Here is a 57,671-nt window from a genome sequence, read left to right as displayed (position 1 = left end):
TAGAGGGATGTGTTTCCCTGACCATGCCGCGCACAAATTTCGTGCCGAACTCGGGCACAGCCAGACAGCCCAGTTCGCCCAAAATCGGATCGGAGTTTTGTCCATCTGCATATTTGAGCGCTTCGCAAGAATGGAATAGGCTCATCGTATCCGGATCATCGAGCGGAATCTCCTGTGCGTTGACGCCGGTCAGGTTTTCAAGGTGCTTAATCATGGTCGGATCATCATGACCCAGTTCGTCCAATTTAAGCAGATTTGCGTCGATTGAGTGATATTCAAAATGAGTGGTGATGATATCCGAATCCGGGTCATCCGCCGGATGCTGCACGGGACAAAAATCGTAGATTTCAACCTCTTGAGGCACAACGACAATACCACCCGGATGCTGACCGGAGGTGCGACGCACGCCGGTACATCCGGCCGACAGGCGGTTTTCCTCCGCCCGTGAGCACTCAATCCCGCGCTCATCCATATATTTTTTCACATAGCCATAGGCCGTTTTTTCCGCGACCGTACCGATCGTACCTGCACGGAACACATGATCTTCACCAAATAATTCGCCCGTGTATTTATGAATACGCGACTGATACTCACCTGCAAAATTCAGGTCGATATCCGGCACCTTATCTCCCTCAAAACCGAGAAATGTTTCGAACGGAATGCCGAATCCCTGCTTGGTCAGCGGCTTGCCACAGGTGGGACACAGTTTGTCCGGCAGGTCAACGCCGCAAGAATACTCATCGTGCCACTCAATGTACCGATCATCCGGGCAGAGATAGTGCGGGGGCAGCGAATTTACTTCGGTAATATCCGAGGTAAATGCCGCAAAGGACGAACCGACCGAACCGCGCGAGCCGACCAAATATCCGTCCGCCAGTGACTTGGTAACCAGCTTTTGCGCAATGATATACATAACCGCGTAGCCGTTGCCGATGATGGAGTTCAGTTCACGATCAAGACGTGCCTGCACCAGTTCCGGCAACGGATCGCCATAGATGCGTTTGGCCTTTTCGTAGCTCATATCGCGGAGATCGTCCTCCGCGCCGTCGATATGCGGCGGGTAGTTTTCTCGCGGCACAGGTCGAATGATATTGCACATGTCTGCAATCAGATTGGTATTTTTGACAACAACCTCGTAGGCTCTGTCCTCCCCCAAATAGGAAAACTCACGCAGCATCTCATCGGTCGTTTTTAGATAAAGCGGTGCCTGATTGTCCGCATCGCCAAAGCCTTGTCCTGCCATCAAAATACGTCGGAATGCCTCATCCTCCGGCTCCAGAAAATGTACGTCCCCCGTTGCGCAGCACGGCTTGCCCAGCTTGTCTGCAATGGCGAGGATTTTGCGGTTCCAATCGCGCAGCTGCTCCTCGCCGCTCGCCATACCCTTGCTGATCATAAAGTTATTGTTCGCAATCGGCTGGATTTCCAGATAGTCATAAAAGGACGCGAGCCGCTCAAGCTCCTCATCCTCTGCGCCGTGGGTCAGCGCACGGAACAGCTCACCCGCTTCGCATGCCGAGCCGAAAATCAGTCCTTCCCGATGCCGAATCAGCTCCGACCGCGGCATAATGGGCCGCTTATTGTAATACTCCAGAAAACTCTTTGAAATCAGCTGATAGAGGTTTCGCAGTCCTGTTTGGTTCTTGACCAGTGCAATAAAATGATAGCGCGGTAGATTCTTCAGTTTGTTCTTGCGATCGGTCTGCGCGGCCAGAACAGGATTAATGTCTGCCGTTGTCACCGCACGGAACTCCTCCTGCAATCGCTTTAAAAGTTTTACAAAAATACGCCCCAATACCGCCGCATCTTCACTTGCTCGGTGATGTTCAAACGGGCCGACCTGTAGCTCCTTTGCAAGGACATTCAGCTTGAATTTATTTAAATGCGGCAGCATCAACCGCGACATCTCAAGCGTATCAATCGATGTAAAGTCTCTCTGAATCTGCAGTCTTTTGCATGCCGCGCGCAAGAATCCCATGTCAAATCCCGCGTTATGCGCAACCAACGGAAACCCTTCTGCAAATGCAAGAAACTCCGGCACCGCACGGCTCAATTCCGGCGCATTGGCAACCGTTTCATCCGAAATGCCGGTAAGCTCGGTGATTTCAGGCGGAATCGGCTTGTGGGGGTTGACATAGGTCTGAAACGAATCCCGAATCTCCCCATTTACCACCCGCACGGCCGCAATTTCGGTAATTTCCTCCTGCGCAGGATTAAGGCCGGTTGTCTCCAAATCGAATACGATAAAGGTACCGTCGAGCGGTTCAGCAGACTTGCCGCGTACTACAGAAAGGCTGTCCGAATCGTTGACGTAATACGCCTCAATACCATAGATAATCTTCATGTCTCCGATAATTGCTTTCTGTTTTCCCTCCTGCGCGTGCAGCGCTTCCGGAAAGGCCTGCGCAACGCCATGATCGGTAATCGCCATAGCGCGATGCCCCCACGATGCGGCGCGGCATAGCAGCGCTGCAGTGGACGACATACCATCCATTGCCGACATATTGGTATGCAGATGCAGCTCCACACGTTTTTCACCTGAATAGGCATCCTTACGTTCCGGCTTTTTCGCCTTTACAATTGCTGTCGGATCGAGCACCATTTCCTTCGCATAGCTGTCAAAGGTCATTTTACCCTGCACAGTACAGTAAAGACCGTTCTTAATGCGGGAGGCCAAATCCTCTGCCTTATCGGCGGCCAGAAACTTAGTCACACGCACCGAATTGGTGCGGTCGGTCATATCAAAGGCAATCTTTACATAGTCCTTGCCTGTCTTTTTGCTGTGGATGTCCTTATGGTCGGTGAAGAAGACTTCGCCCTGAATCGTCACCATGTCATAGGCATAAACAGCTTCGTTCACCGAAATGATAGGATCCTGCATCAGCTTGCCGAAAACCAGATCATCATCCTTGACCTTCTCCGCGCGCGGACGTTGATAGCCGTTGCTTTCCGGCTTAGGCGTTGTGCGCGTCTTCTTGGGCTTCGGTTCGCTTGGTGCAGCCAAAGCCTGTGCCTCGATTGCCTGATGCAAAATCTCCTCGCGCCGCGGCAAGTCGTCTGCTGACACGCTATATTCTGTATCGGTGCGCACCGCACGCACCGGACATCGAACGCCCAATTCCTCGCGAATACGACCCTCCATCTGACGAAGTGCGGTCGCAAAATACGTTTCGCTCACTTCATCCATCGGCAGGTGCAATTCGCCCGCTTCATACTTCCACTGACTCGCATCCAGTAGTCCCCGCGCGGACGGCATACGTGCGGCCATATCCTCAAACAGCGAGCGTATGTAAGCAGGGGTTGGCTTGTCCAACCGGTAACGCGGTTCAATGCACACGCGGCGCAGGCCGTAGCTTTTAGCAAGCTGTCCCTCGAGTGCCTCAATCGCCTTGCGGCTAACGACTTCGCCCAGTTCGATTTCAACAACCATGACCGATCTATCGTCCCCAAACGCAAGCGAACGCACCTCGCCTTGGGCGAGGTGCTGTTCGTCAACGTTTCCTTTGCACTTTTCAAAAAAATCTATGAGTTTGCCCGACATTTTTGAAAATAACTCCTCAATACTTTAAAATTTCTTCCATCAACGCGTCTACCAACTGTTCCTGCGGCATCTTTTTAATAATTTGGCCATGGCGGAACAGCAGTCCAACACCGTCGCCACCTGCGATACCCAAGTCAGCTTCACGCGCTTCACCCGGCCCGTTGACCGCACACCCCATGACTGCAACCTTCAGCTTTTTGCCATGGATTGCTGCGCAACGCTGTTCGACCTCTTTGGCAATGCCGATCAGATCGATACGCGTTCTGCCGCAGGTCGGGCAGGAGACGACATTGATGCCGTCATCATTGCGACCAACCGCCTTCAAAATCGCGTTTGCCGCATAGATTTCCTTCACCGGGTCGTCGGTCAACGAAACACGGATGGTGTCACCTACGCCGAGCGCAAGCAAACCACCGATGCCGGCAGCAGACTTAACCGTGCCCATATATTCCGTACCTGCTTCGGTCACGCCAAGGTGCAGCGGATAATCAGTTTTTTCATGCGCCAGTAAATAGGCCTGCATGGTGCTCGGCACTGATGACGATTTGATGGAAATACAAATGTCATCAAACGAACACTCATTAAGCAGTTTTACATGATGCAGCGCACTTTCTACCATTGCTTCCGGTGTTGGGCCGCTAAAACGTTCTAACAGTTCCTTTTCCACGGATCCGGAGTTGACACCGATGCGAATCGGAAGCCCCCGCTCTTTCGCGGCCTGCACAACTGCATGCACGCGATCTGCTCCACCGATATTACCCGGGTTTAAGCGAATTTTATGCACACCGGCCTCAATTGACGCCAGAGCAAGACGATAATCAAAGTGAATATCGGCCACCACCGGGATAGGCGAACCCTTGCAAATTTCACGCATCGCTTCGGCTGCTTCCATATCCGGCACAGCACAGCGGACGATATGACATCCCGCATCTGCCAAACGGCCGATTTGTCCGAGCGTGGCCTTTGCGTCACGCGTATCTGTATTTGTCATTGACTGCACGGCAACAGGGGCACCCCCGCCGATTTTGACGCCGCCAACGTCGATTTGCTTTGTGATTTTCATATTCCTCACCTCATGAGAATGCGCAAAATATCCTGTCCGGTCACATAAACCATAAGCGCCAACAGCAGCATCAGGCCTGCCGCATGCACATACCCTTCATACTTTGCAGGTACCGGCTTGCGGCGAATCCCCTCAATCACCAAAAACAGCAGCCGTCCTCCATCAAGTGCCGGCAGCGGCAGCAAATTCATTACGCCAAGGTTGATTGAAATGAATGCAACCAAATCGAAGAACGAAGCCATTGATTGCTTAGCAGTGTTGGCCATAACCTCCGCCACGCCAACCGGGCCGGAAAGCTGATCGACACCGACCTTGCCGGTAACCAACTGCGCCAAGCTCGACCATACCAGTCGGGCATAATTGACCGACACGCGCGCAGACTGATCGAGCACAACGAGCGGTGTGCGTTCGGTCAGCGTAAAGTTGATACCGAACAGCTTATTGCCGTTTTCATCTGTAAAATCATGCGTCAGCGGCACATCCGTCAGCTGAACGGTGCGGCCGTCACGGCGCACCTTAAAATCATACTTACCGTCCGCTGCCGTTTGCGCCAGCGCAATATTAATGTCTTGGCGCACGAATATATGATAGCCATTGACCTCCAGAATCGTATCACCAGGCATCAGCATGGTTTCGCCCTGATAACGAAATCCCTCTTGAAAGCCTTCGATTGTGCGCGTGCCGACCGGACCTTGCTGCGTACCAACCAATATCAGTACAATCAAAAAACCGACCAGAAAATTCATCAGCGCACCGGCTACCACAATCAGCATTCGGCGCAGCAGACTTGCCCGCGCAAAGGAGTGCTCACTTTCGCTTTCTCCGTCCTCGCCCTCCATCACGCAAGCACCGCCGAACGGCAGCAGACGCAGGCAGTAAAGCGTGCCGTGGTACTCCTTCTTATAAATCGCCGGACCCATGCCGATCCAAAATTCATTGACCTGCACACCGCCGCGTTTCGCCGTGATGAAATGGCCGAATTCATGCACCACAACAAGCACACCAAACGCAAGAATGGCTAAGATAATCTGCAGCAAAAAGGTTCTCCTCTCAAATCAGGAACGCGCGATTTCACGCGCCAAACGGTCACTTTCCAACACGTCATCCAGTGTAATTTGCTTGCGATAGGGTACGGTTTCAAGTGCATGCGCGACACGATCCGCAATTTCACCAAAGGCAATTTTGTCATTCAAAAACAAACCAACTGCAGCTTCATTCGCACCATTGAGCACCGCGCCCATATTTCCTTTTTCCTGCGCTGCACGCTTTGCCAGCGACAGTGCGGGGAATGCGTCATAATCCGGTGCAAAAAAGGTCATTTTGCCCACCTCGGCTAAAGAAAGACGCGGCACCTTACAGGCAACGCGTGCCGGATAGGTCAGCGCATACTGAATGGGCAGACGCATGTCGGGCAGACCGAGCTGTGCGAGCACTGCGCCGTCCTCAAATTCAACCAGCGAATGAACGATGCTTTCGCGATGCACGACGATTTCAATATCCTCGGGTGCCATATCATACAGCCACATCGCCTCGATAAATTCGAGTCCCTTGTTCATCATCGTAGCGGAATCAATGGTGATTTTAGCACCCATCGACCAATTGGGATGCGCCAGCGCCTGCTCCCGGCTGACATGACGCATCTGTTCGGCCGTCTTGCCAAAGAACGGGCCGCCTGACGCCGTCAAAATGATTTTTTCGAGCCGGTTGCCCTGCGCCGCCTGCGCACACTGAAAAATCGCCGAATGTTCGCTGTCGACCGGCAGGATTTTTACGTGCTTCTCCTGTGCGGCGCGCATAACCAGTTCACCCGCGCACACAAGTGTTTCCTTGTTGGCCAATGCAATATCTTTGCCTGCGTTAATTGCTGCCATCGTTGGCAGCAAACCAACCATACCCACAACGGCTGTTACGACGATGTCTGCCCCGGATTCCGCAGCGCAGCTGATCAGGCCTTCCATGCCGGCCAAGACCTTAATGTCCGTATCCGCTAATGCGATTTTCAGCGTTTTGGCGGCGGTTTCATCAAAAGCGCAGACCATTTTAGGTTGCAGTGCACGCGCCTGCTTCTCCAACAAGTCTATGCGTGTATTGGTCGTCAATGCGACGACCTCAGCTTCTATCGAGGGCAAAATATCGACCGTTTGTGTGCCAATCGACCCTGTCGAGCCTAAAATTGCAATTTTTTTCATATTTTCTCACCAGATGATTCGAAATAGGATTTCTGCCATCGGCGCAACGAACAGCACACTGTCAAAACGATCCAACACGCCGCCGTGGCCGGGGAAAATACTGCCATAGTCCTTAATGCCGGTTTGACGCTTAATAATGGAAAACGACAGGTCTCCGATTACACCCATAACCGCGCCCAAGCCGCCAAGTACAGCGGCCGCCCAAATCGGCATGTTAAGGCTGAGAAAGCGGTTCATGAGCAGCGCGCCCAGCATAACAAGCAGCGCGCCGCCTACAATACCGCCAATCGCACCCTCAACCGTTTTCTTGGGGCTGACAACAGGCGCAAGCTTATGCTTGCCGAAAAACAGGCCGGCAAATAGGGCGCAAGTATCCGCTCCCCACGCTGCAAGCAGCGGCAGCAGCACCAGAAAGGGTCCATGATGATAGGTCATCTGGAAAATGCGCAGAAGTGCCAGCATCAGGTACGGCACAAGCAGGCCGCCAAAAAAGCCCCAGGCAATCTCCGAGGCGTTCATACTATCATGAAATTTCAGTAGAATACCAAAGGAGAGTACAAGCAGCACCATGACGAGTACCTGTACCACATCGATGATTTCAAACGGCACAAGCGAGGAATGTGCCGCTGCCAGTGCAAACGAAGACACGCCGCACAGAAGCAGCAGCAACCGGTTATGCACCAGTCTTGTCGAGCCGAGCACCTCATAAGTTGCCAGCACGCAAAGCGCAGCAATAATTACCTCCAACACGGCAGGCGGAAACACATACAGCGCAAGCAGCACGAAAATAAATCCGCCCACGCCGAACAGAACTCTTGTTTTCATATCTTTGGTACCCCTTCGCGGTCTTATACGCCGCCGAATCTTCTATTTCTTTGATTAAATGCTTCAATTGCTGCGTCCATATCGCTCGTTTTGAAATCGGGCCAGAGCACGGGCGTAAAATAGTATTCCGCATAAGCGCTCTGCCAAAGCAGGAAATTCGAGGTGCGAATTTCACCGGACGGACGAATAATTAAATCAGGATCAGGCATATGCGCTGTATACAGGTGGTGAGCAATATCGTCCTCTGTAATATCCGCCGCACGCTTTTCACCGCTTTCTACTTCCTTTGCCAATGCACGAACAGCGTTTTTGATCTCATCCCGCCCGCCGTAATTGATACACAGCGAAGCTGTTGCCGCATCCGGGCCGAGAGAATCGGCAATGCGGTCGGTCTCCCGAATCAAATCAAGAATGTCCTGCGGTAGCGGCGATAAGTCGCCCAGTACACGTACAGCGACGCCGCGCTCATACATCGTTTCCGCCGCCTCTTTCAAATAACGGCGAAACAGTTCCATCAATGCCCCGACCTCTTCCGGGGGGCGCTTCCAATTCTCCGTTGAAAAAGCGTATACCGTAAAGTATTTTACGCCAATATCCTTGCAGTATGTCGCAATCGTGCGAAAGGTCTCCGCGCCAACTTTATGCCCTGCCTGCCGCGGCAGGCCACGCTTTTTGGCCCAGCGGCCGTTTCCATCCATAATAACCGCAATGTGCGTCGGCACAACACGATTTGTCTCTATTTTTCTTTTCCGATTAAAAAGCCCCACGGCGTTTCCCCCATAGAAAGGGGCGGCGTACCGCCGCCCCCAAATAGATCAATTATACCTCTGACAGTTCCTTGGACTTCTTCTCCACTAAGCCGTCAATTTCCTTAACGTACTTGTCAGTCAGCTTCTGCATCTTGTCTTCACCCTCGTGCAGCTCATCCTCGGTCAGCTCGCTTTTCTTCTGCGATGCCTTAAACTTGTCAATTGCATCACGACGAATGTTGCGCAGCGCAACCTTCGCATCCTCACCCGTCTTGGAAACACCCTTAATGAGTTCCTTGCGGCGTTCCTCGGTCAGCGGCGGAAAGCTCAGACGAATCTGCTTGCCGTCATTCTGGGGATTGATGCCCAGATCAGAGGTCTGAATCGCCTTCTCAATCACCTTGAGAATCGAACCGTCCCAAGGCTGAATGGACAGCGTGCGCGGATCGGGCGACGAAACAGCTGCAACCTGATTCAGGGGCGTCGGCGCACCGTAATACTCCACGGTGATTTTATCCAGTACTGCCGGGTTGGCGCGTCCTGCACGGATTGCAGCCAGTTCCTTTGCCAGTACGTCGAGTGTTTTCTTCATCTTATCTTCATAAGCGGTCAGCTGAGCCTTCATTTATTTCTCCTCCTGTACGATAGTGCCGATTTTTTCGCCGTTGATCACGCGGTAAATATTTTCGGGATCGGACAGCGCAAATACCAGAATCGGAATGTGATTGTCCATAGACAGCGAAGTCGCAGTGGTATCCATTACGCCGAGTCCCTGATTGAGCACGTCCATATAGGTGAGCTGGTCGTACTTCTTTGCATCGGGGTTCTTGGCGGGGTCGGAATCATATACGCCATCAATATTCTTTGCAAGCAGAATGACCTCCGCACCGATTTCAGCCGCGCGCAGTACAGCCGCCGTATCGGTTGAGAAGAACGGGTTGCCGGTGCCGCAGCCAAAAATGACTACGCGCCCCTTTTCCAGATGACGGGTTGCCTTCTGTCGGATGTACGGCTCTGCGATGCGGTTCATCTCAATCGCGGTCTGCACGCGTACCGGAACGCCGCGCTGTTCAAGCGCATCCTGCAGCGCAAGAGAATTAATCGTGGTCGCCAGCATGCCCATATGGTCGGCACGCGTACGCTCCATTTTACCGCCGCCATCCTTGACGCCGCGCCAGAAGTTACCGCCGCCAACAACGATGCCGATTTCGGTTCCGGCTTCGTTACACTTTTTAATCACATCGCAAACCGGGCCGATGACATCGAAATTCAGGCCGAAATGCTTATCGCCCGCGAGGGCCTCGCCGCTGATTTTAATCAGCACGCGCTTATACTTGGGTGTTCCCATCATACACACTTCCCTTATCTACATATTCCTCCCTATATTCTACCCTATCAGGCCCTACTTTGCAAAGGGTTTCGCTGTGATTTTTACAATTTGTACAAACCTTCCATACTCATGCGGACTGCCTTTTATATGGTCTGGAAACGATTCCACATTACACCGTTTCAGTTTGCTGTGCATCTCTTTTCAAATCTATGCAAAACACACTTGACACCTGCCCTTGCCAGTTGTATCATTGTATCATTGATATAGAACAATGATATACGAGGAGGCAATCCAAATGTTATTGCAAGTAGAAGAACTAACGAAGGATTATACCACGCGGTTTGGTAAGCAGCGTGTACAAGCACTGCGAGGCATCGACCTTGCCGTCGCGCAGGGTGAATTTGTTGCAATCATGGGAGAAAGCGGCAGCGGTAAAACGACACTTTTGACACTCTTGGCAGCATTGGAGCGGCCGACCAACGGCCGAATTTTGCTCGGCGGCGAAGATATGGCGGCGATTCCTAACCGTGCTCTTTCGGCCTTTCGCCGTGACCGACTGGGCTTCATTTTTCAGGAATGTCATCTGCTGGACACCCTGACACTGCGTGAAAACATTCTGTTTCCGCTGGTGCTTGCCGGGCGCACGGGTGCAGAAATGCACGCGCGGCTGATGCCCCTTGCAGAGCGCCTTGGCATCGCACCGCTGCTTGACAAATATCCCTATGAGGTTTCAGGCGGCGAGCAGCAGCGCGCCGCCGCTGCTCGAGCGCTTATCATCAAACCCATGCTGCTACTTGCAGACGAGCCCACCGGCGCACTTGATTCGGGTTCGGCAACTCAGCTGCTTCAACTGCTCGACGGATATCATGATGAAGGACAGACCATTGTCATGGTTACGCACAGTTTGGATGCCGCCAGCCATGCTTCCCGGGTGCTCTTCATCCGCGACGGACGCATTGCAGCAGAAATCGTGCGCGGCGGGCATACCCGAGCCGCCTTTTATCCGCTTCTGGCAGATCGGCTCACTCAGCTGCAGCAAGGAGGCGAGCTCCTTGCCTAACTTCCTCATCCCCCGCCTTGCGGTGCGGTCGTTGCGCGGCAATCGCAGCAAATATCTGCCGTTTCTGCTTGCCACCTCCTTCATGGTCTTTGTGTATTTTCTGGTCTCATCGTTTACACTCAATGAAACCTTCGGGCGCAATATCCCGGATGGCGACAATATCCGACAACTGATGGGGGTTGGGTTTTCCTTGCTGCCAATCGTGATTCTTCCCTTTTTGCTGTATGTCAACAGCTATTTAATCAAGTCCCGCAGCCGGGAACTTGCGCTTTATACCATACTCGGACTCGAGCAGCGTCACATAGCCGGCATGCTTATCATCGAAAGCACACTCTGTCTGTTGTTCTGTCTTATTGCGGGAATCGGGGCAGGTGCACTACTTTGCCCACTTGTTTTTGGCGGTCTGCTCGCAGCGCTGCGCCTTCCGATTGACATGCAGTATTCACTCTCTTCCGAGGCGATACTGGCTACCATACAAGTCTTCGGACTTTGCTTTGTCGTCATGCTGATTGCCAATATCTGGCGCGCAGTGCGTACCCGACCCGCCGCCCTTCTTCGCGGCGACAAGCAGGGAGAACGCTTGCTGCGCGGAGGACCTGGGCCGATTCCGCATTCTGCGTGCGCTTGGTCTGTCTGAGGAAATGACCGCCGCGACCGCGCGACGTCAGCTTCGGGTGGTATTTTTGCTTCCGCTCGGCACAGCACTGCTGCATATTCTATTTGCCTCGCCCATTCTGTCCATTTTCCTGCAAATCCTTGCGATTCAGGATTTGTGGGTTCCTATTTGCGGCATTGCCTTCTCGATGCTGTTTTTTACCGGAATGTACACGCTTTTCTATCATTTTACCGCCCGCGCTTATGCTAAAGCTATTTCATAAATAAAAAAATCCCGTCCAAAAGGACGGGATTTTTAATATGCTATGCTTAGGCCAGCTTGACCTCGCCGCACAGACCGGTGTGTGCGGTGATATACTCGCGACCCATCTTGGAGTACTCGAACGGATTGGCCTTCGCCGGATCCTGCTCAGCCTCAACCATGATCCAGCCTTCGTAGCCGGCCTTGTCGAGGATGTCAAATACTGCATCAAAGTCCACGCAGCCGTCCGGATCGCCCGGTACGGTGAACGCGCCGTTACGGACAGCCTTCAGGAAGGACCAATCCTCATTGGTGACAGTGTCAACAACAGGCATACGCATATTCTTCAGGTGAACGTGACCTACACGGTTCGCAAACTTGCCCAGTACATCAACCGGATTCTCACCCGCGAAGGTGAAGTGGCCGGTGTCGAAGCACAGGAAAACGTACTTGGGATCAGTGTTTTCCATCAGGCGGATGGTCTCATCAACGGTCTGGACAACAGTGCCCATGTGATGATGGAAGCAGGACTTGATGCCGTACTTCTCGAGGGACAGCTTGCCCAGCTTGTTCAGGCCATCGCACAGACGAGCCCACTCTTCATCGTTCATGATGCGCTTGTCCTTCAGGACACGCTTGTCCTCCATGCCCTGAATCGAGCCGGACTGCTCAGAGATGTTGATGGCAGAAGCGCCAACGTAAGACAGATATTCCAGTTCCTTAACGAACTCAGCTTCAACCTCTTCGTACGGCTTGTCAACGAGGAAGGACGAGAACCACTTGGATGCAATGGTCATGTTGCGTACTTCCAGCATCTTCTTGAGAACTTCCTTATCTACCGGGTACTTGTGACCGACTTCGCAGCCGTCAAAGCCCGCGAGCTTCATCTCAGAAATGCACTGCTGGAACGTATTTTCATCGCCCAGGTCCCACATATCATCGTTCGACCAGCCGATAGGGCAAATGCCGAGTCTTACCTTCTTAGGATCTAACATTTTTCATACCTCCATTTTCTTCTCACAACACGCCTTTTCGGCGTGTTCCATACACTTCTTTTATTGTAACGGAGAGGGGCTTAAAAGTCAAACGCATTTTGGTCAACGTGCAGAAAAAATAGCCATTCCCATCGTTGCTTTTTGTGCGTCTATGGAATGAAACTGGCTTGTTTTGAGTATATTGCGGTTACAATAAGGTAAAAACAAGATAAAAACACGGTTTTTATGCATGCCGACTTGTCATTGCAAAACCCCTGCACCGACATGGCGCAGGGGCAGAATTATACTCTAATTTTAGATACGCGCTACGCCACTGTCACGCGCAGCTTGAGCAACCGCTTCCGCGACCGCTTTGATGACCTTTTCATCAAACGCAAACGGCATAATATGCTCCGCATCAAGTTCCTCATCCGTCACCACATCCGCGATGGCTTTTGCTGCTGCAAGCTTCATCTCTTCGTTGATATCACTTGCGCGAACATCAAGTGCGCCGCGGAAGATGCCGGGAAACGCGAGCACATTGTTAATCTGGTTGGGATAATCCGAACGACCAGTGCCGACTACTGCCGCGCCGCCCTTCTTCGCATCCTCCGGCCAAATTTCGGGGACAGGGTTGGCCATTGCAAATACCATTGGGTTTTCAGCCATTGCCGAGACCATCTCAGCTGTAAGCACCTGCGGTGCAGACATACCAAAGAATACATCCGCGCCCTTGACGGCATCTGCCAGAGTGCCCGTCATGTGACCTCTATTGGTCTTCGCTGCCATTTCAGCCTGCGCAGGGTTGAGGCGTTCGTCACCCTCGCACACGATGCCGAAACGCTCGCACATGACGATATCCTTGACGCCGAGGAACATCAGGAATTTAGTGACCGCGATTGCAGCCGCGCCGCAGCCGTTGACGACCATCTTAATTTCGTCTACCTTGCGGCCAGTCAGGCGGCAGGCATTGAGCAGCGCAGCACCACAGCAAACAGCCGTTCCGTGCTGGTCATCATGGAACACCGGGATGTCACAGACCTCTTTCAGACGGCGCTCGATTTCGAAGCAGCGCGGCGCTGCAATGTCCTCGAGGTTGATGCCTCCAAACGAACCGGAAATTAGTTCAATCGTGCGGACAATCTCATCCACGTCTTTGGATTTGACGCAAAGCGGAAATGCATCTACATCCGCAAAGGCCTTAAACAGCGCACACTTGCCTTCCATAACCGGCATACCCGCTTCCGGTCCGATGTCTCCCAAACCGAGCACCGCCGTACCATCGGTAATGACTGCAACCAGGTTGTGGCGGCGTGTATACTTATAACTGAGCGCAGGATCCTTCTGAATCGCAAGGCACGGCTCTGCAACGCCGGGCGTGTAAGCGACTGACAAATCCTCTTTGGAACTGACTTGACAGCGGGCGACCACTTCGATTTTGCCTGCCCATTCCTCATGCGCTTTCAGTGCGCGTTCTTTTGCGTCCATATCCAGAATTCCTCCATATCGGCACATATTTTACTAATTTTATTATACGCCAAAATTCGCCTTTTGCAAAGTGGCAGTTTCCATAGATAATCACCCCTCCTGCTCCCGTTTGCGCATCAAACGCGGCAGAAGAATCAAAAACCCGACACCAGATAGCAGCATTGCAAGAATATCACTGACCGGTTCGGCATAGAACAACGCTTCAACGGTAAAGGCGAGCGGCAGCACAATCACGCATGTCATGAAGACAATCTTGCGGAACATAGAGAAAAACAGGCCCCATTTGACCAGTCCCATTCCGGTCAGTCCGTCTACAAACGGATACTGGATGCTCAAGCCGCAGATGCCCAGCGTGTAGGTACGAATCATCCGCGCAGTCATTTCAATACTCGACGGATCATCGGTAAAAACACGCGCGAACTGATCGGGTATCACACGCGCCACCACGAACATCACGCCCGTAAATGCCAGACAAAGCAGCATAATCCGTTTTTCTGCTGCCATCACGCGATCCGTGCGCCCCGCACCGTAATTATACCCCAGTATCGCCTGCGTACCCGCCGTAATACCGCCGAGCGGCATGGTGACGATCAGCATGAAACTCTGCAAAATGGCCGCACAGGCGATAAGCCGATCACTCTGGCTGCCGCCGCACGAACGAAGCATGACATTGACGGCAATCAGCATCACATTGTCCAATGCGATGATCAGCGCCGGCGACAGTCCGACCTGCAAAATGCGCCGCATCCATCCCGCCGACCATTCTTGCGGGGCAATTGGCACTGTAGCTCTTTTGCCGAACAAAAAGCGCAGTGTATAAGCGCTCGAGCAAATCTGAGACAGCACTGTCGCGAGCGCTGCACCGCGCACCCCCCAATCGCACATGAAAATCAGCACCGGGTCGAGTGCAATATTAATTGCCGCACCTAGTATCACCGAGCGCATTGCTACGGCCGCAAACCCTTGGCTCATCACAATCTGATTTAATCCAAAACTCAGCAGAGCGAACACCGTGCCTAATATGTAAATTGAAAAATAGGCATCTGCATACGGATAAATGGCCTCACTCGCTCCAAAGGCGAACAGAAGCGGCCGCCGAAATAAAAATGCCGGTACAGTTACCAACACACTCAGCACCATCAGTAGCCAAAAGCTGGAGGCGACAACCTGTTTTGCCCCTTCCATATCGCGCCGCCCCATGCGAATGCTCATCAGCGGACCTCCGCCAAATCCGACCAATGCCGCAAAGGCCGTTACCATTGTAACAACCGGGCCGCATACCCCCACACCGGCGAGCGCCAAATCTCCAACGCCGGCAATGTGCCCGACATAGATGCGATCGACCACGCTGTACAAAATGTTGACGAACTGAGCCAGCATTGCGGGTATCGCCAGCTTAAGCACCAAACGCCCCACAGGCTGCGTCCCTAACAGGTTTTCCTGCTCCATCCTCTCACCTCTTTTTTTCAATTGCAGATACCATTATATAAAGAAAACGACCGTTCGTAAAGCGTAATTTTTTGATAAAAAAGCTGTCGCAAGTGTAAACTGCCGCACGAATCAAACTCATCCCTAAAGTTGGCAAAACAAAAGCCGCGACTCCAAGAGTCACGGCTTTTGACGTAATTTATGAAATTACTTGCGGGAAACAGCCTTCTTGGCAGCCTCAACAATATGAGCTGCGGTCAGACCGTACTCTTCCTGCAGGAAGCCCTGTGCGCCTACCTGGCCAAAACGATCCTCGATACCGATCATTTCCATCGGAACCGGGCAGTTCTTGGCAACAACCTGCGATACCGCAGAACCCAGGCCGCACTTGACCTGATGGTTTTCAGCGGTTACGATTGCACCGGTAGCCTTAGCAGACTCGATGATCAGTTCCTCATCGATCGGCTTCCAGGTGAACATGTCGATCACCTTAGCGGAAATGCCCTCTGCAGCCAGAGTTTCCTCAGCCTTGAGCGCCTCATCCACCATGATGCCGGAAGCAATGATGGTAACATCCTTGCCGTCCTTAAGCGTAACGCCCTTGCCGATCTCGAAATCAGCGCCGTCCTCGTAGACCTTGATAACGGTCTTGCGAACCATGCGCATGAAGGAGAACTTCTCGGAAGCCGCCAGCTTCTTGGTCAGGCAGTTAATCATAGCAAAGTCGGTCGGGTCAATGACAACCGCTTCCGGAACTGCCATGTACAGTGCCATATCCTCGAAGGGCATGTGGGTGCCGCCATTGTAAGCTGCGCAAACGCCCGGGTCAGAACCCAACACGTGTACAGGCAGCTTCGCGTAAGCCGCAGACATAAATGCCTGATCGAACGCGCGGCGGGAAGCGAAGCAGCCGAAGGAATGCATGAACACGGTACGACCGGTTGCACACAGGCCAGCGGCAATACCCATAGCATTTGCCTCAGCAATGCCGGCGTTGAAGGTCTGCTTGGGGAAATTCTTCTCCAGCTTCGCGGTATTGATGCAGTTATAGAGGTCGCAATCGATGTGGCATACCTTGGAATCGGCAGTCATCATCTCCATCATCGCGTCAACATAACCGTCACGGTTGGCGCGGGCGTCCTTCTCGTGTTTTCCAATCAAAGTAAAGCTCATTGTTCCATACCCTCCTTACAGTGCCTTGACGCGGGCAAGCTCGGCCTCGGCAGCGGCGATGGCTTCATCCCACTGTTCCTTGGTCGGCTGCGAAGAATGCGAGTGAGAAGGCTCTGCAAACGTCGCACCCTTGCCTTTAATGGTATTCAGCACGATGCAGGTGGGCATGCCCTTGACTTTATAAGCTGCCATCACAGCGTCGTAAATCTGCTCTACGTCGTTGCCGTCTTCTACTTCAATGACGTGCCAGCCAAACGCGTCGAACTTTGCGCCCAGACCCTTGCCGTGACCCATAATGGAGTCAACTGCGCCGTCCAGCTGGTACTGATTGTAGTCTACGAAGCAGACAAGGTTGTCCAGCTTATACTGAACAGCGAACTCAGCGCCTTCCCAAACCTGACCTTCGTCGCACTCACCGTCGCCGACGAAAACGAAGACATGATTGTTCTTATCATCCATCTTGTTGCCGAGCGCAGCACCGATGGCGGTCGACATGCCCTGACCGAGCGAGCCGGTCGTCAGGTCAACACCGGGGGTCTTGGTGCGGTCGGTGTGGGACGGGAAATTGGTGTGCGGCTGATTGAGCGTATAAGCCTGCTCAATCGGATAGAAGCCCTTGAGACCCAGAGTTGCGTACATAGCCGGACCTGCGTGGCCCTTGGACATAACGCACCAATCACGGTCCTCCCAGCGCGGGTTCTTCGGATCAACCTTCATAACCGCACCATACAGTACCGCCAGTGCCTCAACAACAGACATCGAGCCGCCTACATGGCCGAAGCCCAGCGAGCCGATGGTCTTAAGTGCCTCAAGACGAATCTCCGCAGCGAAGACGCGAAGCTCCTGCATTTTTTCTGCTTTCTGCATTGCATACACCTGCCTAATTCAATAAAATTTTCTCTCCACGGAATTGTTCCGGATAGCGGCATATTTAAACATACCGTTACCGTATAAAGCATATCACCAAAACGGCCGGATTTCAACACACGAGCGCGTTTTTATTCACAAAATTTCAAACCTTCTTTTGGGTTGCACGGAAATGTCACCAAAAAAGACTCAAAAAAAATATGAAAATTGTTTGTTATGTCTTGGTTGCATTTTCGTAGTTTTCTGATAAACTTAAAGAGAGAAAGTATGCAGTGAAGAGAATTTAATAGAATGGGGAAAAACGAAAGATGAAAGTCAGTCGCTTAAATTCGATTGAGCAGTACGTCATTTCCCGCGAGACCGTGACCATCGACGAGCTCTGCGAGGTATTTGGCGTTTCAAAAAACACCATCCGCCGCGATTTGAATGAACTGGAAGCACGCGGCCATATTTCAAAAGTTTACGGCGGTGTTACCGCTACTTCTTCAGCCGGCGCGGTGCCTATGCCCGTGCGTTCAGGCCTGAATCTTGCGGACAAATCTCTCATCGGCCGTCTGGCTGCCGAAGAGGTTTCGGACGGAGATACCATCTTCATCGACTCCGGCTCTACCACGCTTTGTCTGCTGCGGTATCTGGTTGCGAAAAAGCGCATCACCATCATCACGCATTCGCTTGGCGCGCTTTCCGAAGCCGCAAAGTACGAAAGTTTGAATGTCATTTCACTCGGCGGCATCTATACGCCGACCACCGATTCCTTCGTCGGACTGTCTACCATCGAAGCACTCAGCTCCATGCGCATCAACAAAGCGTTTATGGGCGCAACCGGCGTTTCTCTGACTGCCGGCATGACCAACACGACCTTTTTGGAGGCCGAAATCAAACGCGCAGTCGTGCAGCGTGCCGACCACATTTACTTAATGGCCGACTCTTCCAAGATCGGCCGTGAAGCCATTGTCACCTTCTGCCACTTGAAAGATTTGACCTCCTTTATCACCGATCGTCAGCCGCCGCGCGAATATGTTGACCACTGCCGCGCCTCGAATGTTCGGCTGCGCTACGAATGATAGTTACACTCTAAATTGAAAACAAATAGAAAACGCCCTAAAAGGGCGTTTTTTTCATATACCGACTGCCTTGCGATAGGCCTTGGGTGATACGCCATACACGGAGCGAAAGCGCTTGATGAAGTAGCTGAAGTTGTCAAACCCGACGTTAAAGCCGACCTCCATCACCGGAAGATCGGTCTCACGCAGCAGCCGTGCTGCCTGTTCAATGCGCAGAGAGTTCACATGCTGGGTTAACGTTTTTCCGAAATTATCTTTGAAAAATGTGCAAAAATATTGAGGAGACAGGCCAAACCGCGCCGAAACGTCGGCCAGCGCCAGCGGTTCCGCAAAGTGCGCGCCCAAATATGTGACAATCTCCTTGAGTTGTCCAGTTTTGTAATCGGATGCCGGTCTGCTCTTGCGCCGCTTGAGCAAACCATGCTCCGCACATGCGCCAATCACGCCGAGCAGCGCCGCCTTGACCGTGAGCTGATACCCCGGCGCAGAACCCAGACAGGCGCGCATGATCTGTGCCAAAAGCGCACGCACCTGATCCTGCCCCGCCTGCCCGCGCAGCAAGCAAGTGTCAAAAGCAAGGCCTCCCTCTGCCAACGGCGCAAGCAGCTCGCTCTGCGCTTGATCCTCCCGCGCAAATTGCAAAAAGTCGACCGCAAACACAAATGAATGGAACTGATTTTCACGACCTGCTGCACGAATTTCATGCAATTCCTCGCCCGCAACGAAGAATACATCCCCGCGTTCACCCACATATTCATGGTCCGCGATGGTCAGCGAAATCTGGCCGGCATCTACCGTGATAATCTCAAGCTCCGGATGCCAGTGATACGGAATATAGTCTGAATCCTGTGCCTCACTGCCGTCAAGCGCAGGGTAAATCTGGAACGGAAATCCCAGCGTGCCATGCTCTCGTTTTTCACGTCTTGCCGCGTCCATATCCCGCCTCCGTTTTCCTTAAAATCGTGTTATTGTTTGTGAAGATATTGCAAGCGCATTCGGGTTATAATAGATATAATTATACCCGAAGAGAGCAAAAGATGCAACAACGCCGCGGCAAAATTCCGTATTTTTGTTGTATCATCTGCCAAACTCCACTGTAGGGTTTTTGTTCAGGGTCAACAAAATAATCCCCTGCAGATTCGACTGCTTCCCAGCGGTTGAACCGCAAATCCTCGCGTGATATAATGGCATGTAGACAATTTGTCCGAATATCCGCACATTCGGGACCGCTTTGGGAGACGGCCCCGAAAAAGACCCAAAAATTCTATTACCGGAGGGAAAACGTATGTACATTGATAAGCAAGTCAAAAACGGCTATAACGAATATATCCGTCTTGACGAAGGCATCGGCAAAGATGCGATGATGGACGTCGCTCTGCTCGTCATGGATGCCGGCGACACCTTCTCCATCGAGGAGTCCGAAAAGGAAGTCGCGGTTCTCGTATTCGACGGCAAGTGCACGCTGAAGTGGGAGAACGATTCCTATAACGTAGACCGTCCCAATCCGTTTGACTACAACCCGTCCTGCCTGCATGTCTGCAAGGGCGTAAAGATTGAGATTGAGGCACAGGGTCCCAGCAATATCTATGTGCAGAAGACGCTCAATGAAAAGACTTTTGCATCCAAGATGTACAAGCCTGAAGACACCGATACCTGGGCACGCGGTAATCAGGGCGAGCTGTTAGGCTGCATCAAGCGCGATGTACGCACCTGCTTTGATCTGGATAACGCCCCCTACTCCAACATGGTATTGGGCGAGGTTATCAACCTGCCGGGCAAGTGGTCCTCTTATCCCCCGCACCACCACCCGCAGCCTGAAGTATACTTCTACCGCTACGACCGTCCGCAGGGCTTCGGCGCCGGCTGGGCCAACGACGAAATCTACGAGACCCGTCACAACGGTCTTGCTATCATCACCGACAAGATGCACTCGCAGGTTACCGCACCAGGATACTCCTGCTGCTATGCTTGGGGCATCCGTCATCTGCCGGGCAACCCGTGGGACAAAACCCGTATCGACGACGAGGAGCACCTGTGGCTGCTTGAGCCCGATGCAAACGACCACATCTGGCACTGCCCTACCGGCATCTAATCATTTGTAATTTTATTTTGGGAGGATTATCCTATGAAGCATATGGAAACCGTACGCCTGACTGCGTCTCAGGCACTTGTTCGCTTCCTTGAAAACCAGTATGTCAGCTATGTTGACATGGATGGCAACGAAGTTGAGCACAAGTTTGTCAAGGGCATCTTCATGCTGCCCGGCCACGGCAACGTTGTAGGCTTCTGCAACGGCGTCGAGCAGGAACTGAAGGACATGATCGTCTATCAGGGCAAGAACGAGCAAGGCATGGCGCTCGCCGCTGTCGGCTACGCAAAGCAGCTGCGCCGCAAGCAAATTTTCGCCTGCACCTCTTCCGTCGGCCCCGGCGCTTGCAATATGGTAACCGCCGCTGCGACCGCTACCGCAAACAACATCCCCGTTCTGATTCTGCCGGGTGACATCTACGCGTCCCGTCAGCCTGACCCGGTTCTCCAGCAGATGGAACAGCCGCAGAACCTGTCTATCTCTGCGCATGATGCATTCCAGGCTGTTACCAAGTACTGGGGCCGCATCAACCGTCCGGAGCAGGTCATGACCGATATGATCAACGCCATGCGCGTACTGACCGACACCGCCAACACCGGCGCTGTTGCGATTTCGCTGCCGCAGGACGTTCAGGCAGAAGCCTATGATTATCCGGTTGACTTCTTCAAGAAGCGCGTTTGGCGCATCGACCGCCGTCCGGCAACCAAGTACGCTGTCGAGAAGGCAGTTGAAGTCATCAAGAACGCGAAGAAGCCTCTGCTGATCTGCGGTGGCGGTGTTCGCTACGCGGAAGCACACAAGGTATTCAAGAAGTTCGCTGAGGACTTTGGCATCGCCTTCGGCGAGACCCAGGCGGGCAAGTCCGCTGTTGAATGGACCCACGAGCTGAACCTCGGCGGTCTGGGCACCACCGGCGGCATCGCTGCCAACAAGCTGGCGCACGAGGCTGACGTTGTAATCGGCGTCGGCACCCGCTACACCGACTTCACCACCGCTTCCAAGTGGCTGTACCGCACCGACGCGAAGTTCGTCAACATCAACCCGTCTGAGTTCCAGGCGTACAAGATGGACGCTACCCCCGTTGTTGCAGATGCCAACGAGGCACTCACCGCAATCGGCGCAGAGCTCGCCAAGATTGGTTACCACACCGACGAGGCTTATGCTCAGTCCGTCAAGGCGTACCGCGACGAATGGTTTACCGAGGTTGCTCGTCTGGATCAGGTTGTTTACACCGACAAGGATTCCTTCACCCCCGAGTGCAACGACGCTAACCGTGGCTGCGTTGAGAAGTATATCGAAGACACCGGCTGTAAGCTGTGCCAGACCACCGTGCTCGGCACCATCAACCACATGATCGACGAAAACGCCATCGTCTGTGCCGCTGCCGGCTCGCTGCCGGGCGACATGCAGGGCCTGTGGCGTGCATCCGCACTCAACACCTATCACATGGAGTATGGCTACTCCTGCATGGGTTACGAAGTTGCCTCCGCTCTGGGCGCAAAGATTGCCTGCCCGGATCAGGAAGTTTACTCGATGTGCGGCGACGGCTCGTTCGACATGCTTCACTCCGAGCTGATTACCTCGGTTCAGATCGGCAAGAAGATCAACGTTATGCTGTTTGATAACGCTGCGTTTGGCTGTATCAACAACCTGCAGGTTGGTCAGGGTAATGCAAGCATCACAACCGAGAAGAACATGCTCGAGGATGGTGTGACCAACGGCATTCACAAGGGCAAGGTTATGCAGATTGACTATGCTGCAATTGCTGCGGCTTACGGCTGCAAGACCTACACCGTCAAGACCATCGAGGAACTCAAGGCTGCAATCGAGGATTCCAAGAAGCAGACCGTCTCCACCCTGATTGACATGAAGGTTCTGCCCAAGACCATGTCTGCCGGCTACGAGAACTGGTGGCGTGTAGGCGTTGCTGAGGTTTCCAACAAGCCCGAAGTGCAGGCCGCACGCAAGGCGATCGAAGATCACCTGTTTGAGGCGCGTCACTATTAATATCATCTGACAAGAACGTAAGTTTTCGTCAGCAATGGCCGCTCTGTCTTTGGCCGAGCAGGCGCTTTGCCGAAAGGGCATCGGAATTTTGATTCCGATGCCCTTTCTTATTATGTACCGCTGCCTATTAATTGAATGCCCGCGATTTCATCACAATAAAAAGCGGATGCTATTGCATCCGCTTTTGTGCGATTTAGAGCATTTGCAGCAATTCAATCTGCTCGCCGGACGGGCCGGTAAAAAACCAGTTCTGCAAACCGCCAAAGGTATTCGGGAGCACTTTTTTCTCTGCTCCGATAAAGGTATTCACCCCAACTGCCTGAATTTCAGCTGCAGCCGCATCGAGATCGTCGACATGGACCGCAAAGTGCGGAATATTGCCCTCCTTCATCGGCATCGTAGTAGGCGCCTGAATTAGTTCTACAACGAAGCCACCAAAGGCGACCAGTGCCAGCTTCTTCTCCCCTTCCGGCGTCGCAACGCCATCCCGTTTCTCCAGTTTGCCTCCAATCTTTTCGTAAAATGAAATCGACGTGTCCATATCAGCCGTATATACCGCAATATGCCCGATTCCCTTATAGTGGTTAAACATATCTATTCCTCCAGTGTTTTCTTTTATTTTATCATATAATTAGAGAGGCGTATAGCCCGCTTTTATTGAAGCATTATCACACAGGCCATACAAAAAAGAGACCGCAACAGCGGTCTCTTTTTTTGTGCAAATTATGCGCCAATTCCGAGCGGCGAGAATACGATGTACGCCAGCACCATGATGCCCAACGTAACGGTTGCCCAGAACTTGCCGTGCTTCCACGGAGTCAGGTCAACAGCCTTAGCGTCTTCCAGGACATAATCGGTCGGACGCGGCTTAACCTTCACAATCACGTACATCAGCAGCATGTCGAATACGAACAGCACTGCGGTGAAGTACAGATAGTGCACATTCTCCAACCACGAAATCTGATTGCGCAGGAAGAACTGCAGGAAGAAGTACAGCACAACGTGAACCGGAATAACAACCTTTGCTGCGATCGAGGGAACCTTCTTCCAGAAGAAACCACAGATCAAGCATACAAAAATCGGCGTGTTAAACGCTGCAAATGCCGAGTTTACGAAGGTGGTGATGCCGCCCATGTAGAGCATGAACGGAGACAGAATCGTTGCGAAAATTGCAACAACAGTGCCGAAATTCTGACCGATTTTAACCATGTGAGAGTCCGATGCGGTCGGATTGAACGTCGGGCGGTGAATATCGAGGGCATAGATAGTCGATGCGGAGTTCAGCACCGAGTTAAACGAGGACAGAATCGCGCCGAACATAACCGCTGCGAAGAAGCCCAGCAGAGGCTTGGGCATAACGTCTGCAACCAGCATCGGGTACGCGTTATCGCCGCTGCCCCAATCGCCGACATTGGTGTACATCAGACGTGCAATGATGCCCGGTACAACGATAATCAGCGGGGTCATAATCTTCAGGAAACCTGCAAATACAGCACCCTTCTGCGCCTCCTTCAGGTTCTTAGCACCGAAGGTACGCTGAATGATAGACTGGTTGGTCGCCCAATAGTACAGGTTGTTGATGAGCAGGCCGGTAAACAGCAGCGGCCAGGGCAGATAAGGCTCGTTGAGGGTCGGTGCGTCAATTGCATTGAGGAGCGTCTTATCCGTGTTAATCAGTGCGTCAAGGCCTTCCATGAAGCCGCCGCCATGAATTTGACCCAGAGCAATCAGGCCAAAGATCGGCACGAGCAGGCCGCCGACAATCAGACCCAGACCATTGATCGAGTCAGACAGTGCGATAGCCTTCAGGCCGCCGAAAATAGCATAAATCGAACCAACGATTGCGGTCAGCACACAGACCAGGGCGATGGCAGAAAACTCAGAAATGCCAAGCAGCGCGTCCAAATCAAAGATATTGACGAACACCTGCGCGCCGGCATACAGAATGTTCGGCAGCATGATGACAACATAGGACAGCAACACAATCAGAGAAACCAGACGGCGGGTACCCGCGTCATAGCGCTCTTCAAAGAACTGCGGTACGGTCGTCAGACCGGTCTTGAGGTACTGCGGCATCAGCACGAACGCCAGGATGACCAGTGCAATTGCAGAGGTAACTTCCCAACCCATCGGGCTCATACCAATTCGAACGGACTGACCATTCATACCCACCAGCTGCTCAGCAGACAGGTTGGTCATCAGCAGCGAACCGGCAATAATTGCGCCGGTCAAACCACGACCCGCAAGATAATAACCATCCTGCGTATCCAGGTTGTCACCTCTGGTCTTCCACCAAGAGATGATCGCGACGAGTGCTGTGAACGCTACGAACGTGATCGCAACAAACGCCATAGAATTTAAAAAATTCATTTCACTTCCCCTTTTCCCATAAGTATATATTTACAAAACCGCTTCTCCGTCCCTCAACAGATGCTCGTCGGTTTTGCAAGTCAGAGTGCCTCCGGCGCGACAGCCACCCAAAGTACAAAGAAATAGATTGCGGGCCCCTCAACCCTCAATCTATCTACAGCGCACTCCAGTTACAGCAGCTTGTCCTGTTTCTCTCCTGCCGGATTGCTCTCTTTACCATGAGCAATTTTATCACCTTATACTCAACATTTCAAACCAATTTTCGCACTTTCTTCTCGTTTTGTTTATATGCACATATTTCTTTTTACTTTTTTGTGCATATCATCAACGCCATGTAATATATGATGCGATAATTCAAGATAAATTTATTCATATTGACGAACAAGTCCTCTCATTTTACCAATTGAAGTCAGCAAATATTGTGCAGTTTTTATTCCATTATGTCCTATATTATGTATGTATTTACTATTTAAATGAGTACATTTTGGTACATTTTACGTGCCTCGGCAGGTGCATACCATGCGCTATTTTTCGACCTTCCATTGCTTTTTTTTGCGAAATCGTTATAATAGAAAACAGACGTAAGGAGGTGGTTTTATCAACATTCATGAGGACGGCGTATCATCGCGTTCCGTGCGATACTTCTGGACTCCATCCTCCTTTGCAGAACGTATCTTCTATTATCCCACGCGAATCGGGCATTATTACTGCGACCGACGATACCACTTCACTTGTCAATGCGACACCGCGCTACAAACCAGCCATCGACTCAACTACATGCTGATGTTAGTCAAACACGGCCGCTTTGATTTAACAATTGAAGGACGGCATTTCTCTGCCGAGCGCAATCATTTGGTGCTGTTTGATTGCAAGCAGCCTCACGAGTATTCCGCCGCGACGGATGATTTGGAGTTTTACTGGCTGCTGTTTAACGGTGCGCAGACTCCTGCACTTTATCAAGAGATTTTAAATCTGCATAACACCGGACACATATTTTCATTGACCGACCCTGCGCCGATTCAGCTCGGCATGACCAAACTGCTCACCTATGGCGAAATGTCGCAGCGCGCTCCCGAGCATACCAGCTCCGATACCATTTACTCTATGCTGTGCCATCTCCTCTCCTCCGGCGCTCCTGCCGGAAGTGATTTGGACGCAATTATCACACGGTCTCTTGCCTATATGGATCAGCACTTTGATGCGCCGCTCTCCGTCGAAGACGTGGCCGGACATGTCAGTCTGAGCAGTTCCTATTTTACCAAGCAATTCCGCGCCTGTACCGGTTACTCTCCTTATGAATACCTGACGCTGCGTCGTATCGACCGCGCCAAGGAGCTGCTGCTCACCAGTGGTATGACCGTCAAACAGGTTGCCTTTGAAACCGGGTATAACAGCGAAGAAAACTTTATTCGTGCCTTTAAAAAGAAAGTCGGTCTATCACCGAGCAGCTTTCGTCAGTATCCCATCTAACACATAAAAACAGCGCCGCGGCATAAGATGCCGCGGCGCTGTTTTATCTATTTTATTCTGCGTCGTCCGCTTCCACACGGGTCACGGCAATGGACAAATCATCGAGCTGTTTATCGTCCACAAGATCAGGGCAAGACATCATCAGGTCAGACGCGTTCTGCACTTTGGGGAAGGCGATTACATCACGAATAGAATCATGACCGGCCAGCAGCATGCACAGACGATCCAGACCATATGCCAGACCTCCGTGCGGCGGCGCACCGTAGGAAAATGCGGTAATCAGATGGCCAAACTGCTCCTTGGCCTTTTCCTCGGTAAAGCCGAGTGCGCGGAACATTTTGGTCTGCAGTTCAGCATCATGAATACGAATCGAACCGCCGCCCAACTCGCAGCCATTAAGAATAATGTCGTACGCCTTTGCACGCACCTTCTGCGGCTCGGTTTCCAGCAGTGCAATATCCTCGTCCATTGGTGCCGTGAAGGGATGGTGCTTAGCAACCAGGCGGTCTTCCTCTTCACTATACTCAAACTGCGGGAATTCAGTGACCCAAAGAAGTTTGTAATCGTCCTTCTTGGCAAGACCCAGACGTTTTGCCAGTTCGCAGCGCAGTGCGCCCAGAGAAACGAGAGCCGTCTCCTCCGATGCATCAGCAACAACGAACAGCACGTCATTCGGCTTGGCGTTTGCACGGGCCTTAATTGCCTCAATTTCTTCCTCGGACAGGAACTTCGCAAAGGACGAGGTCATTGATCCATCCGCTGCGAGCTTCATCCACGCCAGTCCCTTCGCGCGGTAGGTCTTGACAAAGTCGGCCAACTTATCGATTTCCTTACGCGGGAATTTATCCGCGTATCCATCAATATTAATCAGGCGTACGGTACCGCCGTTTTCGATTGCACCCTTGAATACCGCAAATTCACATTTGGCAGCAATGTCCGAAATGTCACGGATCTCAAAGCCAAAACGGGTATCCGGCTTGTCCGAACCGTAGCGATCCATTGCTTCGCGCCATGTCATGCGCGGCAAGGGCAGCTGTACCTCTACATCAAGCACATCCTTGAACACCTGCTTCAGGAAGCCTTCATTCACAGCAATGACGTCATCCTGCTCAACAAAGGACATTTCAAGGTCAATCTGCGTAAACTCCGGCTGACGGTCTGCACGCAAATCCTCATCGCGGAAGCAGCGGGTAATCTGCATATAACGGTCCAATCCGGACAGCATCAGCAGTTGCTTGTACTGCTGCGGTGACTGCGGCAGCGCGTAAAACTTGCCTGGGTGCACACGAGACGGCACGAGATAGTCACGTGCGCCCTCCGGTGTAGACTTGGTCAGCATCGGTGTCTCAATCTCAAGGAAACCGTTCTGGTCAAAGTAATTGCGCGCCACCTGCGTGACACGGTGACGCAGCATTAAATTGCGCTGCATCGACGGACGGCGCAGGTCAAGATAGCGATACTTCAGACGAATCTGATCGCCAACTTCCTTGGAATCGTCGATTTCAAACGGCGTGGTCTCCGCCTTTGACAGAACACGTAGCTCCTCGGCAATGATTTCGACCTCACCGGTCGGCATCTTCTTGTTCACCGCTGCCGCATCACGCGCAACAAGCTTACCCTTAACCGCAACAACGAATTCCGTACGACAGGTGAATGCAACATCAAACAAATCGGCATTGACCGACTTATCAAACGTACACTGTACAACGCCCGCGCGATCTCGCACCAGCAGGAAAAGTACACCGCCGTTATCACGAACGCGGTCAGCCCAACCATTGACAACCACAGTTTGTCCGGCGTCCGACAAACGCAGGTCTCCGCACATATTGGTGCGTTTCATGCCTGCGATAGATGTGTTATTCATGTTTATCAGTCCTTTGTATCATAATCTGGTTCTGTTCTAACCATTGGAAATGCTTAGCGATCCGTAATGACAGTCCCTGCAGCCTTGTCTTGCAATCCGCTCTTAATGCGGCCGACTGCCTCTTCAAAACTGCCCTTAGTTTGCTCTCCGGTCACCATATCCTTGACGGCAACTACGCTCTGTGCGATTTCATCCTCGCCTAGGAAAATGACATACGGGATACCCAGCTTGTCCGCATAGCCGATTTTCGCCTTGAACTTCTTCTTTTCGCAATGCAGCTGTACGCGAATGCCTTCGCTTCGCAGTCCGGTTGCCAACGCGATAGCCGGTGCAAGATCATCGGTCATCGGCAAAATAATAACATCGGCAGGCGCGCATGGCTGCTCATCATTCAGGTAACCCTGTTCGCCGAGCACATAGAACAAGCGCGTTAAGCCAATCGAAATGCCGACACCCGGCAGCTTTTTATCGGTGTAATACTCCGCCAGATTGTCATAACGGCCGCCAGAACAAATCGAACCGATTTCCGGATGATCAAGCATGGCAGTCTCATAAACCGTACCCGTATAATAATCCAGACCACGCGCAATGGTCAGGTCAATTTCAAAATGATCAGCCGGTACGCCAAAGGCCTCCATATAGTTTGCAACGGTCGCCAGCTCGCTTGCGCCCTCATCGAACACCTCGTTGCGACCCTTATACCCCTCTAACGCCGCGAGAATCCCCGCAGTACCTCCGGGTGTTGCAATAAACGTCAACAGTTCAGCTGCCACCGCTGCATTCACACCAAAATCCTGCGACAGAATCTCCTTGACCTTATCTTCGCCGATTTTCTCGAACTTATCGATTGTGCGCATCACATCGCCTGCCTTCTCCGCCAAACCGAGAATGGCGAAAAGGCCATTGAGTACCTTGCGGTTGTTGATGCGAATTTTAAAGCGGCGCAGGCCAAGCTCCGTGAACGTCTTATAGATAATTGACGGCACTTCGGCCTCATTGATGATGTCGAGCTGTCCGTCGCCAATCACATCGATATCAGCTTGATAAAACTCGCGAAAACGACCGCGCTGCGCGCGCTCGCCGCGGTAGACCTTGCCGATTTGAAAACGACGGAATGGGAATGTCAGCTGACCGTAATTCTGTGCCACATATTTTGCCAGCGGCACGGTCAAATCAAAGCGAAGCGAAAGATCGCTATCACCCTTGGTAAAGCGATAAATCTGCTTTTCTGTCTCTCCGCCGCCCTTGGCGAGCAGCACCTCGGAGGACTCAATCAGCGGCGTATCCAGAGGATAGAAGCCGTATAGCGCGTAGGTCTCGCGCAGCACGCTCATCACGCGCTCCATCTGAATCTGACGGGCAGGCAGCAGCTCCATAAAGCCGGATAACGTTCTGGGTTTGACTCTTTCCATATCTAATCTCCTCAAGACAGACGAGAGCACCGAACGACCCAATGGGTGCATCCGGTGCGTTCTCGTTTGTATTTTTTACTTGTTATTCTTGGGGTTGACGATATTACGCCAATCCAAATCACCACGGTCAAGACCGAGAATCAGCATTTCAGCGGTTGCCGAATTTGTTGCAACCGGAATATTATGCATATCACACAGTCGGGCGATTGCATGGACATCCGGCTCGTACTGCGAGTTGGTCATCGGATCGCGGAAAAACAAAACCAAGTCGATTTCGTTGTAAGCGACGCGGGAGGCAATCTGTTCCTCGCCACCCTGCATACCGGCCAGGCATTTGTCGATTCTAAGGCCTGTGGCCTCCTCTACAAACTTACCGGTGGTACCCGTTGCGCAAATACTGTGTTTCGCCAGAATGCCGCAATACGCCATACAGAACTGTACCATCAGCTCCTTCTTACGGTCATGTGCGATGAGCGCTATATTCATTTATGAGCATCCCCTTCCGTACTTCAATTCCTAATATCAAGCCGCTGCTCTATAATTTCATCAGCGGCACTCGCTCGCCTTCCAATCGGCGGGCAATGTTGCGAAAGGCGCATGCAGCGCCGTTTTTTTTCATGCTGAGTATGCTCTTTCCGCTGTTGCCGCAGGCAATCAAATCTTCATCCTCCGGAATCAGTCCCAGTAGCGACAATCCCGCTTCGTCCATCGCATCATCCACGTTGTTTGCCATGCCGTGACGAATGAGCTGCGGCCGAACGCGATTTAATACCATACGAATACGAGCGATACAATATTCCTCTTCCAGCGTACGCGCCGCACGTTCCGCACCGCGGATACATGCGCTGTCCGGCGTAGTGACCACGACAGCCTGTGTTGCAATATGCGCAAGCCAGGAGAGTTCTGCCGGCAGACCGGCCGGCCCATCGAGCAGTAGATAATCGTATCCGGCCTCTTCTGCCTGTACGGCAAGCTGATCCATGCCGCGCTCAGACAATGCAGGCAGCGCGACCGGAGCGGTCAAAAGTGACAGGGACTCAAAAACCGGGTGGCGCGCTGTCGCATCAGCAAGCGGCACAGCACCGCCCGCGACATCAGCAAACGAATACACCACACGGTCTGACATGCCAAGCACGATGTCGAGGTTGCGAAGGCCGCAGTCGCCGTCAATCAGGAGCACGCGGTGGCCAAGCTGCGACAGTGCCGCACCAGTGCCCGCCGTAAACGAGGTTTTTCCCGTGCCGCCCTTTCCCGAAGCGACCAAAATAACCTTTAACATAATGCCTCCGAAACGATTTTCTTACACGTAAATTATATACTACAATTTGACAACTTACAAGCGTTTGCATAAATTATTTTGCAATCCTGTCAAGAAATCAGCGTATTTTCCGGCTGAACGGTCTCCGGCTTATCCTCATTGCCGTCAGAGGAAAAATATGCATCGAACATATCCCGCACAACAGGGGCAACCGACGAACCGTGATGCGCGCCTTCACCGACGACGCAGATAGCAATCTGCGGATTGTCAAAAGGCGCAAATGCAATGAATACACCGTTGTCGCGACCCTCCACATTGGTTTCAGCCGTGCCGGTTTTGCCGCCGACCTTGACGGGATAGTTTGCAAATACCGTTGCTGCAGTGCCACCCTCAGCGGTTACTTCTCCCATGCCGGTCATAACCAAATCCCGTGCTTTCTTTGAAAATTCAATTGTATTAATGACTTCGGGTTTTTCTGCCAAAACAGTCTCACCGTAATTATAGCTTTTGACTGTTTTAATCAGCGAGGGTTTATAAAGCGTGCCGCCGTTGACCACCGCCGCCAGATAATTTGCAAGCTGCAATGGCGTAAACCAGTTGTCCGACTGGCCGATTGCCGCCTGCACATCGTCACCGCCCTGCCACTGCCGCAGAGACGGATCATTTTCTAACATTTTTTCGCGGGTCACAGGACCAGCTGCTTGCCCCTTTGAATCACCAATTTCAATGCCGGTAACATTGCCGAGTCCGAAGCGATCGCACCATTTTTCCAGCCGCTCGCCGGTTAGTGTCTTGCCCACCTCATAGAAAAAAACGTTACAGGAATATTTAATCGCACTGGTAACATCTACAGTGCCATGGCCGGATTTGTTGTTACATTCAAATCTCTGACCGCCGTATTCAAAATATCCCGGGCAGTTGTAGGTGGTTTTTTCATCAATCACGCCCTCTTCCAGCGCTGCGATTGCGGTCAGAATCTTAAAGGTGGAACCCGGCGCATAAACACCGCTCGTGGCTCGATTAAGCTGCGGAGAGCGCGAATCCGCGGCAATAGCATCATAGTCCTGATTGAAATTTTGCAAATCAAAGGTCGGATAGGATGCCATCGCCAGTACTTCTCCCGAATTGACATCCAGTGCGACCGCAGCACCGCCCGCACCATATTGCGCGACATTTTCCGCGAGTGATTGCTCTGCCGCCTTCTGCAAATCCAAGTCAATGGTCAAAATCACATTGTCTCCCGGTTGCGGCGCATAGCTTGTCGTCTGTTCATTCACGGTATCGCCTCCAAGTGAAGTTTCAACCGTACGAGAGCCTGCCGCGCCGTGCAAGTACCCTTCCATCGCATATTCAATCCCGGATTTACCGATGGTGTCATTCATATTGTAGCCCACTTTGGAGGAATAGCCTTTTTCTCCTCCCCTGCCGTTCCAGTCTTCTGCATACATCGGGCCTACCGTACCGATCAGATGCGCGCCGTAGGTCGTGTCATATTCACGGCCCGCTTCGGTTTCAATTTCAACTCCCTGATAGTCGCGATGGTTTTCTTTCAGCACCGAAATCAGATCAATTGAAATATCAGTCGCAAGTGTAAACGACTGACGCATGGAAAATCCCACCGTCCGCATACTGTAATATAAGCCCACAACGGTTCGTGCATCTTCCGCCGAAAAGCTTTCTGGGAAACCAAGGTACGAACGCATCGCATTGATGAACTCAGTTGGCGCTACCAGCGCAGTTGCGTCGATTGCATCGACCTCCGTGTCTGTTTTCGCATTTTCAACCGCTGTGATCACCTTTTGCAGCCCCAGTGTGTCGCGGCTGTCCTTAAGATACGCAGACAGCGCTTTCCGTGATGCATCACCCGCGCCGCCCACGTAACCGTATGGCGCAGTCTCGGTCACAGGCAGAATATCGCACAGCGTACCGCCGTCCGCACGCACCTTGCCCGCCAAATCGAGCAGACGCTCAAACTGCCCCTCCTTCTCCCACGCGGAGTACACCAATACGAGTGAGAATACCGAACGATTGGTCACCAGCGGTCGTCCGTATCGATCTAAAATCTCACCCCGCGCGGCTGAAACGGTAGAGCTCGTGGTTAAATTGACTGCGGCTTGCTTGACATACTGCTCGCCGTTGACAAGTTGCAGCGATGCCAGCTGACCGCCCGCAATGCTGCAGCACAGCAACAGCATGCACAGCAGCGCAATCAGCCGTCGCAGCAGTTGATTTTTATCTTGCATGGCTCAAACCCTCATTTCAGCGGCCGCGCGCGTCAAACCTGCGACTGATTCTACCCATCGGCCAGTAGACCAGAAAGGCAAATGCCACCGTAAGCAGCGCCCCGCCAACAGTCTGCTGCAGCACAAGGCCAAACGACGCTCCGTGCGGCATCAGATACAGGAAAAAGCGCAGCACCCCGAGCACCATCATTTCCAAAAAGGTCAGCATCAGCGCCGAAATGTAATTTCGACTGAGTACCGATCGACTCAGATTGCCCGCTACCAGACCGTACAGCAGGAAAAACAACGGATACATACCGTCCAGTCCCGGATAACCCAAATCATACAGCATGCCGACCATTACACCGGTAATGACGCCTTCTGCTGGACCGTCCAACAGTGCTGCAGCTGCAACAAAGCACGGCAGTAAGTCGATATGGTATCCGCGAAAGGTAAGCGAACGCAGCAGGCTTGTCTGCAGGGCATAAAACACCAGTATCAGCACTGCATATAGAATGTTTTTCGGTATGGAAATCTGTTCTCTCTGCATGATTTACTCCGTGATCGTATAATCGGTGATGATAGACACACTTGTCACCATCTCGGCATTGACGAAAGGCTTAATGACCGCATAATAGGAAATTCCGTTTTCCTCAGGCAGCACACTTTCCACCGTACCGATCATAATGCCCTTGGGAAATACGCCGCCGCGGCCCGATGTCTCGATGGTATCGCCGATGACCAGATCGGCGTTTTCCTTCAAGTAGGACAGCCGAAGAAATCCCTGTGCCATCAGATCGTAATTGCCTTCTGCAATCGCAGCCTCGCGCGTGCGTGTGACCAGCGCCCCGCACTGCATCTCGACATCCACTACTGTCGTTACCTCGCAATAATTTGACGCAACAGACGATACATAGCCAACCATGCCGTCCTCTGTCTGCACCAAATCATTCACTTCCACTCCGCTTGATGACCCTTTATCCAGTGTCAGCGTGGTCGCCCAGTCGCCCGGATTCCGGCCGATTACCTCAGCGGTCTGCAGTGTCAGCTCGCGGTTGCGCTCGGCCATGCCAAGCTGGGTACGTAGACGATCATTTTCGTCCAGCGCTACTGCGGCGTCACGAACCTGCTGCTCCATATCACGAACCTGCTGCTTCAATTTTTCATTCTCCGCCTTGAGTTCATCCACCTCGAAAAAATACTCATGTCCCTTGCCGAATACACCGCCGATACCGGTGCCCAGCTTTTGCAGCGGTGTAGTCACAATACCAACCAATCGGGTAACCGGCGAAGCGTTGCCCGTCAGTCCGCTATAAACCGCGCTCAACAGGCAAAACGCAACCACAACCGCGATGCAGATAAAGAACCGCGAGGTATAATTTTTTCTTCGCAAGAATGTGTATCTCCTCTCCGTTTCAGTCTCAATCGCGTTGTACTGCGCCGATTTCGCGCAAAATCACATTGAGTCCCGCCACCGGCAGTCCCATCACGCTGTAATAGTCGCCTTCAATACGCTCAATCAGCAATGCCCCGTGCCCTTGAATCCCGTACGCGCCGGCTTTGTCAATCGGCTCGCCAGTTTTCAGATATTGCTCCAGTTCGTCATCTTCAAAGTCGCGGAAAGTAACACGTGTGCACGTACACAGCGTGCGCATTTCGCCCTCCGGTATCAATACCGCAAGGCCGGTCAACACTTCGTGGGTGCGTCCCCGCAGCATGCGCAGCATTTCGGCCGCGTGCTTTTCATCCCGCGGCTTTCCGAGCGAACGACCGTCAATCGTCACCATTGTGTCCGAACCGATACACACACCGGCAGGATGCATACAGCGCACCGTTTCCGCCTTTGCAGCGGACAGACGTACTACCTCATCAGCAAGCGGCGCGCCGGGGCGCAGTGTTTCATCCGCATCCGCAGGGCATATAATAAAATCCTTGGTAATCAGCTGCAGCAGCTCCTGCCGCCGCGGCGAAGCGGAGGCCAAAATCAGTTTCATAGTTGTTATTCGACTCCTCGATGGTATAATCCCTTAGTGAATTCTCCGTTCAGACGTTCCCCCGCCAAAATGGCACGCGCAATCCGAGCACATTCTTCAGGAGGCTCAATCGTAAACAACAATCGCGCATGTGTCACTCCCACCTCCCGAGAATCCTCCGGCAGATAAAGCGCACGGTTTGCCAACAGGGTATTGCGGCAGCCAAACTCAGGCAGTAACGCAAACTTCTGCCCCATGCGGTCGGTCAGATAGGTCACGCCGTTTTGACAGGCGCATTTTCCGCCGTGCTGTCTGCGAATAGCGCAGTTTTCAAACACCATCAGCGGCAGACGGCCATAAATAATCAACTCGGTATCGAGCGGCTTCTTTAAGTCGCGCAGCTGCGCCAAACGTGCCTCAAAGGACAGAGTTTGCCGCGCAACACCTAAATCAGCCAGAGTTTCCAGCGTATCACTATTATAAGCATTCAGGCCGAAATCTCCGCACGCGGTCATATTAAGCCGTTTTGCAAGCGGGATGTGGCCGATATTTCCGACCAGCACGCAGCGTGTTCCCAGGGCCTGTGCCCGCGCAAGCTGTGTTTCAATTTCCTGCTGTTCATGGTCAAACCAAATGCGCGGCAGCACTGCAGACAAGCCTGTTTTTGCAGCGATTTCGAGCGGCACAAAGACAGTCTCGAGTCCCAGTCCCTGCAGCGCCTCAGCCTGTTCCTGCGTTCGCACGGAAGCGGTGAAGCCCTTGAACGCGCGTGCAGTACACGGCAAGGGGGCATCCTCACATTCCTTCCACTGAACGCTCGGCGGCAGACCTCGCAGCGTAAGCAGTGTATTCAGCGCGGTGCGGCGCAATGCATTGACGCGCGCGGCCGGAATCATCAAACCGTCAGGCAGGTCAATTTCAACAGTACGCACGTCAAACGGCGTACCGCCTGTCTTTCGAAGATTTTTCTCAATCATCTCAGGTGTTGTCGGACGGCTGCGAGCCGGTTCAATGGGGTCATGGTCGGCAGAGCCTGTCCATGTTCCGTTTTCGTCTTCCGCGCACAGAGAGAGTCCGTCTTCACTGACTCCAAGCCGAATATCAACCGGCACCAGCGGCGCCTCTCTGCCTTCCGCAAAGCGGTGCGCAGCCTCATCATATAAGTGCTTGACCTCGCCCATCGGCACATCGGTTTTGGTGCCGAACATATCGTCGCCCTTCTGCCCTATCAGGTATCCATCGGTAAAACCGTCGCGTGAGAACACAAGACGCAGCGTCTCTCGCTCCTCTGACGTCGGATCGCGGTGTTCGCGCAGCAAATCGGCATAGATTTTGGTGACGATCGCCGCATACTCCGGCCGTTTCATACGCCCCTCTATTTTGAGTGAGGAAACGCCCAAATCAGCGAGTTGACTGACATGTCCGGCGAGCGAAAGATCCTTGAGCGACAGCGGGTAGCCGCCGCTGTATGGCAGGCGGCACGGTTGTGCGCACAGGCCTCGGTTGCCCGAGCGCTGCCCAATCAGCGCCGACAGATAACACTGTCCCGAATAGCACATACAAAGTGCGCCATGCACAAACACCTCGGTTTCCACGCTGGACTGCTCGGTAATTGCGCGGATGTCATCCATCCGGCACTCTCGGCTGAGCACGACGCGGGAAAACCCCAACTCTTTGGCTTGCTTTGCACCATCCAGCGTGTGAATTGTCATCTGAGTTGAAGCATGCAGCGCCAAATCAGGCGCATGCTTTTTGAGCAAACGTGCCACGCCCAAATCCTGCACGATCAGCGCATCCGCACCGGCTTCATACAGAAATTTGGCATCCTGCATCGCGGCGGTCAGCTCGCGGTCAGAAGCAAGGATATTAAATGTGATATTGGTTTTTACGCCACGCGCACGGCAATAAGCAATCGCTTCGGCCATTTCATCGTGCGAAAAATTCTGCGCACCTCGCCGGGCATTGAACGTGCCAAAGCCCATATAAACAGCGCCTGCTCCTGACTGCACAGCGGCACGAACGCCCTCGGGCGAACCTGCAGGCGCCAATAATTCAATTTGTTTTTTCATAGTCTAATGTTTGTATGCGGGGTGTTTGGCACTCCTGCGCCCCTTTTTCTTCTTGTTTTTCATCAGCATCTGCGCAGCCAGTTTTGCAGCTTCCTCCTGTGTCACGGCAGGTTTTGCCGCTGCGGCAGCGACCGGCTGCGGTTTAGGCTGTTCTGCAGGTGTAGCCACAGTCTCCGCCTGCGGCAACGGCGCTTCCGCAGACTGCCGAATCCGCTGTTCTGCCGGTTGAGGCACAGGTTTTTCCTCCTCCACCGGAGCCTCACATTGCATCTCTTCTGTTTTTTCAGCAGGTATTTCCACCGCAACAGCAGCCTCAGTCTGCTCTGCCGGCTGAGACTCAGCCGAAACAACTGCAGCGCGCTGAAGACGCACAATCTCCTCCTGCAGGGCGTTCGCCTCGGTTTCAACCACACGAACCCGTGCCTGTGCATCCCGCGTTTCCCGCTTTGCCTTGATGTATTCATCGGCTAAATTGACAACCGCAAGCGCCAAAGCGCGCGTGCTCGCAAAGCTTGAAGAGCCGCCGCATGCCACAATGGTCTGCTGCGCCAACTCAGCGACTTCGCTCATATATTCTTCGGACTCTTCGGCCAACAGGGTATAGCGTTGGCCGGCGATTTGGATCGTGATCCGGTTTGCCATTTTGTGATCCCTTCCTTTCGCGTTGTCGTCATAAAGGCATAATTCGATAAGTTACATTATAACACACAGGCCTACTGTTTGGAACATTTTTTTGTTTCACTTGTCACTGCCGCGCCACTGTGATAGAATTAAGATGAATTAGAATGTATAACTTTAAGGAGAGACAACCATGCTTAATATCGACGAGGTACGCCGCATCGTCGTCAAGGTCGGCACCTCCACACTGACGTATCCCAACGGCAAACTCAACATCCGTCGTATCGAACAGCTTGTCCGCTGTGTTTGTGACCTGCAAAACCGCGGATTTGAGATGGTACTCGTGTCGTCAGGTGCGGTCGGTGTAGGTCTCGGCAAGCTGGGTTTGACAGAACGTCCCAGTTCACTTCCGATGAAGCAGGCCTGTGCTGCGGTCGGTCAATGCGAACTGATGCACATCTATGACAAGATGTTTCTGGAGTACGGCATTAATGTTGCACAAATTCTGCTGACGCGCGAGAATATTACCAACGATGGGCAGCGCGAAAACATCCATAATACCTTCACCGCGCTGATTCATACCGGTGTTGTTCCGATTGTCAACGAAAACGACACAGTTGCAACGGCAGAGCTGGTTCACATCGAAAATTTTGGCGATAACGACACGCTTTCCGCTGTGGTTGCACGTATGTGCGAAGCGGATTTGCTCATTATCTTCACCGATATTGACGGGTTATACGACTCTGATCCCCGCAAAAATCCGCAGGCGCGGCTCATCACCCATGTATGCAAGATTGACGCCAGAGTACGCCGCATGGCGGGCGGTGCAGGCACGGCGGGCGGCACAGGCGGCATGGCAACCAAGCTGACCGCCGCCGAACTGTGCATGGATGCAGGCATACCGATGCTGATCGCCAACGGCGAGCGCTCGGAAATATTATATGACATCGTAGACGGCAAACAGGTCGGAACTCTGTTTGCACGAGGAGGCGCCGAATCATGAGAGACCTAATGACCATTGCCCGCGCGGCGAACGTGGCGAAACGTACGGTTGCCAAGCTGGGCGCAAACGAGAAAAATCGCGGTCTGATTTCCATCGCCAATGCGCTTCTTGCGCATGCGGACGATATCATCGCGGCCAATGCCGTTGATATTGAAAACGGCCGCAAAAGCGGGTTGAACGACGGTTTAATCGACCGGCTCACGCTTGACAAGAGGCGCATCGAAGGCATTGCTGAGGGCTGCCGTCAGGTTGCCGCTCTGCCTGACCCGATTGGCGAAGTGCTGTGGATGCACAAAACGCCCAACGGACTCAACATTGGGCAGAAGCGCGTGCCCATGGGTGTAATCGGAATCATTTACGAAGCGCGTCCAAATGTGACGGTAGACGCTGCCGCGCTCTGCTTCAAGGCCGGTTCCGCTTGCATCCTGCGCGGCGGCAAAGAGGCGTTCTACTCCTCGATGAAGCTGACCGAGCTGATGCGCGCCGCACTGGAGACCGAGGGTCTGCCTCCCGATGCAATCAATTTAGTTGAGGACACAACGCGGGACAGCTCTAATCAAATGATGCGCCTGAACGGCTATCTTGACGTGCTGATTCCCCGCGGCGGTGCGGGTCTGATTCAGGCCGTTGTGCAAAATGCAACAGTCCCGGTCATTGAAACCGGCACCGGCAACTGCCACGTTTATGTGGACGCTTCGGCTGATTTTGACATGGCGCAGCAGATTCTTGTCAATGCGAAATGCCAGCGCCCCTCTGTATGCAACGCGGCCGAAAGCCTGCTGGTTCACAAGGATGCAGCAGCAGCATTCCTGCCCATGGCGGCAGCAGGACTCGCACCGAGCGGCGTTAAACTGCACGGCTGTCCGCGCACTATGGAAATACTCGGTGAAACCGTTCTGCCTGCAACCGATGAGGACTACGGCAAGGAATATCTCGATTACGAAATTTCTATTAAGATTGTCGATTCCCTTGACGAAGCCATCGATCATATCAACCGCTTTAACACCGGCCACTCAGAGTGCATCGTGACCCGTGATTACGAATCGTCCCAGCGTTTTCTGGAGGAGGTCGATGCGGCAGCCGTATATGTTAACGCTTCTACCCGATTTACAGACGGATTCGAATTCGGTTTCGGCGCGGAAATCGGTATTTCTACGCAAAAACTGCATGCACGCGGTCCGATGGGACTAACCGCGCTCACCTCCACCAAATATATTATTTATGGAAACGGACAGGTGCGTTAAATGGAACAAGAGTACAAGTGGCGTGCTGATGCAACGGTACTTGGTTCGGCTCTTTTGTGGGCGTCGAGCCGTATTGGCAGTCAGGCGCGTACCATTCATATGCAATCAGAATATTTTGATACTGCAGACGGTTTGCTCCGTCAGCACGAGGCCGCCCTTCGCTTGCGGCAGGAAAACGACAAGAGCGTGTGCTGCATGAAGCTGCGCAATACCACCACTCCCGAAGGCATGCGCGCACATGAAGAATTTCAGTGCGATGCGGACAGCATTCAGGACGGACTTGCTCGTCTGCCTGCGCACGGTGCACCGCAGGAGCTCTGCGCTCTGGCCGCCTCCGCTCCGCTTCAGATGACGTGCGCTGTCGACTTTACCCGCTGCGCCATCCTACTGCAGCAGGACGATACCGTTTGCGAGCTTGCACTTGACGAAGGTTTGCTGCGTCGAGGCGAGAAATCGTCGCCGCTTTGTGAAATCGAACTGGAATTTGTCGCAGGCACAGAGGATACTTTCCATCAAATGGCGGCTGAGCTTGCCGATCATCTTGCCCTTGAAGTAGAACCTCTGAGCAAGCTGGCTCGCGCCATGAAGCTGTAAAACATAGCCCGTACGATGAGTGCGGGCTGTTTTTGTAAAACCTTTGCGCTTTTATCTGTATTATCCTACCCCTCCGCTGCGTTTTTCACAAAATGCAAGTTGGAGCTCGTTTACTTTCACCATGATATTGCAAAAAATCCTCTTTTCATATATAATATAATTGACAAATAGGGAGGGTTAAAATGTATATCAACAACAACTTCGTAATCATTGCCGCGTTTGCAGTCTATCTGATCTTTATGATCTGTATCGGTATGTTCTTCTACGGCAAAAACCGCACAACAACCGAGTATTTCCTTGGTGGCCGCAAGCTCGGTTCCTGGGTTACTTCCATGTCGGCGCAGGCATCCGACATGTCGGGTTGGCTGCTGATGGGGCTGCCGGGCGCAGCCTATCTGTCCGGTCTTTCCGCTTCGTGGATTGCAATCGGTCTAGCAATCGGCACTTATCTCAACTGGCTGCTCGTTGCAAAGCCGCTGCGTCAATATACCAAGGTTGCAGGTGATTCCATCACGCTGCCTCAGTTCTTTTCGAACCGCTTTGAGGATAAATCGGGCGCGATTTCGGTCATTTGCTCACTGTTCATCCTTGTATTCTATCTTTTTTACACTGCATCCGGCTTTGTCGGCGCGGCAAAGCTGTTTTCCTCCGTTTTCGGCATCTCGTACCTTGCCGCACTCCTAATCGGACTGGTCGTCGTTGTCAGCTACACCTTTGCGGGCGGATTTTTCGCTGTATGCTGGACCGACTTCTTCCAAGGACTACTGATGTTTTTCTGTGTCCTCGGCGTGCCGACAATTGCTATTTCCCGTATGGGTGGTTTTGAAGCCTTTATCGGTCAGGTTGAAGCCTTTAATCCGCACTTCCTCAACTTTCTGACCGACGCCGATGGCACAAAGCTTACTTTAATCGGTATCATCTCGCTGCTTGCATGGGGACTCGGCTACTTTGGCCAACCTCACATTCTGGTTCGCTTTATGGGCATTGAGAAACCGGCGGCGATTAAGAAATCTCGCCGCATTGCGACCGTTTGGGTGCTGATTTCGCTCACCGCAGCCGTGCTGATTGGCATGGCAGGTCGTATGTATCTGCCGGTTGACCTTGCCGCCACCGGTGCGCAGGAGACCGTCTATATCACGATGGTACAGCACCTGTTCCCCGTGTTTATCGCAGGCATCTTCCTTGCTGCTATTCTAGCCGCTATCATGTCTACAGCAGATAGCCAGCTTCTGGTCACCGCCTCGGCGATTACCGAAGACTTTTATCACGCAAAGATTCGCCCCAACGCCTCCGCTAAGGAGCAAATGTGGGTTTCGCGCATCTGCGTCGTTGCAGTTGCGCTGATTGCAGGCCTTATCGCAATGAACCCCGACAGTTCCGTACTCGATTTGGTTGAGTATGCATGGGCAGGCTTTGGCGCAACCTTCGGTCCGTTGGTTCTGTGCTCGCTGTTCTGGAAGCGCACCAATAAGTATGGCGCACTCGCCGGCATTGTCGTCGGCGGCGTGGTCGATTTGGTCTGGGCGCAGCTTTCGGGCGGCATCTTCGACCTGTATGAAATTGTCCCGGGCTTTATCTTCGGTCTGGCTGCCATCATCATCGTCAGCCTGCTCACGCCTGCGCCTTCCACTGAAATTGAAGCGCAGTTTGACAGCTACCGCACCTGTGAGGATTAAGCCTTGTCCCGTAAAACCAAACGCACTATCCGCACAGTATTGATTACGCTCGGCGCACTGCTTGTTCTGTTGGAAGGGGCGCTGAGCATGCTCGGCTTATCCTTTGACCGACCGATTACTACCGAAACCGCTGTTCACTTTATTGATGTCGGCCAAGGCGATGCCTCCCTGCTGCTATCCGGCGGGCAGGCTGTCTTGATTGACGCTGGCGAGACCTCTGCTGGTGAAACCGTGGTTGACTATCTTGAGGCACTCGGTGTAACACGGCTGTACGCCGTCGTGGCCACACATCCGCATGCCGATCATATCGGCGGCATGGCGAAGGTCATCGAAGCATTCCCAATCGACAACTTTTATATGGGTTCCGAGACCGCCAACACAAAAACCTACGAGCGCATGCTGGACGCGTTGAACGAGCAAAACATCCGCCCCATCGTGCCTCAGTCGGGCGAAGAGCTGGCGTTTGAGTCCGGTGCAGCGATTACTTTTCTCGGCCCCGCCGATGATGTACCTGCCGATGACCTGAACAATCGCTCGATCGTGTGCCTTTTCCGTGCAGGCGATCAGCGCGTACTGCTCATGGGCGACGCTGAAGGCATCGCCGAAGCATCCCTACTCAAGCATCACCCGTTTCTGTCCTGCGAGGTACTCAAGGTCGGTCACCACGGCAGTGATACCTCGTCCACTAAGTATTTTCTCAACCGCATCCGTCCTGATACCGCAGTTATTTCCTGCGGGAGGGACAACGACTACGGCCACCCTTCCCCTGATACCATGCTTCGGCTGACCGAAGCGAATATCAAAGATGTGCGTATCACGGCGGAACAAGGCTCTGTGATCATTCAACTCGATCAACCATCCGACAGCAAGGAGAATGCCGCATGAAACAGACTGGAATTGTCGACCGCTTTGAAGGCGAATTCGTCGTCGTGGAAGTTGGCGAACAAATGGTCAACTTTCCCCGCGCGGATGCGCCTGCAATGCTGTGCGAGGGCATGGTTGTCTACATCAAGGACGGCCGCATCGCCGGCATTGATGAACTGGAAACCCAACGTATGGAAAACGACATGCGCCGTCGGTTTGAGCGCATTCTCGGCAAACAAACCGATGAGTAACCACGCAATTCAGTAACCCCAAAAGAAAGAAAGGCGAAAGCAATGGAAAAGAAACCCTTTGTCACTCTTGAACAGGTGCAGGAAATCGTCAAAACCTATCCTACCCCCTTCCATCTTTACGACGAAAAAGCAATTCGTGAAAACGCGCGCAAGGTCAAGCAGGCCTTCGCGTGGAATCCCGGCTTTAAAGAATATTTTGCTGTCAAGGCTACTCCCACGCCCCGCCTTCTGCAGATTCTGCATGAAGAAGGCTTCGGCTGCGACTGCTCCAGCTACACCGAACTGATGATGAGCAAGGCCTGTGGCATCACCGGCCATGACATCATGTTCTCATCCAACGTGACGCCGGATCAGGACTTTAAACTTGCGTCCGATCTTGACTCTATCATCAATTTCGATGATATCACCCACCTTGACTATTATGATAAGGTGGGCGAATGGAAGGACACCATGTCCTGCCGATACAATCCGGGCGGAGATTTTGTGCTGGAAAACGAAATCATGGACACCCCGCAGGAAGCGAAGTACGGCATGACGCGCGAGCAGCTTGCGCAGGCATTTAATATTATGAAGGAAAAGGGCGTCAAGCACTTTGGCATTCACGCCTTCCTCGCCTCCAACACAGTGGCAAACGAGTATTATCCCGCACTGGCACGCATTCTGTTTCAAACCGCGGTTGAGCTGCAGAAGGAAACCGGCGTGCATATTTCGTTTATCAATCTGTCTGGCGGAGTAGGTATTCCCTATAAGCCTTGGCAGGAGCCGAACGACATCATGGCCATTGGCGAGGGTGTGCGCCGTGCTTTTGAAGAAGTTCTTGTCCCTGCCGGTCTGGGCGACATCTCGATTTACACCGAAATGGGTCGCTACATTCTCGGCCCGTACGGTGCACTGATTACCAAGTGCATTCACCACAAACACACGCACAAGGAATATGTTGGACTGGATGCCTGCGCGGCCAATCTGATGCGCCCTGCCATGTATGGCGCGTATCATCACATCACTGTTCTCGGCAAGGAAGACGCACTGCGTGACCGCACCTATGATGTAACCGGCGGCCTTTGCGAAAACAATGATAAGTTTGCGATAGACCGCAATCTGCCGCGCATTGATATCGGTGATTATATCTATATCCACGATACCGGCGCACACGGGTTCTCCATGGGTTATAACTACAACGGCAAGTTGCGCTCTGCCGAGGTACTGCTCAAGGAGGATGGCTCGACCGAGCTAATCCGCCGCGCGGAAACACCGGAAGATTACTTCGCCACCTTTGATTTTACCGGCTTGTTCAGCGAAAACAAGTAATTGCCAATAAAAAGTCCGTTCCAATAGGAACGGACTTTTTTTAGTTAACTTATATTGGATGCAATCAGCAGAATCACCGTAAGAGACAAGAACAGAATAATTAGTCCGCGCAGCACAGCAAGCGCACGCCTGCGTCCTGGTGATGGATGAAGCAGCGCCGTATTCTCATCTGCTTCATCAGCAGGCTGCCCCTCCGATATTGGCACAGCAGATATATTGTCGAAATCTGATAGCCGGTCAACCAGCCGCACGCCGCAGCTGTTGCACACGGTAAAGCCACTCCGAAATTCTGATTTACACTTAGGGCACCATGGCATATACGTTTCCTCCGCTATCGACCCGAAATCATCCAAAGCAGCAGCAGCGCCACGCCGATAACCCCCAGAACTATTGGCAGTACCTTGAACGAAGCGTTGTCCTCCAGCTCGCCAGCCGGCTCCTGCACCGCCTGCTCCTCGGCCAGTACCGCCAATTCGTCCTCGCTCAACTCGGACTCAGCCAAATCCGCGCGAAAGGTCTCAATGACCTGGCGAGCCTGCGCGGTTTCCCCCGCATCCACTATAACCACAACGCCGTACCGTTCCGAATCGCCGGTGTAGGCACGCATCTCCTCAAAAGCAGCCTTGCGCGTCATCGCATCTATTCCGTTATGCTTGAGCGCTTCTACAATCATCTCCGCTTCGGAGGTTGTCGGTGCAGTGTAAACCGCAATCGGCTTTTGCAGTCCGACATACGTCGTTTCCGACTCTGTTTCCGGCTCGGCCTGTATGGCAGTTTTCTCTTCCGTCAAAGCGACATGGCAGTCCTTACATTCTGTAAAACCCTCGCGGTATTCAGTGCCGCATTTGGGACACCAAGGCATGTTCATCAACTCCTCTGTTTTCATGGTAGCATAGAATTCTTATTCTTTCCAGATAAAAATCGGAATCGGCGGGTCATTTTTGCGATTCATCCAGTCGCATGAAAGCACGGTAAAGGTCTGGTCGTCAATCGTTTTCAGAAACGCCAGAATCGCATCGCGCTCCTCATACCCATTCTCACCACCATAATATAGCGCAAGGCTCATCACCCCGCCTTTTTTCAGAAGCCGCAGACTCGCTGCAATCGCAGGGATGGAGGTGTCTGCCGTTGTAAAAATCCTGACATCCCCGCCCGGCAGCCGACCAAAATTAAAAACAATGCAATCGACGCTCTCCGGCGCGGCATAGGCCTCCATATTGCTGTGACTGTCGCATATCACTTCAGCGTGCAGACCCTCTCGCTCGAGCAGCGCACGCGTTTGGTCAACCGCATCCTGCTGAATGTCAAACGCAAGCACGCGCCCTGTCTCCCCCGAGATACGGCACAGCAGCGCCGTATCCCGCCCCTTGCCTGCTGTTGCGTCGATGCAGAATGCGCCTGCTTTGACGGATTGTTGTAAAAACGAGTGCACCACGCCGAGCGTATTAAGCTGCATATTTTTCTCTTCCTTTCCGAAAAACAGCCTGCCCAATACGGACAGGCTGTTTTTTAATTATGCAAACAATTTCATGATATTGGCAACGATTAAGCCGCCGCCGGTGCCAATGACATACCCCATCAATGCCATCAACACGCCTACCGGAACCAGTGCACCCGAATAGGATGCTGCAAGAATCGGTGCCGAGGCCGTACCGCCGATATTAGCAAGCGAAGCGACACCGCAAGTGAACAAATCCAGCTTGAAAATCTTAGCCAGAATCACCAGAATAATACCATGGATTGCAAGAATCATAAATCCGGACAGAATCCACATCGGTGCGTCCGTCAGTTCGAGCAGACTTGCGCGCGAAGCAAGCAGCGCAATGACGATATACAGCATCACATTTGACAGCTCAGCCGATCCTGCAATCTTGCCAATTGGCGTTACTGCCGCAATCAGGCTGATTACGGTTACGACAAGCACAGTCCATGTAGCCTTATCCAGCCAAGGAGCCACGCCATTGATTGCCACGCCGAGGTTCTGGCTCAGTGCAGAAACCAACAGCGAGCCGCCAATCAGGAACAGCATACCGGCAAAGGTGATGTGGTTGGATGCTACAGCCTGCTCATCTTCCAGACGCTTACAGACTTCGTCGAGCGTTGAGGTAGAGGCCTTGGTCCATTTATTGAACTGCGGTGCAAACGAAATCGCCCAGAGCAGGAACATAACCCAGATTGAATAATCAATCGAGTCAATCACCAGCGCATAGGCCATGTCTGATTCGCCGATATTGAGCGCCGCCTGTACAGCAACCATGTTGCCCGAGCCGCCCATCCAGCTGCCGCAGAGTGCACCAAGCGCCTTCCATGCCTCCGCGCCCAGCTGCGAATGCATGACCGCATAGGTCACAATAAAACCGATACCAATTGAAATACTGGCGGAGAAGAAGCCACCCAGCATACGAGGGCCCAGCTTCAAAATCTTGCGAATGTCGCAGCGCAGCAGCATTAATACCAGCATCGCATACAGAATGTTATTTTTCAGTGCTGCATAGGCAGGCTTAGTCGCCTCCATATCCCATGCACCGACGGTGCACAGCACCATGGTCAGCAAATACAGCAAAACAACGGGCGGAACGTATTTGAAAAACTTCCACTTGGTTAGCTTTTCCGCTCCAACCAAAACCGCTGCCAGAAACACCAGTGCCGCAATGTAGGTGAATCCATTTGTGATCATACATACTACCTCTCTTTACTTTTCTTTGTTCCCATTTCTCCCTCCTCTGGATGGACAGAACAATAGTTACATTATAAACCATATTCCGTCATTTTGCAACAAGAACCCAAAATTCTTGCATTATTTTCGTGCATGATTTGAAATAAGAGGATTTATCGGTTACAATAGAAATATGTATGTAAAGGAGGAAGCTCATGGATTTTAAACCCTACATCCGCGCACATGCCGACGAATTGATTGAAAGCCTGCAGAAGCTCATCCGCATTCCCAGTGTGGAAAACCTCGGCGAGGACGGAACACCCTTTGGCCGTGACGTGCACCGTTGCTTGATGGCAGCGCTCGTTCTGTGTGAAAAGCTCGACATTCGTCCGGTCAATATGGATAATCAGCTTGGCTGGTGTGAATATGGCGAAGGTGATGAAATGATTGCCGTGCTCGGCCACTTGGATGTCGTGCCCGCAGGTGATGGCTGGACGCACGACCCCTTTGGCGGCGAAGTTGTAAACGGCCGCATCTATGGCCGTGGCACAATGGATGATAAAGGCCCGCTAGTCGCTGCGCTTTATGCGCTCACTGCGATCAAAGCATCCGGTGTGCCGCTGTCCCGCCGCATTCGGATTTTATTCGGTCTAAATGAAGAAACCGGTTGCCGTGATATGAAGTATTACCTTGCAAACGGCGGTGAAGTCCCGCTGATGGGATTTACACCCGACGGCGAATATCCAATTATCAATGGCGAAAAGGGCATTATAAACTGCACTTATGCTAAAAAAATTACCCCCAGTGGCGCTTATAAGCTGCGTCGATTTGAAGGCGGTACGGCATCCAACGTCTCTCCTGCATTTGCCTTTGCCGAACTCGAATGCCCGCCGGAAGCGGTTGGTATCATCGCCGCAAATAAGGTCTCCGTCACGCCGATTGAAGGCGGTATCCGCGTGGAGGCCACCGGTGTTTCTGCGCACGGTTCTACCCCCGAACAAGGCGAAAACGCCATCGGCCGTTTGGCGATGGCGCTTGCACAACTGCCGCTGGAGGGTGATTTACTCGATACGATTGCCTTTTTGGCCGATCGCATCGGCATGGAAACACGCGGTGAGTCGCTCGGTCTGGCGATGCGCGATTCGCTGTCGGGCGATTTGACCGTGAACCTTGGCGTAGCAGCCGGTGATGCACACGGACTGTCGCTGACGCTGTCGGTACGATATCCCGTCACAAAGACGTTTGACGACGCCGCACCGCGCCTGCGTGCCGCGTTCCGCCTCGGCGGTTTTGACGAAACCGCTATGGTGCACAAGGCGGCTATCTATATGCCCCCCGAAAAGGAACTGATTCAGAAGCTCAGCAAGGTATATGAGGCTGAAACCGGCCGAAAGGCCGAGCTGAAAAGCATAGGCGGCGGCACTTATGCGAAATGCATCCCGAATCTGGTCGCCTTTGGCCCGATTTTCCCCGGCGACGAGGTGCGTGAGCACAAGCCGGATGAGTATATGGAGGTAGAGCGTCTGCTTCAGAACGCAGAAATCATTGCAGCCGCCATGTATGAACTGGCCAAGTAAGAAAAGGAGTGTCTTACAATGAAAATTACCGAAATAAAGCTCGGAAAAATTTCCGTTCCGTTGCGCGTGCCGTTTAAAACGGCGCTGCGCTCGGTTTCCTCGGTTGAGGATGTCATCGTCGAAATTCACACCGATACCGGCGCGGTCGGCTACGGTGAAGCCCCACCGACCGGCGTAATTACAGGCGACACGACCGGCGCGATCGTCGGTGCGATTCAAGATCATATTGCCAAAACCATTCTCGGACGCGAGGTGGATGATTTTGAGAACCTGATGCTTGCCGTGCAATCCTGCATCCTGAAAAACACCAGCGCCAAGGCTGCGGTCGATATGGCGCTCTGGGATTTATATGGTCAGCTGCACCGCATTCCGGTGTATAAGCTGCTTGGCGGCAGCCGCAGCCAAATCGTGACCGACATTACCATCAGCGTCAACGATCCGGAGGAGATGGCGCGGGATGCGATGGATGCTGTCGCTCGCGGCTACGACTGCCTCAAGTGCAAGGTTGGTAAGGATGCCGCGCTCGATCTGCGCCGCTTGGAAGCCATTCGCGCAGCGGTTGGCTCCGATGTTTGTATCCGTATTGACGCCAATCAGGGTTGGAAGCCCAAAGAGGCTGTTCGCATTCTATCCAAAATGGAGGATCGTGGACTGGCTATTGAATTTGTAGAGCAGCCGGTTCATGCGCACGATATTGAAGGGCTGAAGTACGTCACCGACCATATCTCGATGCCCGTTTTGGCCGACGAAAGTGTATTTTCTCCTGAAGATGCCCTGACGATTATGCAGACACACGCGGCCGATTTGGTCAATATTAAGCTAATGAAATGCGGCGGATTATACAACGGTCTCAAAATTGCATCGGCGGCCGAGGTTTACGGTGTAGAATGTATGATTGGCTGTATGCTGGAAGCCAAGATTTCTGTCAATGCGGCAGTGCATCTGGCGTGCGCCAAGCAAATCATCACCAAAATTGATTTGGACGGACCGGTGCTCTGCTCCGAAGATCCCATCCTCGGTGGTGCAGTGTTTAACGAAAAGGTCATCTCCGTATCGGACGAACCCGGTCTCGGCATTCATGGTGTCGAACAAATCACGTATCTACCGTAATTGGTTCATCACACCCATTTCAGGATGTCTTTGCGCATGCGTGCGATGATTCGTTTTTCCAATCTCGATATGTAGCTCTGCGAAATGCCTAGCAGATCAGCAACCTCCTTCTGCGTCAGTGGCTCGGCCCGGCCTATGCCAAAGCGCAGCGAGATAATTTGCTTTTCCCGCGCCGGAAGAAGGTCTAGCGCACGCAGCAGCAATGCACGATCCACATCGTCTTCGAGCGGGCGAAGCACACTGTCCGCCTCAGTCCCAAGAATATCGCTGAGCAGCAATTCATTGCCGTCCCAGTCTGAGGAAAGCGGTTCATCGAAGGAAATTTCGGTGCGCTGTCCTGAAATTTTACGCAGATGCATTAAGATTTCATTTTCAATACAGCGCGAGGCATAGGTGGCTAGTTTTACATTTTTATCGCTTTTATACGTACCTACTGCCTTAATCAGGCCGATTGTACCGATGGAGATCAAGTCTTCTGTTCCCACGCCGCTTGATTCAAACTTGCGCGCCAAGAAAACAACCAGACGCAGATTGTGCTCAATCAGGGTGTTGCGTGCCTCCGCGCTGCCTGCCTGACAAGCCACAACCTGCGCTGCCTCTTCCTCTGCGGAAAGCGGCGGAGGCAGCACCTCGCTGCCTCCGATATAGTATATCGGTTGTTTACCCAGTTGACGAAGAATCCAGTTCCAAACTTTTCCGCACCATGTTTTCAGCATCATACCTCTTCCTTTCATATGCCGATTAAACCTTCATAACCGCCGTTTCCCATCTGTTCCGGGCTAACGGCAAGCACACAGTCAAGCATCGTTCCATCCGCGCGCAGTACAGCGTCCGGACGCACGTAAAGCAGCATTCCGCTTTCTGTCCCTATCGCATGATAGGGTACCAACCCAAAGCGAGCCGCAAATTCGGGTGAAACACGTGACAGGCAAGTTGCAGCGTTGTTACGATCCAGCTCTTCGATTGCCGTCCCAACACTGCCAAGTACATTTTCCGCGGCATTTTTGCCGAGAATGATTGCAGGCTTTCCGGACAACGGTTCCGCCAAATCATTTCCTGTATCATGCAGCACGGATACCGCGCGTTCCCGTCCATTGAACCGAATGTGCAGCGTTTCGATTTCACGCCTAACCGCACCATGTGCTGCGTCGCCGCGCAGCAGCACGCCGCTGACGGCATACCCTAATACGGCTGCCAGCACCAGTACACGAAGTGGCACTGCGAAATAATACCCGGTGCCGAAGAACAGCCGGTTTCCGGTCAGTGCACCCAGCGCGGCGGCCAGTCCTGCGAACGCACAGGCCACCACTGCGTACAGCGCACACACCCGCACAAAGCAGGCGGTTCTCCCATAAGCGACCACGCAAATCACAACACCGCAAACCAGCCGAAACACTAGCACACCAAACGCCGGAGCCATTACAGAGCCCACTGCATATAGACCACCAAGTGCCGCACCCAGCAACACCCGCCAACGGTTTACGGATACACCGCCCAGGCGCGCCGCTGCGAGCAGCGTTGCATAATCCATGATTGCATTGGTCAGAAAGAGTACATCCACGTATACGGTCATTCCGCAGCCCTCCCCGCCTGTCTTTGCCATCATATCACAGCGCGGCCGAGCTTTTTGACGAAAGCAGTATCCGCAAATCCTGTCCAAAAAGCATAAAAACGCCCGAAACCGCCCTGAATAACTTCAGAACGGTTTCGGACACAGAGTAGTATGTAAGTGATGATATGGTCTTAATTTTGTAAAATAGGAGCTGATCCAATTGTGGGATCAGCTCCTTTGCTGTGTCTATATCATACCTGAATTTGAAGGAATTGTCACCTGTTATTTTTAACAAAATAAAGTGGTAAATTGTTTTAAAATTCGACAGATGCAAAGTGAGCAAGCAGCGCCGCTGCATCCTCAACATCCTTAACCGCACACATTTCACTCGGCGAATGGATATACCGCGTCGGGATAGAGACCGCACCGGTCAGGATACCCGCCCGCGTCTTCTGCATCGCTGCCGTATCCGTGCCGCCAAATCGCAGAATCTCCTGCTGAACCACAAGGCCTGCAGCTGCAGCGGCCTGTTCGAGCTTCTCACGCACGACAGGGGCACAAATGGCTGAATGATCCATGATTTTGATGGCCGCACCCTTACCCATATCAACCGCCATCGGACTTTTTCGCTCCGGCAAATCGCCTGTATCCGTCACATCGACCGCAACCGCAACATCAGGATTGATTGCAAAGGCTGCAGCCCCTGCACCGCGCAGGCCCACCTCTTCCTGCACGGTGAATACAAAATAAAGATCGTTTTCCGGCTCCTGTTCGGACAGATTTTCCATTGCAAGCAGCAGTGTGACGCAGCCAATTCGGTTATCCAGATACGGACCGCAGAGAACCCCGTTCTGCTCGAAAGACAGCGCTTCAAATACAGCAAAATCACCCACCTGCACCATGTGCATCACATCTTCATGGTTCTTCGCACCGATATCGATAAATAACTGGTCAAGCGTTAAATCCTTGAAAGGAGTCTTTTCCTCATAAGAAATCACACCACGCGTTCCATTTGCAAAGCGTACCTGAATGTTAATCAAATCGCCCTTAAACAATCCGCCGACCTGTGAAAATCGGATAAATCCCCGTTCGTCAATAAAGGTCGCAACCACGCCAATGGAATCCATATGCGCGGCGAACATCACCTTCTTGCCCGCGCCCTTACGGTGGCAAATTAGATTACCTAATGTGTCGGTGGTGATATTGTCAATCCACGAGGCAGCCAGTGCTGCGATTGTCTCACGCACACTCTCCTCACGGCCGGACGGGCCAAAGGCCGTGCCTATCTCTTTATATAATTCAAAAACCTTACTCATCGTCGTCCCCTCCGATTTCTTCTAAGAATGCGCGCGCAGCCTGACACACAGCCTCAATATCCGAGACTGCCGCCACACCGGATGGCGAATGAATATAACGCACCGGTGCTGCTACCGCACACACGCGCACACCAGCACGGCTTTTATGAATCCGTCCGGCATCCGTACCACCCGCGACGCGGCTCTTCGTTTGCCACGGAATATTACGCTTGATGCATGCATTGCGCAGCAACTCAAACAATGCCGCATCATATATCGTCGCTCCATCCATAAATGGAATCACTGCTCCGTCGCGTACACGGCAAACAGCTTTTCCATCTGACACCTCTGCCAAATCAGCCGCCGTTGTGCCTTCAACCACCAGACAGAACCCCGGATCAAGCGCAAACGTCATCGTCGCCGCACCGCGCAGACCGGTTTCTTCCTGCACGGTGAAACAGAACCATGTATCAACCGGCGGCTTGTCACGCAGCAGGGTCAGCAGTGCTGCACAGCCGACGCGGTCGTCAATGGCCTTTGCCTTGAGCATTCCATCGCCAAACGCAACGCAGTCAGAATCAAAGACGCCGTAATCTCCAAGTGATACGCGCGCTTCAGCGCTCGCTTTACCAGAAGCGCCGATATCAATATACAAATCCTTGGCCTTCGGCATGGTTTTACGTTCTGTGGCAGTTGTTAAATGCACGGCCTTGATACCGACTACACCAACCACGTCCCCAAATTTAACACGTCTGCCGATGACTACGCGCGGATCTACACCGCCGACAAAGCCAAATTTCAGCATGCCGTCCTCGGTAATGCGTTTGATAATCACGCCGACCTCATCCATATGTGCCGCTAACACAACCGGACGATCCAGCGCCTTGTCCCCTTTTCGGAACACCATGACGTTTCCCATGGAATCAGTGCGCAGCTCGTCTGCATAGGGGCGGGTGAATGCCACGACGAATTCCCGAACCTTGTCTTCGCAGCCGGACGGGCCCGGCAAGGCACAAAGCGTTTTGAGCAATTCAATCACAAGGCCACCTCCCCATCAAAGCCACGGATGAACTGATATATGAGTTCGGCGACTGCTTCTACATCCGATATCTGTATCGTCTCAATCGGTGTATGCATGTACTTTTCGGGAATCGACAGGATAGCCATTGCAGTTCCGTCCGCAACAATCTGCATCGTCCATGCATTTGTACCGGTGTTACCCTCCATAATTTCGAGCGCATACGGTATATCGTTGGCCTTCGCTGTCTTAATCAGCGCTTTGGTCAGTTCCCGCTGCATGTTGGGACCCATGCCAATGATAGCACCGCTTCCGAGCTCAAAAACACCGTCCGATGGCCCGTCAGGCGTTTTTCCATGCGTCACGTCTACCGCGATGCCGTATTCCGGACGAATTGCAAAGGTGCCTGCCTGTGCCCCCAGTCCGGTTACTTCCTCCTGCGCGGAAAACAGCACGGCAACATTACATTTGAGGGATTCATTTTGCAGCTTTTCCATTGTTTGCAGAATGGCCGCAATCCCCGCGCGATCATCCAGACTCTTGCTCGACAGCACACCGCCCGAAAGCTCCGTAGGTTGCTGAGCAAATACGATTGGCGTTCCAATCTTAATTTTGCTCCTTGCATCGATCAATCCGGTGTCAATCAGCATTTCATCCACCGGAACGGCCTTGTCCTGCTCGCCTGCCTTCATCAAGTGAGGCGGCATGCATGAAATCACGCCATACAATGGCTCGTCTGCCAATATCGTTACTTCATTGCCCAATAACATGCGCGGATCAACCCCGCCGACCTCAGCAAAGCGCAGGAAGCCTCCCTCCAACACCTCGGTGACAAGAAAGCCAATCTGGTCCAGATGGGCATCCAGTAAAATGGTTTTGGCGCCATCCCTTCCGCACTTCTTGAGTCCTAGCACACTGCCAAGTGCATCAATCTCTACCGCATCGCAATAAGGACGCAGCCATTCGGCAACTGTTCCTGCTGCGTCTGATTCAAAACCGCTGACTGCCGGCATTGTGCATAGCTTTTTCAGCGTTTCTGTCATATTCAAGAGCATTTCCTCCTTCTTTCTACTTTTTGTACAGGTTCATTATACCCTTTTTGTGTGTAGCTTACAATCATTATTCTACCGCTTGACAGATAGAATCAAAAGTGTTATATTCAAATCGTAAGTAGTAAGTAAATTTTATTTACCTCCAAGGAGGGATTTCTTTGACACACCTCAACATTTCACAGCGTTTTGCTCTAATCGCCCTCAATGGGCAGGATCTGGAACGCATCACAATCGCAAAACGAATGGCTCTTCGAGGCATCGCCGCAGCTGTCGCGCTTGAATTGCAGATATCTTCAGGCTGCAGCCTAAAAAGCCTCTTTGTTTGCCCGCCGGAAAGTACATTGGCACTTTATCAGCAAACCGTATTAGATCAGCTTGCACCACGCACGGGCGAAACTCTGATTTCTGTCGTGCAGCGCACCCAGAAGTTACATGATAAGGCGCTGAAAGTATTGGAGCGTTGTATTTCCGATCAACTGCAGGGCGATAATCTGCTCGATACCGTACCCAGTTTGCTCGGATGTGATTTGAACGCGCAGGACAACGGTACGCAATACAACGAGTATCGCACCGAAGCGTCCGTTTATACCCGACTATCCGAAGGCCTGCGTGCCGAGATTCTGGAAGACGATCAAATGGCGGATGAGAACATTATCTTGTTCTGGCTGCTGCGGGAGAGCGGCTGCATCCACGACCTGTTCAACGAAGGAGAATTACCCACGGTGCAGGTACAAATGCAAAAGGCTTATCGTGTCAGTCCCCTTGCGCATCAGCTTTTGCCGCTCGAAATTCATAGCACGCTGGAAAGCAGCCTCAAGGGTCTATTGGGTCTCAAGCAAAAAGCAGCTTCCGCCGATATCGGTATTGGTCTTAATTTTCTCTTCCCTATTTTTGAGCGTTCCCAGTCTATCTTCATTGATACCGAGCGACTCTATGATAACAATGAGGTGTTTCTCTCCCGCATATTAGACCGTCTGGCCGGCCACGATGTGGAAGTCCTTCGTATGAGCAAAGTTCCGTTGCTGCGCATTGATAATGTCTTATATGAAGCGGTCCCTAGCGCTGTGCAGGTTGGCGGTAGTGGTATCCGCATACCGGTTTACGGTGCTCGTTTGCGCCGCTATCCGCTTTTTGGTTGACAGAGGGGCTCGATTATGTCTCGTCAACGCTCTCTGGAGACCATTCAAAGCGCCCAATTCGTCTCGATTGGTGAGCTCGTACGCCTAACCGGATGTCGATATTCTACCCTCAAGTTCTACACCGAGGAAGGCCTACTTCCTTACGAACAAGCCGAGCAGAACCTGACCCGCCGTTTCCCCCGCGAACGGGCGATTGCGCGAATCGCAAAAATTCAGGCGCTGAAAACCTCTGGCTGCCGTATCGATGAAATAAAAGTCCGTCTGCTGGGCGATGGATAAAGTAACAATATGCACAAAAAAGCCGAGCGCCGTTTGGCGCTCGGCTTTTCATATGACAAATCGTTTTTGTAATTCGCTTTATTTATGCCAACTCAAATGTATTCTTTGTTTTTTTCGCTCGATACAATGCTGCATCCGCTTTGCTCAGCAGCATCTCATACTCTTTTGCCGAATCCGGATAAAAGGAGATTCCAACGCTCTTGGTTACGCCCAGTGCATTGTCGTTCTGCTGAAGCAGTCTTTGTACTTTTTCAACCACCGTTACTTTATCCCTAACATCCCGCATCAAAACAACGAACTCGTCTCCGCCAAACCGTGCAAGAATATCCTGCCGGCGAAACACAGTTTCCAAGTGCTTTGCCACAGACAATATCACCTCATCGCCTGCCTGATGGCCATAAGTATCGTTTATAAGTTTAAAATCATCCAAATCCAAAAAGATAAGCGCAGCTTTTTCCCCCGGACATTTACGCAATATCTCACCGCTCAGTTCCTCAAATCGGCGCTTGGTATACAAGCCGGTAAAGGTATCCGTCTGGGTTTCCCGCGTCAGCGAATCAATCCGATCATACATATCCTGTATGTCTGCAATGATGCCAATCATAATGATAGAGCCATCGTCTTTGATAATCGGTGTAACATTTACTTTGCACCAAACATATCCCGTTTGCCCTGTTTTCATCCGCACCTCATAAGAAGTCGGTTCCCCGTTGAAAATCGACTCAAAAGCATGCGCCACAACCTGCGTATCCTGCGGGTGCACAAAATACTCTGTCACCCGTTTCTGGTATGCATCAGCAGACAGGCTGCTGTATCGCTGCACGTCCTGCAAAATTTGTTCACCGGATACGCCGAATATTGCTTCCGAATTTTCAAAGAAGGTATAGAGCTGACGATTCACATCCACCTCAAAAATGCATACCTTCGCGGCTTTCAGGGCAATCGAAAGCCTTCTTTTGTAATCCTGCTGTAAATGGTAAGATAAAGTACACACTTTTCAGCCAATAGAACTGCACAGTTTTTCGACACATAAAGTGCACAGTTTTTCGCCAAGACTGCACAACCTCCGAGGAGTTGGTAAAATGAAGCCAGCC

General features: G+C 52.5%; 54 protein-coding genes (1 of these 54 running past the window's edge). 18 read left to right on the top strand and 36 right to left on the bottom strand.

The genetic code is table 11. The features are described 5' to 3' along the window. The 8 genes from QOX26_RS09885 to pyrH form a co-directional block, all read right to left on the bottom strand. Positions 1-3,541 carry the 5' portion of a PolC-type DNA polymerase III gene (locus tag QOX26_RS09885; protein WP_283674811.1) on the bottom strand. It extends 824 nt beyond the left edge of the window, so 3,541 of the gene's 4,365 nt are visible here — the first part of the coding sequence; its start codon is at positions 3,539-3,541; its stop codon lies beyond the left edge, outside the window. A 16-nt stretch (positions 3,542-3,557) separates the two neighbouring features. Next, positions 3,558-4,604: a flavodoxin-dependent (E)-4-hydroxy-3-methylbut-2-enyl-diphosphate synthase gene (gene ispG, locus QOX26_RS09880; protein ID WP_283674810.1), complete on the bottom strand. Its 1,047-nt coding sequence runs from the start codon at positions 4,602-4,604 to the stop codon at positions 3,558-3,560. A gap of 5 nt (positions 4,605-4,609) precedes the next feature. Next, a complete protein-coding gene (rseP, locus tag QOX26_RS09875) occupies positions 4,610-5,641 on the bottom strand; it encodes an RIP metalloprotease RseP (protein WP_283674809.1) in 1,032 nt (343 codons plus the stop codon). 18 nt (positions 5,642-5,659) lie between these two features. Continuing rightward, entirely contained in the window at positions 5,660-6,793 is a 1,134-nt protein-coding gene (locus QOX26_RS09870; RefSeq protein WP_283674808.1) for a 1-deoxy-D-xylulose-5-phosphate reductoisomerase, read from the bottom strand. A gap of 6 nt (positions 6,794-6,799) precedes the next feature. Continuing rightward, positions 6,800-7,618 carry a phosphatidate cytidylyltransferase gene (locus tag QOX26_RS09865; RefSeq protein ID WP_283674807.1) on the bottom strand — a complete coding sequence of 273 codons (819 nt, stop codon included), beginning with the start codon at positions 7,616-7,618 and terminating at the stop codon, positions 6,800-6,802. A 23-nt stretch (positions 7,619-7,641) separates the two neighbouring features. Beyond that, a complete protein-coding gene (gene uppS, locus QOX26_RS09860; protein ID WP_442870225.1) occupies positions 7,642-8,316 on the bottom strand; it encodes a polyprenyl diphosphate synthase in 675 nt (224 codons plus the stop codon). A 121-nt stretch (positions 8,317-8,437) separates the two neighbouring features. Then, positions 8,438-8,992 (bottom strand): ribosome recycling factor, encoded by a 555-nt coding sequence (gene frr, locus QOX26_RS09855; RefSeq protein ID WP_283674805.1) that lies wholly within the window; start codon positions 8,990-8,992, stop codon positions 8,438-8,440. Continuing rightward, positions 8,993-9,715 (bottom strand): UMP kinase, encoded by a 723-nt coding sequence (gene pyrH, locus QOX26_RS09850; RefSeq protein WP_283674865.1) that lies wholly within the window; start codon positions 9,713-9,715, stop codon positions 8,993-8,995. Between the two features lie 277 nt (positions 9,716-9,992). On the opposite strand from pyrH, the gene QOX26_RS09845 reads away from it, so the two are divergent. From QOX26_RS09845 to QOX26_RS09835, 3 genes are read left to right on the top strand one after another with little or no spacing between them, the layout of a single operon-like run. Next, positions 9,993-10,757 carry an ABC transporter ATP-binding protein gene (locus QOX26_RS09845; RefSeq protein ID WP_283674804.1) on the top strand — a complete coding sequence of 255 codons (765 nt, stop codon included), beginning with the start codon at positions 9,993-9,995 and terminating at the stop codon, positions 10,755-10,757. Next, complete coding sequence (locus QOX26_RS09840; RefSeq protein WP_283674803.1) at positions 10,750-11,394, top strand: FtsX-like permease family protein; 645 nt, start codon at positions 10,750-10,752, stop codon at positions 11,392-11,394. The genes QOX26_RS09845 and QOX26_RS09840 overlap by 8 nt, the downstream gene beginning before the upstream one ends. A gap of 37 nt (positions 11,395-11,431) precedes the next feature. Then, positions 11,432-11,635, top strand: coding sequence for a hypothetical protein (locus QOX26_RS09835; protein WP_283674802.1), 204 nt, complete (start codon positions 11,432-11,434; stop codon positions 11,633-11,635). Positions 11,636-11,681: 46 nt separating this feature from the next. Here the strand turns inward: QOX26_RS09835 and iolE are convergent, their stop codons facing one another. The 5 genes from iolE to QOX26_RS09810 form a co-directional block, all read right to left on the bottom strand. Further along, positions 11,682-12,608, bottom strand: coding sequence for a myo-inosose-2 dehydratase (iolE, locus tag QOX26_RS09830; RefSeq protein ID WP_283674801.1), 927 nt, complete (start codon positions 12,606-12,608; stop codon positions 11,682-11,684). A 294-nt stretch (positions 12,609-12,902) separates the two neighbouring features. Beyond that, positions 12,903-14,075, bottom strand: coding sequence for an NAD(P)-dependent malic enzyme (locus QOX26_RS09825; RefSeq protein WP_283674800.1), 1,173 nt, complete (start codon positions 14,073-14,075; stop codon positions 12,903-12,905). A gap of 90 nt (positions 14,076-14,165) precedes the next feature. Then, positions 14,166-15,524 carry an MATE family efflux transporter gene (locus QOX26_RS09820; RefSeq protein WP_283674799.1) on the bottom strand — a complete coding sequence of 453 codons (1,359 nt, stop codon included), beginning with the start codon at positions 15,522-15,524 and terminating at the stop codon, positions 14,166-14,168. 186 nt (positions 15,525-15,710) lie between these two features. Then, positions 15,711-16,676 carry a transketolase family protein gene (locus QOX26_RS09815; protein ID WP_283674798.1) on the bottom strand — a complete coding sequence of 322 codons (966 nt, stop codon included), beginning with the start codon at positions 16,674-16,676 and terminating at the stop codon, positions 15,711-15,713. A 15-nt stretch (positions 16,677-16,691) separates the two neighbouring features. After that, positions 16,692-17,543, bottom strand: a complete 852-nt coding sequence (locus tag QOX26_RS09810) for a transketolase (protein ID WP_283674797.1) — start codon at positions 17,541-17,543, stop codon at positions 16,692-16,694. A 308-nt stretch (positions 17,544-17,851) separates the two neighbouring features. Here QOX26_RS09810 and QOX26_RS09805 point away from each other — a divergent pair, with 308 nt between their 5' ends. Then, entirely contained in the window at positions 17,852-18,607 is a 756-nt protein-coding gene (locus QOX26_RS09805) for a DeoR/GlpR family DNA-binding transcription regulator (RefSeq protein WP_283674796.1), read from the top strand. 54 nt (positions 18,608-18,661) lie between these two features. On the opposite strand, the gene QOX26_RS09800 is transcribed toward QOX26_RS09805, so the two are convergent. After that, positions 18,662-19,543, bottom strand: coding sequence for an AraC family transcriptional regulator (locus QOX26_RS09800; protein WP_283674795.1), 882 nt, complete (start codon positions 19,541-19,543; stop codon positions 18,662-18,664). A gap of 349 nt (positions 19,544-19,892) precedes the next feature. Here QOX26_RS09800 and QOX26_RS09795 point away from each other — a divergent pair, with 349 nt between their 5' ends. Together QOX26_RS09795 and iolD are read left to right on the top strand one after the other, a co-directional pair. Then, a complete protein-coding gene (locus QOX26_RS09795; protein ID WP_283674794.1) occupies positions 19,893-20,699 on the top strand; it encodes a 5-deoxy-glucuronate isomerase in 807 nt (268 codons plus the stop codon). Between the two features lie 42 nt (positions 20,700-20,741). Continuing rightward, entirely contained in the window at positions 20,742-22,703 is a 1,962-nt protein-coding gene (iolD, locus tag QOX26_RS09790; RefSeq protein WP_283674864.1) for a 3D-(3,5/4)-trihydroxycyclohexane-1,2-dione acylhydrolase (decyclizing), read from the top strand. A gap of 193 nt (positions 22,704-22,896) precedes the next feature. Here the strand turns inward: iolD and QOX26_RS09785 are convergent, their stop codons facing one another. Together QOX26_RS09785 and QOX26_RS09780 are read right to left on the bottom strand one after the other, a co-directional pair. Next, positions 22,897-23,295 (bottom strand): VOC family protein, encoded by a 399-nt coding sequence (locus QOX26_RS09785; RefSeq protein WP_283674793.1) that lies wholly within the window; start codon positions 23,293-23,295, stop codon positions 22,897-22,899. 131 nt (positions 23,296-23,426) lie between these two features. After that, positions 23,427-25,073 (bottom strand): solute:sodium symporter family transporter, encoded by a 1,647-nt coding sequence (locus tag QOX26_RS09780; RefSeq protein WP_283674792.1) that lies wholly within the window; start codon positions 25,071-25,073, stop codon positions 23,427-23,429. A 633-nt stretch (positions 25,074-25,706) separates the two neighbouring features. Between QOX26_RS09780 and QOX26_RS09775 the strand changes: the two genes are divergently transcribed. After that, positions 25,707-26,543, top strand: coding sequence for an AraC family transcriptional regulator (locus QOX26_RS09775; RefSeq protein ID WP_283674791.1), 837 nt, complete (start codon positions 25,707-25,709; stop codon positions 26,541-26,543). Positions 26,544-26,595: 52 nt separating this feature from the next. Here the strand turns inward: QOX26_RS09775 and aspS are convergent, their stop codons facing one another. The 10 genes from aspS to QOX26_RS09725 all read right to left on the bottom strand — a co-directional run bounded on the left by aspS (position 26,596) and on the right by QOX26_RS09725 (position 37,983). Further along, a complete protein-coding gene (aspS, locus tag QOX26_RS09770; protein WP_283674790.1) occupies positions 26,596-28,407 on the bottom strand; it encodes an aspartate--tRNA ligase in 1,812 nt (603 codons plus the stop codon). A gap of 53 nt (positions 28,408-28,460) precedes the next feature. Continuing rightward, the gene (hisS, locus tag QOX26_RS09765; RefSeq protein WP_283674789.1) at positions 28,461-29,819 is read right to left on the bottom strand and encodes a histidine--tRNA ligase; all 1,359 of its coding nucleotides are present in this window, start codon (positions 29,817-29,819) and stop codon (positions 28,461-28,463) included. Between the two features lie 75 nt (positions 29,820-29,894). Beyond that, entirely contained in the window at positions 29,895-30,305 is a 411-nt protein-coding gene (locus QOX26_RS09760) for a methylglyoxal synthase (RefSeq protein ID WP_283674788.1), read from the bottom strand. A 49-nt stretch (positions 30,306-30,354) separates the two neighbouring features. Next, the gene (locus QOX26_RS09755) at positions 30,355-31,098 is read right to left on the bottom strand and encodes a nucleotide-binding protein (protein ID WP_283674787.1); all 744 of its coding nucleotides are present in this window, start codon (positions 31,096-31,098) and stop codon (positions 30,355-30,357) included. Between the two features lie 89 nt (positions 31,099-31,187). Next, entirely contained in the window at positions 31,188-33,320 is a 2,133-nt protein-coding gene (locus QOX26_RS09750) for a penicillin-binding transpeptidase domain-containing protein (protein WP_283674786.1), read from the bottom strand. Positions 33,321-33,336: 16 nt separating this feature from the next. Continuing rightward, positions 33,337-33,849 (bottom strand): rod shape-determining protein MreD, encoded by a 513-nt coding sequence (gene mreD / locus QOX26_RS09745; protein WP_283674785.1) that lies wholly within the window; start codon positions 33,847-33,849, stop codon positions 33,337-33,339. A gap of 3 nt (positions 33,850-33,852) precedes the next feature. Then, positions 33,853-34,692, bottom strand: a complete 840-nt coding sequence (gene mreC / locus QOX26_RS09740; RefSeq protein ID WP_283674784.1) for a rod shape-determining protein MreC — start codon at positions 34,690-34,692, stop codon at positions 33,853-33,855. Between the two features lie 28 nt (positions 34,693-34,720). Continuing rightward, positions 34,721-35,293: a Maf family protein gene (locus tag QOX26_RS09735; RefSeq protein WP_283674783.1), complete on the bottom strand. Its 573-nt coding sequence runs from the start codon at positions 35,291-35,293 to the stop codon at positions 34,721-34,723. Between the two features lie 5 nt (positions 35,294-35,298). Beyond that, positions 35,299-37,341 carry a U32 family peptidase gene (locus QOX26_RS09730; protein WP_283674782.1) on the bottom strand — a complete coding sequence of 681 codons (2,043 nt, stop codon included), beginning with the start codon at positions 37,339-37,341 and terminating at the stop codon, positions 35,299-35,301. Between the two features lie 3 nt (positions 37,342-37,344). After that, a complete protein-coding gene (locus tag QOX26_RS09725) occupies positions 37,345-37,983 on the bottom strand; it encodes a cell division protein ZapA (RefSeq protein ID WP_283674781.1) in 639 nt (212 codons plus the stop codon). A 169-nt stretch (positions 37,984-38,152) separates the two neighbouring features. Between QOX26_RS09725 and proB the strand changes: the two genes are divergently transcribed. The 7 genes from proB (at position 38,153) to QOX26_RS09690 (ending at position 44,899) form a co-directional block, all read left to right on the top strand. Next, positions 38,153-38,962, top strand: a complete 810-nt coding sequence (gene proB, locus QOX26_RS09720; RefSeq protein ID WP_283674780.1) for a glutamate 5-kinase — start codon at positions 38,153-38,155, stop codon at positions 38,960-38,962. Beyond that, a complete protein-coding gene (locus QOX26_RS09715) occupies positions 38,959-40,206 on the top strand; it encodes a glutamate-5-semialdehyde dehydrogenase (RefSeq protein ID WP_283674779.1) in 1,248 nt (415 codons plus the stop codon). The genes proB and QOX26_RS09715 overlap by 4 nt, the downstream gene beginning before the upstream one ends. After that, positions 40,207-40,800 (top strand): CYTH domain-containing protein, encoded by a 594-nt coding sequence (locus QOX26_RS09710; protein ID WP_283674778.1) that lies wholly within the window; start codon positions 40,207-40,209, stop codon positions 40,798-40,800. A 182-nt stretch (positions 40,801-40,982) separates the two neighbouring features. Next, the gene (gene putP, locus QOX26_RS09705; protein WP_283674777.1) at positions 40,983-42,476 is read left to right on the top strand and encodes a sodium/proline symporter PutP; all 1,494 of its coding nucleotides are present in this window, start codon (positions 40,983-40,985) and stop codon (positions 42,474-42,476) included. A 3-nt stretch (positions 42,477-42,479) separates the two neighbouring features. After that, positions 42,480-43,361, top strand: coding sequence for a ComEC/Rec2 family competence protein (locus QOX26_RS09700; protein WP_283674776.1), 882 nt, complete (start codon positions 42,480-42,482; stop codon positions 43,359-43,361). Beyond that, positions 43,358-43,591, top strand: a complete 234-nt coding sequence (locus tag QOX26_RS09695; protein ID WP_283674775.1) for a DUF3006 domain-containing protein — start codon at positions 43,358-43,360, stop codon at positions 43,589-43,591. Before QOX26_RS09700 ends, QOX26_RS09695 begins: the two co-directional genes overlap by 4 nt. Positions 43,592-43,633: 42 nt before the next feature. Continuing rightward, positions 43,634-44,899: a diaminopimelate decarboxylase gene (locus tag QOX26_RS09690; protein ID WP_283674774.1), complete on the top strand. Its 1,266-nt coding sequence runs from the start codon at positions 43,634-43,636 to the stop codon at positions 44,897-44,899. Positions 44,900-44,999: 100 nt separating this feature from the next. Here the strand turns inward: QOX26_RS09690 and QOX26_RS09685 are convergent, their stop codons facing one another. From QOX26_RS09685 to QOX26_RS09670, 4 genes are read right to left on the bottom strand one after another with little or no spacing between them, the layout of a single operon-like run. Further along, on the bottom strand, positions 45,000-45,179 hold the full coding sequence (locus QOX26_RS09685) for a hypothetical protein (RefSeq protein ID WP_283674773.1): 180 nt from the start codon (positions 45,177-45,179) through the stop codon (positions 45,000-45,002). Positions 45,180-45,230: 51 nt separating this feature from the next. Beyond that, entirely contained in the window at positions 45,231-45,761 is a 531-nt protein-coding gene (locus QOX26_RS09680) for a hypothetical protein (RefSeq protein WP_283674772.1), read from the bottom strand. 39 nt (positions 45,762-45,800) lie between these two features. After that, entirely contained in the window at positions 45,801-46,355 is a 555-nt protein-coding gene (locus QOX26_RS09675) for a tRNA (mnm(5)s(2)U34)-methyltransferase (RefSeq protein ID WP_283674771.1), read from the bottom strand. A 57-nt stretch (positions 46,356-46,412) separates the two neighbouring features. Beyond that, on the bottom strand, positions 46,413-47,576 hold the full coding sequence (locus QOX26_RS09670) for a DUF819 family protein (protein ID WP_283674770.1): 1,164 nt from the start codon (positions 47,574-47,576) through the stop codon (positions 46,413-46,415). 194 nt (positions 47,577-47,770) lie between these two features. Here QOX26_RS09670 and pepV point away from each other — a divergent pair, with 194 nt between their 5' ends. Then, the gene (gene pepV / locus QOX26_RS09665; protein ID WP_283674769.1) at positions 47,771-49,132 is read left to right on the top strand and encodes a dipeptidase PepV; all 1,362 of its coding nucleotides are present in this window, start codon (positions 47,771-47,773) and stop codon (positions 49,130-49,132) included. Positions 49,133-49,150: 18 nt separating this feature from the next. Then, positions 49,151-50,242 carry a dipeptide epimerase gene (locus tag QOX26_RS09660; protein ID WP_283674768.1) on the top strand — a complete coding sequence of 364 codons (1,092 nt, stop codon included), beginning with the start codon at positions 49,151-49,153 and terminating at the stop codon, positions 50,240-50,242. 8 nt (positions 50,243-50,250) lie between these two features. Here the strand turns inward: QOX26_RS09660 and sigE are convergent, their stop codons facing one another. The 5 genes from sigE to QOX26_RS09635 form a co-directional block, all read right to left on the bottom strand. Continuing rightward, on the bottom strand, positions 50,251-50,976 hold the full coding sequence (gene sigE, locus QOX26_RS09655) for an RNA polymerase sporulation sigma factor SigE (RefSeq protein WP_442870223.1): 726 nt from the start codon (positions 50,974-50,976) through the stop codon (positions 50,251-50,253). Further along, the gene (locus tag QOX26_RS09650) at positions 50,973-51,815 is read right to left on the bottom strand and encodes a sigma-E processing peptidase SpoIIGA (protein ID WP_283674767.1); all 843 of its coding nucleotides are present in this window, start codon (positions 51,813-51,815) and stop codon (positions 50,973-50,975) included. The genes sigE and QOX26_RS09650 overlap by 4 nt, the downstream gene beginning before the upstream one ends. Before the next feature lie 293 nt (positions 51,816-52,108). Further along, complete coding sequence (locus tag QOX26_RS09645) at positions 52,109-53,110, bottom strand: M42 family metallopeptidase (RefSeq protein ID WP_283674766.1); 1,002 nt, start codon at positions 53,108-53,110, stop codon at positions 52,109-52,111. After that, a complete protein-coding gene (locus QOX26_RS09640) occupies positions 53,103-54,128 on the bottom strand; it encodes a M42 family metallopeptidase (RefSeq protein ID WP_283674765.1) in 1,026 nt (341 codons plus the stop codon). The genes QOX26_RS09645 and QOX26_RS09640 overlap by 8 nt, the downstream gene beginning before the upstream one ends. Further along, the gene (locus QOX26_RS09635) at positions 54,125-55,150 is read right to left on the bottom strand and encodes a M20/M25/M40 family metallo-hydrolase (protein WP_283674862.1); all 1,026 of its coding nucleotides are present in this window, start codon (positions 55,148-55,150) and stop codon (positions 54,125-54,127) included. The genes QOX26_RS09640 and QOX26_RS09635 overlap by 4 nt, the downstream gene beginning before the upstream one ends. Positions 55,151-55,317: 167 nt before the next feature. On the opposite strand from QOX26_RS09635, the gene QOX26_RS09630 reads away from it, so the two are divergent. Both QOX26_RS09630 and QOX26_RS09625 read left to right on the top strand, forming a co-directional pair. Beyond that, entirely contained in the window at positions 55,318-56,298 is a 981-nt protein-coding gene (locus QOX26_RS09630; protein WP_283674764.1) for a hypothetical protein, read from the top strand. Positions 56,299-56,313: 15 nt separating this feature from the next. Next, complete coding sequence (locus QOX26_RS09625; RefSeq protein WP_283674763.1) at positions 56,314-56,577, top strand: helix-turn-helix domain-containing protein; 264 nt, start codon at positions 56,314-56,316, stop codon at positions 56,575-56,577. Positions 56,578-56,659: 82 nt separating this feature from the next. Here QOX26_RS09625 and QOX26_RS09620 read toward each other — a convergent pair whose 3' ends face one another. Beyond that, positions 56,660-57,571, bottom strand: coding sequence for a sensor domain-containing diguanylate cyclase (locus QOX26_RS09620; protein WP_283674762.1), 912 nt, complete (start codon positions 57,569-57,571; stop codon positions 56,660-56,662). Positions 57,572-57,671 lie beyond the last annotated feature (100 nt).

Source organism: Butyricicoccus sp. Marseille-Q5471 (genome assembly GCF_951230135.1).
Classification (GTDB): Bacteria; Bacillota; Clostridia; order Oscillospirales; family Butyricicoccaceae; genus Agathobaculum.
This window is presented reverse-complemented; position numbering and strand designations above follow the sequence as displayed.

Coding starts and splice junctions, on each gene's coding strand:
- ispG (WP_283674810.1), bottom strand. CDS start 4,604: ATGAAAATCACAAAGCAAATCGACGTTGGCGGCGTCAAAATCGGCGGG.
- QOX26_RS09870 (WP_283674808.1), bottom strand. CDS start 6,793: ATGAAAAAAATTGCAATTTTAGGCTCGACAGGGTCGATTGGCACACAA.
- QOX26_RS09865 (WP_283674807.1), bottom strand. CDS start 7,618: ATGAAAACAAGAGTTCTGTTCGGCGTGGGCGGATTTATTTTCGTGCTG.
- uppS (WP_442870225.1), bottom strand. CDS start 8,316: ATGGATGGAAACGGCCGCTGGGCCAAAAAGCGTGGCCTGCCGCGGCAG.
- frr (WP_283674805.1), bottom strand. CDS start 8,992: ATGAAGGCTCAGCTGACCGCTTATGAAGATAAGATGAAGAAAACACTC.
- pyrH (WP_283674865.1), bottom strand. CDS start 9,715: ATGGGAACACCCAAGTATAAGCGCGTGCTGATTAAAATCAGCGGCGAG.
- QOX26_RS09845 (WP_283674804.1), top strand. CDS start 9,993: ATGTTATTGCAAGTAGAAGAACTAACGAAGGATTATACCACGCGGTTT.
- iolE (WP_283674801.1), bottom strand. CDS start 12,608: ATGTTAGATCCTAAGAAGGTAAGACTCGGCATTTGCCCTATCGGCTGG.
- QOX26_RS09825 (WP_283674800.1), bottom strand. CDS start 14,075: ATGGACGCAAAAGAACGCGCACTGAAAGCGCATGAGGAATGGGCAGGC.
- QOX26_RS09820 (WP_283674799.1), bottom strand. CDS start 15,524: ATGGAGCAGGAAAACCTGTTAGGGACGCAGCCTGTGGGGCGTTTGGTG.
- QOX26_RS09815 (WP_283674798.1), bottom strand. CDS start 16,676: ATGAGCTTTACTTTGATTGGAAAACACGAGAAGGACGCCCGCGCCAAC.
- QOX26_RS09810 (WP_283674797.1), bottom strand. CDS start 17,543: ATGCAGAAAGCAGAAAAAATGCAGGAGCTTCGCGTCTTCGCTGCGGAG.
- QOX26_RS09805 (WP_283674796.1), top strand. CDS start 17,852: ATGAAAGTCAGTCGCTTAAATTCGATTGAGCAGTACGTCATTTCCCGC.
- QOX26_RS09800 (WP_283674795.1), bottom strand. CDS start 19,543: ATGGACGCGGCAAGACGTGAAAAACGAGAGCATGGCACGCTGGGATTT.
- QOX26_RS09795 (WP_283674794.1), top strand. CDS start 19,893: ATGTACATTGATAAGCAAGTCAAAAACGGCTATAACGAATATATCCGT.
- iolD (WP_283674864.1), top strand. CDS start 20,742: ATGGAAACCGTACGCCTGACTGCGTCTCAGGCACTTGTTCGCTTCCTT.
- QOX26_RS09785 (WP_283674793.1), bottom strand. CDS start 23,295: ATGTTTAACCACTATAAGGGAATCGGGCATATTGCGGTATATACGGCT.
- QOX26_RS09780 (WP_283674792.1), bottom strand. CDS start 25,073: ATGAATTTTTTAAATTCTATGGCGTTTGTTGCGATCACGTTCGTAGCG.
- aspS (WP_283674790.1), bottom strand. CDS start 28,407: ATGAATAACACATCTATCGCAGGCATGAAACGCACCAATATGTGCGGA.
- hisS (WP_283674789.1), bottom strand. CDS start 29,819: ATGGAAAGAGTCAAACCCAGAACGTTATCCGGCTTTATGGAGCTGCTG.
- QOX26_RS09760 (WP_283674788.1), bottom strand. CDS start 30,305: ATGAATATAGCGCTCATCGCACATGACCGTAAGAAGGAGCTGATGGTA.
- QOX26_RS09755 (WP_283674787.1), bottom strand. CDS start 31,098: ATGTTAAAGGTTATTTTGGTCGCTTCGGGAAAGGGCGGCACGGGAAAA.
- QOX26_RS09750 (WP_283674786.1), bottom strand. CDS start 33,320: ATGCAAGATAAAAATCAACTGCTGCGACGGCTGATTGCGCTGCTGTGC.
- mreD (WP_283674785.1), bottom strand. CDS start 33,849: ATGCAGAGAGAACAGATTTCCATACCGAAAAACATTCTATATGCAGTG.
- QOX26_RS09735 (WP_283674783.1), bottom strand. CDS start 35,293: ATGAAACTGATTTTGGCCTCCGCTTCGCCGCGGCGGCAGGAGCTGCTG.
- QOX26_RS09730 (WP_283674782.1), bottom strand. CDS start 37,341: ATGAAAAAACAAATTGAATTATTGGCGCCTGCAGGTTCGCCCGAGGGC.
- QOX26_RS09725 (WP_283674781.1), bottom strand. CDS start 37,983: ATGGCAAACCGGATCACGATCCAAATCGCCGGCCAACGCTATACCCTG.
- proB (WP_283674780.1), top strand. CDS start 38,153: ATGCTTAATATCGACGAGGTACGCCGCATCGTCGTCAAGGTCGGCACC.
- QOX26_RS09715 (WP_283674779.1), top strand. CDS start 38,959: ATGAGAGACCTAATGACCATTGCCCGCGCGGCGAACGTGGCGAAACGT.
- QOX26_RS09710 (WP_283674778.1), top strand. CDS start 40,207: ATGGAACAAGAGTACAAGTGGCGTGCTGATGCAACGGTACTTGGTTCG.
- putP (WP_283674777.1), top strand. CDS start 40,983: ATGTATATCAACAACAACTTCGTAATCATTGCCGCGTTTGCAGTCTAT.
- QOX26_RS09695 (WP_283674775.1), top strand. CDS start 43,358: ATGAAACAGACTGGAATTGTCGACCGCTTTGAAGGCGAATTCGTCGTC.
- QOX26_RS09690 (WP_283674774.1), top strand. CDS start 43,634: ATGGAAAAGAAACCCTTTGTCACTCTTGAACAGGTGCAGGAAATCGTC.
- QOX26_RS09680 (WP_283674772.1), bottom strand. CDS start 45,761: ATGCCTTGGTGTCCCAAATGCGGCACTGAATACCGCGAGGGTTTTACA.
- QOX26_RS09675 (WP_283674771.1), bottom strand. CDS start 46,355: ATGCAGCTTAATACGCTCGGCGTGGTGCACTCGTTTTTACAACAATCC.
- QOX26_RS09670 (WP_283674770.1), bottom strand. CDS start 47,576: ATGATCACAAATGGATTCACCTACATTGCGGCACTGGTGTTTCTGGCA.
- pepV (WP_283674769.1), top strand. CDS start 47,771: ATGGATTTTAAACCCTACATCCGCGCACATGCCGACGAATTGATTGAA.
- QOX26_RS09660 (WP_283674768.1), top strand. CDS start 49,151: ATGAAAATTACCGAAATAAAGCTCGGAAAAATTTCCGTTCCGTTGCGC.
- sigE (WP_442870223.1), bottom strand. CDS start 50,976: ATGAAAGGAAGAGGTATGATGCTGAAAACATGGTGCGGAAAAGTTTGG.
- QOX26_RS09650 (WP_283674767.1), bottom strand. CDS start 51,815: ATGACCGTATACGTGGATGTACTCTTTCTGACCAATGCAATCATGGAT.
- QOX26_RS09645 (WP_283674766.1), bottom strand. CDS start 53,110: ATGAGTAAGGTTTTTGAATTATATAAAGAGATAGGCACGGCCTTTGGC.
- QOX26_RS09635 (WP_283674862.1), bottom strand. CDS start 55,150: ATGACAGAAACGCTGAAAAAGCTATGCACAATGCCGGCAGTCAGCGGT.
- QOX26_RS09625 (WP_283674763.1), top strand. CDS start 56,314: ATGTCTCGTCAACGCTCTCTGGAGACCATTCAAAGCGCCCAATTCGTC.